We start from the raw sequence: 57,671 nt of genomic DNA, 5'->3' as shown, positions 1-57,671 counted from the left end.
AACGGTGGACGTTGAGCGGAGGGGGCGTTCGTTCACCGCGCACGCGCCCGTAGCCCGCCGCTCCGCGTGCCCGCACGCCGTCGCCCCTGGACGGAGCGCCTTCGCCGGAGGCTTCCTCCCCGCTTCCGACTCCCCCTTCCAGGGCACCGTTCTGCGCACCAGGTACTCCGCCACCCGCTGGCACTCCGGAGGCAGCCGCGGCGATCTGCGGAGCCCTCCGCAGCCCCCACGCCTGGGCCTTGAGGTTGGCCATCGGGGGAAGGACCACAGCACTCTTGCTGAGGGCCTGGCTCTGCGCGGCGTCGTTGACGATGCGCGAGGTGAAGGTGTTGGCGTTGACGGATGTGAAGAGGTACGCGAAGGGCTTGCGGTAGACGAAGAGAGCGACGGTGAACAGGGCAAGCAGGATCATCTGCAAGCCCCACCCGAGGGTGCTCGACATGACCATCCCGTAGCACATCACGAGAAGGGAGATCAGGAGCACGATGAAGATCTGCTTGAGCAGGAAACCGACCATCAGTTCCACCCACCTCAGCAAGACCATACGCCCATAGCCCGGATGGATACCGATGAGCAGGAAGATGGGAGCGAGGAGAAACAGGAGCAGGAAGGCGATCTTCAGAACAATCAGTGCCACAGATCCAGCAAGAATCAGTCCACCTGCGAAGATCGCCGCAAAAAGGGCGAGTGTGGAAACTCCGAGTCGGCTACCCTGATCCTCTCCCGAGAATAGCGGGTACACGCTGGGGTACGTTGATTCAATGTCTGCGGCAATGGTTTCGTAGTTCTCTTGTTTCTCGGCAACAAGTTCCGCAGGGTCAATTTCCCCATCGGCGATCTGCTGCTGCTCAATTCGACTGATTGCCTGTGCAGCGATCAAGTTGGAAGCGTGATCGATGGAGGCATCCTCGGCCAAACTGTCATTGCCGAACTGCCCCGCCACCCACGGCTGACAGACCAGACTCGACCACAGCATGTCAGCGTTCCGTCGGACCTGGAAATCCGCCTCGGACTCCCATTCCGCCCGCTCCGGCGCCTCGGCTCCGGCCGGACATGTGCCCGAGCCCCCTCCGTACGGCACCTGGCCCACCGTGCTGGTCACCAGCTGACTTCCGGAATTCACCAGGCCGCTGGCCATACCCATGATCTGCGCCGGGTTCACCAGGATCCACATGCCGAGCCCGATGGCCGCGACCATCCAGACCGTGGACTCGATGGTGAGCGTGACACGCTTCCGGATCAGCCCGTACCACCCGAGCCAGATGGCACCGAGGATGACGATCGTCGGGATGAGCGGGCGCCAGATGCCCTCCCGCAGGGTGACGACGACGTTCTCCACCAGCTCGTTGAAGCTCGCCAGCAGACCGTCCGAGGTGGCCGCCTGGTAGACGGTGATCGTGGACTGGTTGATGGTCTTGGACAGGTCCCACGCCGTGTTGGCGAGCGTGGCCTGGGCACCGTTGGAGATCCCGTCGACACACGACTCGGTGATCATGTGCCACTGGGTTCCGGCCGTCCCGTACTGCCCGTACATGCTCGCGTCGGGCGGCAGACCGTCGGGCGACCCCTGGATCTCGGACTGCGACGGCGGCGGAACCAACAGACCGTCCGACCCGCTCCCCGCCGCCTCCGGCAGCGGCGCGGGTTCTCCGGGGCACAGCGTGTTCGCCTGTGCCGTCGTCGCCGGAAGCACGACGAAACCGACCATCAGCAGGAACATCATCAGTAGGCGTCGCCATCCGCGCCGTCGGACGTGCTGATGCGTCATCTGCTGGCTCCTGCGTCGTGGTTCGGGCCGAGGGTCGATGGCAGGCACGGTGACTCCGCCCGCGCGCAGGCCGTCGCCAGACCGCGCACGGGCACAGCCCCCGCATGTCCTTACCCCATCCTCTATGGTGCTTCATCGGTGGGTCGGAAGATGAGTGCAACGCGTCGGGATTTCCGGTTCCTACCGACACTCCACCCCACGAGGCCGGTGTGAAGCAACGCAACACCCGCGTTTCCGCAGGTAACAGACATCAAGGGACTTCCGGAACACCCATAAATCACCAGGCCACAATTTAGTACCCCAGCCATGAGTATGAGCGGCGTCACATCCACTTTCACCATCAAAAATGGACATACGCCCATCAATCGGACTTGCGTTCGCTCTTCGATCCGGCTTCCGAAGCACCCGCAGCCCCTATTGCCGCCCGGCCGAAAACCATCGACCGGTGTCGCCCATCCCACCGGGTACGAACCCTCGCCCCCATCTCCGGAGACCCTCGCGTGCCCCCTCCACCCCAGGCGGCTCCACCGCACCACCCCCGTCCCAGCCCGTGGCGACCCACAACCCCCAGCCCCGGCGGCACACGTGCCGTCCTCCTCGTGGTCGGTCCGCTCCACGCCCCGATCGCCTCGGGGTGCTCCAGCCTCACCGGTCTGGATCGGGCGGGACCTCCTTCACCGGGAGGCTCTCCCGGTGTTCGGCGCCGTCCCGGGACGGGAGGGCGAACGGACCGCCCTCCCCCGGCCGACGGTCGACCACCGGCACTCCCGACCCGTGACCCGCGACAGCACACCGAAGGCCCCACCATGTCACCCTCCCCTCCCCCCCAATCCTTCAAAGCCCGGTGCGGGCCCGAGGCCCGCGCCCATGCGACCGAGCCGCTCCGCGACCGTCACGCTGTTCGTCGGCGGCCTGGTGTACGTCCTGTTCCTCCTCCTGACCCTCGGCTATCTCCGGTTCAGCGTCGTCCTCGATCTGGACCGCCACGGCTCGGCGGAGGGTCTGTCCACCGCCCTGTGGGTCGTTCTCCTCCTCGGCGTCTCCTGCTTCGCCCTCCTGGTCTCCGTCCTCCAGCGGGCCCGGGCACCGCGGCCCGTCGTGACCACCGCGCTCCTGACCGGCATCGTGGTCCTGGGCCACCTCCGGTGGTGGGTCACGGTCCCCGCACCCGCCCCCGGGCTCCTCTTCGACGTCCCCACCACGACCGTGGGGGTCCTGGTCACCACGCTGGCGGTCCTGGGCGTCATCGCCGCCGCTCCCGAGCGCACGTTCCTGTGGGTGCTCGTGGCCGTCGTCGCCGTGGCGGCGCTCCGTGCCGGGGTGGACTGGAGGATCCACGTCGGGCGGGAGCGGGAGGGTTTCGACTCGCTGCTGGCCGAACTCTCCGGGTACCCGGACCCGATGGCACTCCTGGCGGCCGACGGATGGACACCGACCTCCGCCTCCGTCCACCACGGCGGCGGCGTGTCGGTCCGGTACGAGGACGCGGACGGCCGCGAGGTCCTGGTCACCAGCCACGCGGCCCCCGGCTCCGAGGGCGCGGAGGACGGCGTCCCCCTGGACTGCGACGGCGCCGCCGACCCCGCCCTCGTCGACTGCGAGGAACTCGGCGGGGGCGGCCCCGGCGCGTTCCTCCTGCTGACCTGGGAGTCGTTCCACGAGGAGTTCCACGGTATCCGTCTGGAGTGGGAACCGGACATCGTCGTCGAGGTCGCCGCGCCTCTGCCGGGCGTGTCCGGCCACGCGGGCGACGACGTCCACAAGCCCTCCGAGGTCACCACCGACGAGCTCCGCGCGCTCTCCGGACGGCTGCGCGCCGCGGAGGACGGCGACGCCCTCGCGCTCACCGAGCAGATCACCGGAGGTCCACGCCCGTGACCGCACCTCCGACCGGCGGGCACGGACCGCGTGGCCGCGGGAGGCGCCCCGAAACGCCCGGTCGCGGCGGTGACCGCAATCGGTCAGCTCCCGTGCCCCCGACGACGGCCGTGACGGTCCGACTTACAGTGAGATGGGCTCCGATGTCGGTAACACACGGCACGATCCAGGACGGTAGGGCCCTTCTCGGATAGATTGGCCTGCGCATCGTCCCCCACCCCCAGAAGGGATGCGCCCCCATGTCGCCTGACGGTCGTTCCTCCGTGGGTCGCTACGAACTACGGGAGCGGCTCGGCGCGGGCGGAATGGGAACGGTGTGGCGCGCCTGGGACCCCGCCCTCCAGCGCGACGTGGCCGTCAAGGAGGTTCTGCTCCCCGAGGGGATGGACCCGGACGCCCGCGCGGAGGCGCACGCGCGCAGCATGCGCGAGGCCCAGGCGACCGCCCGGATCAACAGCACGGCGGTGGTCGCCGTCCACGACGTGCTCGACGACGGCGAGAGCCCCTGGATCGTCATGGAGCTGCTGTCCGGGTCCTCGCTCCAGCAGCACCTGGACGCGCACGGCCCCATGACGGTGACCAGGGTCGAGGAGATCGCCCGGTCGGTCCTGGACGGACTGCGCGCGGCCCACGCGGTCGGGGTCACGCACCGGGACATCAAGCCCGCGAACATCATGCTCACCGCCGACGGCCGGACCGTGCTGACGGACTTCGGCATCGCGAACGTCGACGGCAGCACGGCGCTCACCCAGACCGGCGTGTACATCGGATCCCCGGAGTACATGGCCCCCGAACGGTTCGAGGGGGAGCGCGCGTTGCCCGCGTCCGACCTGTGGAGTCTGGGCGTCACCCTGTACTCGCTGCTGGAGGGGCGCACACCGTTCAAGCGGGACACCATCACCGGCATCATCAGCGCGGTCCTGACCGCTCCCCTGCCGCCTCGGCTGCCCACGCCCGACCCCGGTGACCGTTCGGCCAGCACGCCGCTGCACGCGTTGGTCGCCGCGCTGCTGAACCGCGACGCGTCGGCGCGGCCCACCCCGGCCGAGGCGCTCGCCCTGCTGGACCGCGAGAAGGCGGCCTGGAAGGCGCGGACCGCCGAACCCGAGGGCGCGCCCGCTCCCGGGCCGCACACCCCCGCCAGCGGCCCGCAGACCCCCGTGAACGGACCTTCGGCGCCCGGGCACGGACCGGCGGGCGGGCAGCCCGTACGGGCCCCCTCGGGGCCGCACCGCCCACCCGGCTCCCCCCTCCCGGGCAACCCGCCGGCGCCGGGCCACCGGCCCCCCGGTCCGCCCACGTCCGGCCCCTCGACCGGTCACTTCCCCCTCCACCCGCCCAGCGGCCCCCAGTGGTCGCACCGGGGCCCCGACGTCCCCCGCTCCGGCACGCCCGGGTCGGGGGGCGCCGGAGCGGGCGCCACGGCGCGGTTCGCTCCTCCCGCCCCACCCAAACCCGCGTCGGTGATCACCGCGGCGGTCATGCTGGGGCTGAACGCGCTCTACCTCATGGTGCTCACGGCCCTGTTCGCCGCCGAGGCGGTCGGCGGGTCGCAGGAGTACACGTGGGGCACGGTGCTGCTGGTCGGTGCGTGGGGACTGTTCTCGGCGTTCGCGGGCGTGGGTCTGATGACGCGGTCGCGCCTGCTGTACGGCGCCGTGGTCATCGTGCAGGTCGTGGTGTCGGTGCTGCTGGTCCTCACCATGTTCTCGGTGCTGATCTACACCCCCGACCTGCTCGTCTGGTACACGCTGATCCTCGTGTTCAACCTCGTGATCGGCGGGCTGCTGCTGATCCCGCCCAAGGCGCGCGCGTTCTTCGGGTTCGGTCCCGACCCGGCCTGAGACCTGCGCCCGCCGGGGGACTACCAGTTGACGACCGCCAGCTCGCCGAGTTCGTCGAGGGCGATCCGCCCCTCATCGGCGAGGATCCGCACCATCTCGTCCGCCTCGGAGACACTAACGTACCGACCCCGGGACAGGGAGGCCCCGGGGTCGGGCGTCTCCAGCCACAGGCGTGGACCGGCGTGCCACATCATCTGCACGCACGAGCCGTCGCGGGCGACGAAGACCGCGAAGCTGTCCGGGGCGGGGGTGAGCTGGTGGACGAGGTCACGGGCGGCGGCCGTCTCCATGGGTTCGGCGACGGAGGCCGAGCCGATACCGTCATGGGAGGTGTCCTGGTAGCTGACGTCGACCATGCCGTCCCCGGTCGACACGGCGTCCTCCTCCGGCCAGACACCGCCGACCGCCCAGCGGCTGAGCGGCTCCTCCACCCGGGCCCGGGACAGGAGGCGCCCGGTCTCGCGCACGCGGAGCACGTCGAAGGCGCGCTCGATCACGACCGTCTCGCCCCGGTCGCTGGTCACCGTCGCCGTGAAGTCCCGGGGTAGCCAGGGCAGCACCATGCGGGCGAGTTCGCGGACGGTCACCCGCCCCTCGTAGTGGCTGACCCACGCGGGCGTCGCGTAGGGGCTGGGGTTGGTGTAGGCGACCTCGACCGACGGTTCCCCCCGGATGGCGGATCCCGGGTGGGCGGCGCGGCGCCCCCAGCGGCGCCAGCGACCGTCCAGCTCGACCGTGAGCAGGGCGTCGGGGTCGCCGTTCCAGGTGACGGTGAGGCCGTGCGCGCGGAGGGTCTCGGCGATCTCCTCGCCGACGGCGGCGCGGCGGATCTCGTGGACGGCGGTGAAACCGAGGCGCAGTCCGCCCTCCTCGACCGCCCGCACGGCCTCCTGGGCGTGGTAGTAGACGTAGCCGCGGATCGCGGAGCCCGCCTCCGTGTCGTGCGCGGCGGCCTCGGCGCGCAGGGCGTCGCGGGCGCAGTTGCCGCAACAGGTGAAGTCCTCGCGGGCCAGGATGCCGGATTCGTCGAGGGCGCGGAAGGCCCGGGTGAGCCGTTCGCCGTCGGTGCGCGCGGGCCAGCGGCGCTGTTTCTGGGCGTGCTCGGCCATCGCGTCGTCGATGGCCGCCGCGAGCTCGGTGAGGGCCGCCGACACCTCCGTCTCCTCCGGTGGCCGCACGCCCCTGCGTTCGGCGTCCGACCTGAGGAAGTCGACGAGGTCCTCACCCGCCGTTCGGTAGATGTCGACGAATCCGCCCTTCCCGTACACCACGTTGGCGATCGCGGCGTTGCGGGCGGTGTCGAGGGGCTCCCGGGCTTCGGTCATGCCCCCAATCTGTCAGATTCGGCGGGCACTCGTGCCGCGGCCCCCGAAGCGCCGTCGTCCGATCCCGGCCAGACCGGGGCGCCGCCGGTCGTGAGGACGTGGTCGGCCAGGAGCCGGACGCGTTCGTCACGGACGCGCCGGGCGGCCTCGGCGGTGGCGGTCAGTCCGTCGAGGTCGGCGGGAGGGGTGGCCAGGAAGGCCGCCGAGGCGAGGTGCTCGGTGTACTCGGCTGTGGAGTCGAGCGCCTCCTGGCACTGCTCCCACTCGCGGTGCGCGGCGACGGCCCGCTCGACCAGCCGACCGTACTCGGTGATCTCGTCGACCCGGGCGCGGACCGCGGCGTCCACGGCGTTCAGGTGCTCGCGCTGGGGTTTGAGGGCCTCCCGGACGCGGGGCGAGGCCGCGCGCTGCCAGCGGCGCAGGTGGGCACGGCGCAGTTCGCGCTGGCGGACGAGGAGGGCGGCGATCCGCCACTCCTGGTCGCGCAGGACCGTGAGCGCGCGGTCGGTGTCCAGGGAGTCTCCGCCGAGTTCGTCCCGGGCGGCGGCGACCCGGTCGATGGTGCGCTGGACGGCCGTCAGGTGGGCGTGGTCGTGGTCGCTGACGTCGTCGGGGAGGATGACCAGGCCCTCGTGGTCGTCGGGGGTCCGGCTGACCCGTGCGGTGGCGGCGTCGGCTCCGACGAGGGCGACGAAGACGCCGAACACGAGCCAGCCCGCGGCGGCGGCCCCGTCCGGTGCCGCCATGACCATGGCGGGGGTCGCGACGACGGTTCCCGCGCCGGCCGTCGCGCCCAGCACCCGCGTCACGGGGTGGGTGTCCTCGACGCAGATGAGCACGAGGACCTGGGCCAGGAGGATCACGACGGTGATGGCCAGGCCCAGGGGCCAGCCCGCGGCGGCCGAGGCGAGGGCGGCCGTGAACCCGGCGGCGAGCACCTGGACGGTACCCTCGCGCACGCGGACGGGGCGGGTGACGACCTCCCCGTTGGCGCGGCGCGGGGGCGGCTGCGGGGTCCGGCTCTCCCGCGCGATCCGCTCACGCAGGGCGTCGGGGAGGGTGGGGTCGACAACGGGGCGCGGCACGTCCTCACTCATGGGCGGTCCCTCGTGAGTGGTGGGTCTCGGTCGGGGGTGCGGAGTCGGTGCGCCGGGACGGGGAAACCCGACAGAGTAGGTCATCCCCACCCTGAGCGGGCCCCGAACCTGGCGCCGCCATTCCCCTTTGCGGTGACTTGTCCGTTAAGACAGGGTCTGACCGCGCCCGACCGTGGACGTGCGCTGACGCCCGTCAGCGCCTGTCCGCCGCCTCCTGGCCGGAGGCAGCCACGAGGTCGTCGTCCTCGGTGGGCCGCTGCCGGGTGGGGTTGGTGTCGAGCCAGCGCAGGAGGTTGTCGGAGACCAGGTCGACGCCGATCCGGCCCGCCCGACCGTCGAGGTCGCGGAACAGGCACTCGCCGTTGCCGAGGTTGCGCAGCACCGCCAGGTGCTCCTCGGTGGGCTCGACGCCCAGCAGGGACATGACGCTCTCCACCTCGTACCGTTCGCTGGAACGGAACGCGAACACCGAGGACAGGCAGTTGGTGACCTGTTCGTTGAGCAGGTCACCGGCGTTCTGGGAGACGAGGATGAGGGCGGTGTTGCGGGAGCGGCCCATGCGGGAGACCTCGGGGACGAGCTTGGCGCCCTCCGGGGTGGAGGTGACCGCCCACGCCTCGTCGAGGAAGATCGCCTTGGGCAGGTGGCGGTCGAGGCCGTTCATCAGGCGGCGGGCGAACTGGGAGACCAGGTAGAGCAGCGCGACGGACAGGCGCTGTTCGTAGGAGTAGTCGTCCCGGCCCACTCCGGAGTCGGGGAGGGTGAGGCCGCCCAGGGTGAAGACGGTCGTCCAGCCCTCCGTGTCGATCCTGGCGTCACCCTGGGGATCGAAGCACAGGCTGGCCAGGCGCATCTCCGACATGGACTGCAGGACCGCGCCCAGGTTGCGGGAGGCGGCGTCCGGTGAGGAGACCAGGTGGTCGACGACCTTGGCCAGGGACGGGCGCGGCTGGTTGGCGACCGCCGCCACGGCCTGGATCATCGCCGACTCGCGCTCCTCGCTCATGCGCGGGAGGAGGAGGCGGAGGGTCTCGGTGGCCATGGTCTTGCGGGAGGGCAGGTCGTCGCCGAACGCGAAGGGGTCGAGCAGGCCCGGCTGGGCGGACCCCAGGGACATGACGCGGGCCTTGCGCCCCCGCCGCTGGAGGAGTTCGACGAGGGACTCGGCGTCGCCCTTGGGGTCGATGGCGGCGACGGTCACCCCGCGCAGGGCGAGCTGGTAGATGAGCAGGAGGGCGAGGGTGGTCTTGCCTCCGCCCGGCTCTCCGGTGATGGCGATGGCGGTGGGGCGGTTGCGGGCCGCGGCGACCATGGGGTCGAAGTGGACGATGGAACGGGCGCGACCGATGGTCTCGCCGATGTAGGGGCCCACCCAGCCGCCGCCGGAGTGGTCGACCCGGTCGCCGACGTCGACGGTGGCGGTGGGCATGCCGCCCGCGATGGTGCGCAGGGGCTGGCGCTGGACGTAGGCGCCCAGGCGGATGCGGTCGCCGGGAAGCGCCTCGTTGAACAGGGAGAACTGGTCTCCGGTGGAGTTGATGACGTCGATGCCGATGTCGCGGTAGTGCTCGATGACCGCCTCGACGTGCTGGCCGAGGAGGCGCTCGGTCGGCGCGGAGACCATGAGCCGGTGCCAGCCGTAGACGAACGGCAGGCGTTCCTTGGTGATGCCGTGCTCCAGCATGCGGGCGGCGTCGATCTGCTCGGCCAGGGCGAGGGGCGCCTCGACCCCGGCCTCCCGGATGTGGGCGTCCATGTCGCGGGCGTGCGCGAGCTTGCGTCCGACGTCCTTGCTGGCCTTGGCGGGCGGGATGAGCTTCATCCGCAGGGACATCTCGACGGGGAAGGGCAGGGCGTCGGCGTGGTGCATCCAGGGTTCGCCGTCCGGGAAGGGCATGAGGTCCGGGAAACGGGCGAAGGAGAGGAAGGCGACGTGGGTGGACCCGGCGGGCTGTTCGAGGCGCAGGGAGGAGCGGCCGTTGTGCACGACGCCGTCGACGAGGGCCTCGATCTCGCCGCGCCCCCAGGTGCGGCGTCCGGCGGCCGAGGGGCGGACCTCCTCGGCGGTGCCGCTGACCGCGTGGCGGATGAGCCAGGCGATCTCGTCGGAGGTGGCGTGCCGGGCGTGCAGTGAGCTGGCGGCCAGGGCACGGCCGAGGCGCTCGGACTGCTCGGTCCAGCGGGCGATCTCGCGGTCGTCGACGGCGTCGTCGGTGATGCCGAGGACCTGTTCGGTGCGCTGGTAGGCGCCGAGGAGCTGGGAGAGCAGGCCGAGGCCGCCCCCGGCGTTGCGCGGACCGAGGCGGACGCCCAGATAGACCTCCTTGGTCCAGAAGTCCTTGGCCCAGACGTGGCGGTACATCTCGTCGAGGTAGTCGTACCAGCCGGGACCGGAGTCGGCGGTGGCGTCCAGGCGGGTGGCCCAGGCCGCGGCCGGGTAGGTGCGGTGGGCGACGCGGAGGTGGACCTCGGCGTCGTTCATCCGGATGGCGGCGAGCGCGATGGTGATGTTGGTGGCGAGGGCCTGGCGTTCCTCAGGGGTGGTGAACTCGTAGGACACCGTCGGGAGGCGGAAATAGGCCCAGGCCTCGGTGTCGCTGAACAGCACGCGGTCGTCGAAGTAGCGGACCGCGAGGCGGGTCGCGCCCCGGGTTCCCCTGGTGCCGGTCATCTGGTCGCCCTTCTGGTCGAGTCGCGGCGGGGCGTGCCCGATCCGGGGCCGTCCCCGAGCCTCCCGCCTGTGCCACCCCCCATAGTGGAGCATCGTCTGTGGGCAGAGAAGTGGACGGTATTCCGGCGTGGCCGAATCCCGCCGCCGGACTCTTCGGGTCCGGGTCTGCCGTCCGGAACCCGTGGACACGGGTGAGGGCCCGCACCGGAGCCCGTCGGCTCGGACGCGGGCCCGCACCCCACGGTCCGGGACCCCTCGGGTCCTCCGCGGCGGGAAGCCCTAACAGCGGGTGTCGATGGTGGACTGGATGGCGGAGCGTTCGGCGCGGGTGACGGTGAGGTCGTAGCGGTACTTCACGTTCACCCACGCCTTGACGTAGTCGCAGTGGACGGCCGTGTTCGGCGGCATCCACTCGGACGGGTCGTCGTCGCCCTTGCTGCTGTTGCTGGACGGGGTGGCCGGCCACAGCTGCGGGGCGTTCACGTCGTTGGCGAAGTCGCGGCGCCGGGAGGTGCTCCAGTGGCGGGCGCCGGTCTTCCACGCCTCGCTGAGCGGGACCATGTGGTCGACACTGATCCGGGACGGGTCGTCGTACACCCACGTGGCGTCGAAGGAGCTCCACCAGCGGCCGGAGGTGGGCTGACAGCGGGAGTCGGTGACGACGTCGTGGCCGTCGCGCAGAAGGACGACCTGACGGGCCGAGCAGGTGCCCTGGACGTCGACCCAGTGCGGGAAGAGGCTGCGGTCGTAGCCGCTCTGGGGCCCCTTGGGGGCGACGGTGAGGGAGTGGAGCTGGCTCTGGGCGGTCGAGGTGCTGGGGATGCCCGGCGGCAGGACGTGGTCGGCGGTGGCGGGGGCCGCCCAGCCGAGGACGACGAGCAGGACGGCGGCGGTGAGGGACGCCAGGACTCTGCCCGGCGTGCGAGGGGTGGGGGGCACGTTCTCTCCTCCGGAGCGGGTGGCGGGAGGGGACCCCACCACAGTGCGCCGACAACGATTTCCGCACCAGTCCCGCCGGAGGAATTCGGGCGTAATCCGAAGTGACACCTACAGGTCCTGCCGGGGACCCAACCTCACCGCTGTACCAGATCCTTGTGATCTAGTGCACAGGAAAATTTCGAGGGCTCGGCGCTTATCGCCGTGATCGTGGCCGCAACTGGACGACCTGGGAAGATGCCGCCTTGAGGCGTACTCTGGAGACCTGTGGCGCGACTGCGCAGGTGAGACGCGGCAGCAACGCGAAAAGGGATTGGAAAAGAACAGAAAAAGGAGGTCCGATTTTCGGTTTCCCCCCATATAGTATAACAGTAATACCCAATCATCAGATCGCTAAACACACTGTCTGTGGGCATCCTCGTAAAGGTCTCCGGATATTTGTTAAGTTCACGTGTCGTAAGGACAACCGTCGACCTCAGAGAGGATGAACCCCACCGAGGGGATCGGCCATGACTCTGCAGATGGATGCTCCGACCGCGGACGAGTACCCGACCCGAAAGGCCAGTGAGCCCGCCCTTCTGTACCGCAAGGACCCCGCCGTCTGGGGCCCCGCGGAGGACGGACCCTTCACAGCTGAGGAGATCAGCGCCTACGACCAGCGCGGCTACGCGCAGGTCCCGTCCCTCATCTCGGCCGAGGAGGTGAGCGCCTACCGGGCCGAGCTGGAGCGGCTCAGCTCCGACCGCCTGCTGCGCGAGGACGAGCGGGTGATCGTCGAACCGACGTCGGACGAGGTCCGCTCGATCTTCGAGGTGCACAAGATCAGCAAGGTCTTCCACGACCTGGTGAACGACCCCCGTCTGGTCGAGCGCGCCCGGCAGATCCTCGGCTCGGACGTGTACGTCCACCAGAGCCGGATCAACTACAAGCCCGGGTTCGGCGGGGGCTCCTTCTACTGGCACTCGGACTTCGAGACGTGGCACGCCGAGGACGGCATGCCGCGGATGCGGGCGACCAGCATCTCCATCTCGCTGACCGAGAACTACACGTACAACGGCGCCCTGATGATCATGCCCGGCTCGCACAAGACGTTCGTGTCGTGCGTCGGCGAGACCCCGGAGAACCACTACCAGGCGTCGCTGAAGAGCCAGCACGTGGGGACACCGGACCAGAACTCGCTGACCATGCTGGCCGAGCGGCACGGCATCGACGTGCTCACCGGTTCGGCGGGCGACGCGACCGTGTTCGACTCCAACTGCATGCACGGGTCGGGCGGCAACATCACGCCCTACCCGCGGTCGAACATCTTCATCGTGTTCAACAGCGTCGAGAACGCGTGCGTGCAGCCGTTCGCCGCGAACAACCCGCGCCCGGAGTTCCTGTCCGCGCGCGACTTCACCCCCGTCGGCCGCTGAGCCGCCACCGCTGACGGGTGTCCGGCACACCCGACACCACCCTGCATCTCCGTGCGGGCGGGCGCGCCCGCCCGCACGGCGCTTTCAGGGGCGGGTGAGGGCGTTGACCAGGACCCCGCCGAGGGCGCCGTGGGCCCGCTTGGTGGCCGGACGCAGGGCGCCGACGTCGATCCTGGTGTAGGACGAGCCGAGGTGGTCGTCCCACGGGACGCGGACGATCGCCCGGCAACGGCCGCGCGCGACCCGCTCGGCCGCGTCCACGTCCGCCAGACTGCGCTTGCTCACCCCGTTGACCACGAGCACCGAACTCGCCCGCAGGGCGCCGTAACCGTTGCCGTCCAACCACTCGAACGTCATGGACACGGCCCGCTCGGCGTCGGCGTTGGCCGGGGCGACCAGGACCAGACCGTCCGCCACCGGCAGGGCCCGGGCCACGCCCGTGGCCGCCGGGTCCAGGAGCGTCACGGCGTAGAAGCGGCCGAGCAGCTCGGTGAGCTGACCGTAGTCGCGGTCGTCCAGGGTCTGGACGTAGGGGTCGTCGAGGGTCTGGACGACCTCCAGCCCGGTGCTGGCCCGGCTGGTGTAGCCGCGCATCCGCTCGTGGTCGTCGACCTCGTCCGCGTTGGCGAGCAGCGCGGTGAGGGTCTCGGGGGCCTGCGCGCCGACCCGGCGGGAGAGTCCATTGGGGCCGGGGTTGACGTCGACCGCGACCACCGGATCGTCGCGGTGCGCGGCCAGGGTGTGCCCGATCATGAGTGAGGTGACGGTCTGACCGGCGCCACCGGTGCACCCGAGCACGACGAGGCTGCGCGGCGCGGGCAGGGGGGTGCGCAGCCGGGCGATGTCGCTCGCGGACAGGTCGGAGCGGACCGGGGCGGCGCCGCCGGTGACCACCTTGGCCAGACGGCGCCAACCGCGCGTACCGCCGGACTCGCCGGCGTCGCCTTCGCGGTGTTCGGGTTCCGTGGGTGCCGGGTGGGGGGCCGGGACGCCGGCCGGGGTGTCGCCGAGCCGCTCCTGCTCTCCGGTGCCGTGATCGAGTTCCAGCCGGGGCTTGGGCTCATCGCGACGCGGCGGCTCGGGTTCCTCTCCGGGGACGGGCTGGCCGAAGAGGTGGCCGAGCCTGCGGGCGTTCTGCGCCACCCGATGGAAGACACCGTCGTGGGGGTCGACGCCCGGAGGGGCGTCGACCGCGATTGCGGGGCCGCCGTCTGCGTCGGCCCCGTCGGCGCCGGGCGTGTCCCGGTCGCTCTCGGGAGCGGCGTGGTCGGCGTGGGCGGCGTGGGCGGTAGGGTCGGCGCCGTCCGGGGCGGTCGGGGACGGGGCGCCCTCCTCGGTGAGCACGCCCACGAGACTGCGGTTGGCACGGGGGTCGAGGACGGGGGCCGGGCGCTCGTGGGGGGCGGGGTCGGGGTCTTGGGTGTGGGGGCGCTGGGCGGCCGCACGCCGTCGGGCCAGCGCGGCGGCCTCGGCCTCGGCCAGGTCCGCGGCCGTGCGGCGCGGGACGGACGCTCCGTCGGACGTGGTTCCCGACTCCGTCCCCTTCGGGGAGGCGGTGGGCGTCGAAGCGCCGGACGCGGCCGGGGTGGTCGGTGCGCGCCCGGGATCCGAGGTGTCCTCGGAACCGGACGCGGCCTCGGCGGTGGGGGACGCCGGGGCGTCGGCCGTGGTCCGCGAACCGGTGGCGGCTCGCGAGGCGGTGCGGTCGGTGGCGCCGCTGTCGGGCTCGCCCCGGACCTCGGCGAAGCTCGCCAGTTCACCCGTTCCGTGGTCGAGCTGGGTGGGCGGTTTGGTCCCGTCCGCCTCACCGGACTCGCCCGGCGCGCCGGAGGACGCCGCCTGGGGGGTCGCGTCCTCCTCAGCGGAGACGGACTCGCCGGGCCGTTCGGCGTGGACCTCGGTCCCGGACGTCACGGTGCGCGCGTGTGCGTCGGCCCGGTCGGTGTCGGCGGACCGGACGGCGGCGGTATCGGGCTCCTCGCCCCCGACCGCGCTCTCCTCACGCAGCTCGCTCACCGGGATCACCGGGTTCCCCCGGTCACCGACCTTGGGCTGGTCGGGGTGGCGCTTCCTGCCGTCGTCGAACCACTGAGCCGGGTCCGCGGCCCTCGGGTCGCGTTCGCCGTCGCCCAGGGCGTCGGCGAACGTGGGGCGCGGGGGCGCGGGGGTGTCCGCCTTGCTGAGGTGCTGGTCGAGCACCGACATGTGCTCGTTCCACTCCGGCCCGCGGTCCTCGTCGTCCCGGCTCGGCCGGACCGGCATCGCCTCCTGCTCGCCGGTGCCGTGGTCCAGCTCCGGCGGCGACCCGTCCTCCGGGGTCGAGGAGGCGGGCGGCAGCCAGGGCGCGGCGGGGACCTCCGGTGCCACGGAACGGCCGGTGGCCGCCGCGTAGCGCTCGGCGTAGTCGGACAGGTCCCCGACCCCGGCCCGGTCCGTGGCCTCGTCGTCGCTCCTCGCTCCGGCGTCGCCGTCACGGTGGGACTCGTCCAGATCCCAGGGGGCGGCGTGCGGGCGACCCCTGCGGCGGGGCGGGTGGGGCGGCTCGTCGGCGGGCCGGGCGGACGGCGTCTCCCGGGGAACGCTCCCACGGACCTGTCCGGAGCGGCGCTCGTCCAGTTCCCTGGCGACCCTGATGCCCTGGACACGCCCGCGCAGACGGCGCGCGGGGTCCGACTCCTCGGGCTCGGGTTCGGGGTCGGGGGCGGCCATGACCTCCTCGGCGCGGCGGCGCTCACGTGCCCGCTCCGGTGTCTCGGTCACCTCGGATGTCCCGACGGCCTCGACAGTCTCGGTCGCCCCGGCCGCCTCGTCGACCTCGGCACGGCTCAGGGGCCCGGTGTCACCGACGCCGTAGGCGGTCTTGGCGCTGAGCCCGACGGGGGTCTGCCCGGAGTGTGCGCGCAGGCGGGAGACCCACTCCTCACCGCTCCGCTCCTCGCGTGCTTCCTCCGGTTCGGGGCGCTGGTCGGTCCCGGCGACCCCGTCCCCGCGGTCCTGCGGCGGCGCGGGGACGCCTGTTTCGAGGGCGAGACCGAAGTAGTTCAGGACGCGGCGGGTCACACCGCGTGTGTCGGGGGCGGTCCCGGGAGTCTCCGTGTCGGCCGGGCCGTCCTCCGCGACGACGGGTTCGGGCTCCTCCTCGGGGACCGTTGCGGGTTCGGGGGCGGATGCGTGTTCGGGGACCGGGGCGGGAGCGGCCACGCCCACGAGGGGCGGCGCCGCCTCCGGGGAGGGAACCGTCCGGACCTCCTCGACGGCGGCCTCGTCGACCTCCCGGACCGCGTCGGCGCGTTCGCCCCGGCGCCGTCCGACCACGGGCAGCGGTCCCGCGTCCGGGTGGCGGTGCCACACGCGCACCACCACCCGGGCCTCGGCCGGCTCGTACTCGGGCGCGAGACGCGTGTAGACGCGGGCCTCGGTGAGGAACCTGGCCTGGGAGAGGAGCAGTTCGGTGAGGCGTTTGCCCTCGATCACCGGCCGGGTGGCCAGCACGGTGATCACCCCGGGCGGCACCACCCACAGGACCAGGTGCCAGCCGTTGCCGAAGGTGAACGGGGCGTTGAGGATGCTGAGCAGCACCACCCAGATCGCGAAGACCCCCAGCGCGACCCCGAAGGTCCCCACCGGGAGCGGCATGGGCAGCCGGAAATCGTAGAGCTTGTACAGCCGCTTCTCGATACGCCAGATGTTGGTGTATGTGGGCAGATCCACGTTCCCGGCCTCCCTCGCCTATTCCGCCGACACGCCCATCGCTCGGGCGAGCGCCACCGCGATGACCTCGATGATGCCGGGGACGTAGAAGACGATCCCGATGAAGATCGCCAGGATGATGAACTGCGCGAACCTCGTGATCTCACGCGTGAACAGGAAGAACACCGCCACGATCGACACGATGACGAGGAAGAGCGGCCCGAAGAAGCCGCGGAGGAAGTCGGCGAGGCCGCCCGTGTCGGGGGCCTCCGTCGCCGGTGAGGGCGGGGTCGCCGCCGCGAGGTGGAGGAGGTCGGCGCCGCCCGCCTGGGCAAGGGCGTCCGTCGTGGAAGACAGCAGGGGGAGCATGTCAGGCGCCGCCCTCCGGTGTCGTCGCTGGTGTGCGCATGGTTCTTCTCGTCTCCTTGCCTACGGGCCCCGTCAGCCGCCGAACGAACGCGGGGCGCCCTGGATGTCACGCACGTGCCACTCGTCGCCCGAATTGACCACGGTGACCAGGTAGTCCTGCACCAACTGGCCCGCTTCCCCACCGTCGGAGGCCGAGACGTTCCAGCGGACGGTGGCCGCCACCTGTCGTACGTCATCATCCCCGGTCGACGTCTGGGACGGCACCGTGAGGTCGGACAGTTCGACGAATTCCAGGGTGTTCGCCGGAAGCGGGGTGACGGCGGCACCCCGCTCGAGGAACCTCTCCAGGAACTCCGGTTCTCCGGCGTAGGCCTCGAAGAAGCCGGGCAGCACCTCGCCGAGCTGTTCGGCGGCGTCCGGGTCGGTCTCGAAGGAGGCCCCGGGGGGCAGCGTGGCCTGGCTGGGCGCGGCCAGCAGCGCCGGACGCCCGGAGACCACGAGGGCGTCCTGGTCGGCGTAGACGGGCACGTCCAGGCGCATCGGCTCACCGTTGACGTCGGCGCGGACGACCACGACGGCGTTGTTGTCGTCGAGGACGTCCACGGCGACGACCGTGAGGTTCTCGCCGGTGAGGCTGTCGGCCGCGGCGTCCAGCGCGGTGGCCTCGCCCTCCGGGACGAACGCGGCGAGTTCGGCGCGGCGCGCCTCGGGATCCTCGGTGTTGAGGTAGACCTCGGCGAAGCGGAGCGCGAACGCGGCCGAGGCGGTCTCGGGGTAGGTGACGGTGTCGGTGCTCTCGGGCTCCTCGGCGGCGCTGGGCAGGGCGAACCCGCCGCGCAGGGGGAACCAGACACCGTTGACGAGGACGACGACGATGAACGCCCACAGCACCGCGCGTCCCACACCGACCCACCAGCGCCCGCCCGCCCCCGCGCGGGGTGGCCGGGGCCGTGGGACGCCGGATCCCGCCTCGGTGCCGTCGGACAGGTCACGCCCGGCCTGACCGAGCCGTGACGCCTTCGCCATCCCCGCCTCCTGCGCTCAGTTCGCGCCGCCCGGTCCGGACGGCCCTTCCGCCATGCCCTTGTCTACCCCATCCCTATAGTGAGGCATTGTGCGGGTTGGGAGCGGCCACGGCGACCGCGCGTTTCGGTGTCGGAGGGGGACCCAACACACCGACCAAAGTTCGCAAAAGCCACCAAATATGGCGAATTGCCAGGTAATCCGGATGGTGATCGCGCGGGTCAACCCAATTTCGGTTGTCCAAGACAGCGATTAGTCACCGAACAGAAAGCGGGGCGTCGTCTCCGGGTTCGGAGAACCGTTGGCTGGATGTAACCGGGGGCTCCTTCCCCGGGCCGGTCCGGCCCCAGCGACCCCGCGCCCGGTGCCGCCGCTCGACCGGCCCGACGTCACATCGGTGGCGGCGCCGTGACCGGAATGCCGGGAAGCCGACCCGTGTTGACGCCCCTCGGAAGCAGCCACCCCGTTCCTGGGAGCGCGCCCCGAACCGGGCCGCCCCGAGAGAGAAGCCGTCACATGCGCGTCGAGATCTGGACCGACATCAACTGCCCCTGGTGCTACGTGGGCAAGGCACGCTTCGAAGAAGCGCTCGCCGGTTTCGAGCACCGGGACGAGGTCGAGGTCGTCCACCGCCCCTTCGAACTGGACCCCGACCACCCCCGGGGCACCACCGAGCCGGTCGTGTCGATGCTCGCGAGGAAGTACGGCATCACCGAGGCCCAGGCCGAGCAGGCCGAACAGCGGATCGCCGCCAACGCCGCCGCCGAGGGCCTGGAGTACCGCACGGCGGGCCGGGACGTCGGCAACAGCTTCGACATGCACCGGCTGCTGCGCTTCGCCCTGGAGCAGGGGCGCCAGAACGCGCTGATCGACGTGCTCTACCGCGCCAACTTCGTCGAGGAGCGCTCCGCCTTCGAGGGCGTCGAACGCCTGGTGGAGCTGGCCGTCGAGGCGGGGCTCGACGCGGACGGCGCACGCGCCGTGCTGGCCGACCCCGAGCGGTACGCCGACGAGGTGCGCGCCGACGAGCGCGAGGCCGCCCGGCTCGGAGCCACCGGGGTGCCGTTCTTCGTGCTCGACCGCGCCTACGGGATCTCCGGGGCCCAGCCCGTCGAAGCGTTCCGCCAGGCCCTCGACCAGGCGTGGGCCGACCGTACGCCGCTCACCGCACCCGGCTCCGCGGAGGACGCCCCGGCCTGCGGCCCCGACGGGTGCCCCGTTCCGGAGCGGGGCTGAGCCCACCGGGCGCCCCGCGAGACGCGAACGCCCGCACCCGCCACGGGTGCGGGCGTTCGCGGACGTCCGTGGGACGGTCAGACGTTGAAGCGGAACTCCACCACGTCGCCGTCGGCCATCACGTAGTCCTTGCCCTCCATGCGGACCTTGCCCGCGGCACGGGCGGCCTGCATGTCGCCCGCCTCGACCAGGTCGTCGAAGGAGACCACCTCGGCCTTGATGAAGCCGCGCTGGAAGTCGGTGTGGATGACCCCGGCGGCCTCGGGCGCCGTGGCGCCCTTGCGCACGGTCCACGCACGGGCCTCCTTGGGCCCGGCGGTCAGGTAGGTCTGGAGACCGAGGGTGTCGAAACCGACCCGGGCCAGCTGCGCCAGCCCCGACTCCGTCTGCCCCATCGACTCCAGGAGTTCCTGCGCCTCCTCCTCGTCCAGTTCGGCCAGCTCCGCCTCGATCTTGGCGTCGAGGAAGATCGCCTCGGCCGGGGCCACGAGCTCCTGGAGCTTGGCGCGCAGGGCCTCGTTGGCCAGGTCACCGCTGTCGAGGTTGAACACGTAGATGAACGGCTTGACGGTGAGCAGGCTCAGCTCGCGCAGCCGGTGCGTGTCCAGTCCCTCGGCCGCGTAGAGCGACGTGCCGCCGTCGAGGACCTCGCGGGCGGCCAGCGCCGTCTGGAGCAGCTCCTGGGCGGCCTTGTCCTTGGCGTTGCGCTTGGCGTCCTTCTCCAGGCGGGGAATCGCCTTCTCCAGGGTCTGGAGGTCGGCGAGGATCAGCTCGGTGTTGATGGTCTCGATGTCGCGTGAGGGCTCGACGTCGCCGTCCACGTGCGTGACGTCCGGGTCGTCGAAGGCCCGGATCACCTGGCAGATGGCGTCGCTCTCGCGGATGTTGGCGAGGAACTTGTTGCCCAGTCCCTCACCGGTCGAGGCGCCGCGGACGATACCCGCGATGTCGACGAAGTCCACCGTCGCGGGGAGGACCTTCGCCGAGCCGAAGATCTCGGCCAGGGTGGCCAGCCGGGAATCGGGCACACCCACGACCCCGACGTTGGGCTCGATGGTCGCGAAGGGGTAGTTCGCGGCCAGAGCGTCGTTCTTGGTCAGCGCGTTGAAGAGGGTGGACTTGCCGACGTTGGGCAGGCCGACGATCCCGATAGACAGACTCACAAGGTCAGAGTCTATGCGGACCGACGAGTACGCCGATCCGTCGCCGCCGGCCGGCCGGACCAATCACCGAAACACAGTGCGCAGACGCCGCCACGCACAGTAGGTTCGACACAGTCGCCGAAGTCCTGCGAGCGGAGGAGGCACACGGGGCGCAGCGCGTCGGCGTCGCCCGCGTGTCTCGTGGGACACCGGGCGGTCCGCTCCCCGAACCCGCGCCACGGCCCCGTTCCCGGGGGGAGTCAACTGTGGTCACCGACCAGCTACGAGCGCTCGTACGCCGCTATCCCGTGGTGCGCTTCGCCACGCGCCAGATCCGCGTGCGCCTCCCCAGACGGCTGGGTGGGCTCGACCCCGCCCGCGTCCCGCCGTGGAGCCGCGACCTGACCGTCGTCCTGCCCCGGCTCGACTCGGACACCTGCCCGACCGGTCCCGACAGCATCACACTGCGGCTGCCCGGCGACCTCACCGTCCCCCGGCGCCTGGCCGCGTCCGGTCTCTCCCGGCACGAGCCCGACAGCCTCGCCTGCTTCCTGGCGATGCTGGACCACGCCCCGCCCGGCGCCGTACTCGACGTGGGCGCCGGGGTGGGCGTGTACGCGATCCTGGCCGCCGCGCGGACGGACCGCTCGGTGTTCGCCTTCGAGCCGACGCCGGAGATCGCCTCGGCGGCCCGTGCGGTGGCCGGGAGCGGCGGGCTGGGGTTCGCGGTCGTGGAACTGGCGCTGAGCAACCACAACGGCACCGCGCACCTGCGCCGGGCGCGGCACGACGACATGTGCAACACGGTCGTGCACGCCACGCGCGCCGACCTCGCACACGTCCCGGTGGCGGTGACGACGCTGGCGCACTGGAGCGAGGGGGCGTCGGTCCTGCCGTCGGTGGTCAAGGTGGACACCGCGGGCACCGAACCGGACGTGGTCGCGGGCGGTCTGGAGGTGCTGCGGCGGCACCGGTCGTGGATGCTGGTGAAGGTCCGACCGGACCGGGGGGTGGAGGAGCGGCTCATGGCCCTGCTCGACCCCCTCGACTACACGTGGTACCCGGTGAGCGGGCCGCCTCCCTACGAGGCACGCGAGGAGATCGCCGGGCGCGCCTCGCCAGCGTGGGAACGGATGTGGATGTTCACCCCCGGCCCGGTCCCGGAGGGGTTCTGGCGCTCGGTCGGCGCGTGGCGGCGCGCTCTGGACGCGTGCGCCCCCGAGGCGCGGCGGGGCGGCCGGGGCGCCTGACCGCCGCGCGGGGCGGCCGGCGCAGGCACCCCGGAGGCGGGGCCGCCGCCGTCAGGAGGAACCGAGGGACTCCACCAGTGCGGCGAGACGTTCGACCTCGGCCGGGTCCTCCCCGGAGGCGTAGGTGCGGTCGGAGGTGAGGGCGCTGACCGAGACCGCGCCCTCCACCAGCAGCGCCGTGCTGTCGGCGTCCTCCTTGGTCTCCGGGAGGCACCCCGGCGTGTCCGGTCCGCAGACGGCCACGCCGAGCTCGTAGGCGTCCGCGCCGGTGAACACGGGGAGCAGGACGGTTCCGGTGCCCGCCTCGGTCCACCGGACGTCGGGGGCGGGTTCGCCGTCCGCGGAGTGCGGGTGGTTGACGTTGACCAGGTACTCGCTGGTGAGCAGGTCGGCCCCGCGCAGGCGCGCGATCAGGTCGGTGGCGAACGCGGCCGTGGCGGAGTAGGTCTCGGGGGTGACCACGAGGTCCTCGTCGACGGAGGCGCTCACGGCGAGGGACGGCACACCGGCGAGCTGCCCCGCGAGGGCGACCCCGACCGTGCCGGAGTTGGGGATCTGCGTGGCCACGTTGGGACCGGAGTTGACTCCGGAGACCACGACGTCGGGTGCCTCGTCCCATCCGACCAGCTCACGCAGGCCGTGGTGGAGCGCGAAGGTCACGGAGTCGACGGGTGTGGCGCTGTGTGAGTCCTCCTCACAGGGCCCGTCGGCGACGCAGACGCCGTAGACGGCTCCCCCGCCGGAGGCGTCGGCGCAGTCGTCCGCGTACTCGGCGGGCAGGCCGGAGGGGGTCCCCAGTCCGAACGAGCCGCTGTGCGAGATGGCGCTGCTCATACTGGACTGGTAGTCCCACGGGGCGAAGACGACCACGTCCGCCCCGGCCGCGCACAGTGCCGACCGCAGTTCGTACAGGCCCAGGCCGTCCGACCCGTCCTCCTCGGCGGCCTGCATGGAGTCGTCGTTGCCCAGGAGCACCCGCAGGCCGTCGAGGGAGGCGGGCGCGAAGTCCTCGTCCGGGCTCCGACCGGACGTCGCGTCGGTGGCGGTGTCGGGAGCGGAGCAGGCGGCGAGCAGCGGCAGCGCCAGGACCGCGACGGCGGCACGGCGGACCACGGAGGTCACAGCCAGCCCTCCAGTGACGCGAGGAAGGCCGGGTAGTCGTCGCGGTGGATGCAGTGTCCGGCGCCCGCGACCGTGCGGACGGTGAATCCGCGCTGGGCCAGCAGGCGGGCGCCGTCCTCGTCCACGGTGAAGCTCGGGTCGGCCAGCTGGACCAGGGAGGGGACCACGGCGGTCGTCGGCATGCGGTCCTGGGCGGAGGCTTCGGTGACGACGTCGAAGAAGTCCGGGTCGAAGGCGGCGAAACCGGCGAGTTCGGCCTCGACGTCGGCGTCGCTCCAGCGCGGGTTCATCGCGCGCACGCTCTCCACGGTGGCCTGGGTGACCATGTGGCGCATGGCGTCGAGGGCGGCCGCCGAGGCTCCGGTGAACTGGAAGGCGGGGTCGGAGTAGACCGCGCGGGCCGGGCGCAGGCGTTCCACGGCCAGGGAGAGGGCCAGACCGCCCATGGAGTGGCCGACGGCCAGGTCCGCGCCGGTCGGCAGGGTGTCGACGAGGTCCTGGCCGAGCGCCGCGACGGAGTAGTCTCCGCGCGGGCTCCTCCCGTGTCCGCGCAGGTCGACGCCGATCACCTGGTAGCCGCGGTCGACCAGGTCGGCTTCGAGGGCGTGCCAGGTGCCGTGGTCGGACATGGCGCCGTGGACGAGCAGGGCGGTGCGGTCACCGTCGCCGGTCACGTGGGTGGCGAGTCTCAAGGGTTCCTCCTCGGGGTAGTCGGGGTGGGATCGGCCGGGGTCGGTCGGGGTCGGCCGGGGTCAGCGGACGCCGCGGACGAAGACGATGGCGAGCGCGCCGAGGAGGCCGACCGCGGAGCCGACCAGGAACAGCGATCCGTAGCCGCCGAGGTGGAGGATGATCGTCGAGGCGATGAACGGGGCGACGATCTGCGGTCCGGCGGCGGCGATGTTGAGGACGCCCATGTCGCGGGCGGCGTCGGCGTCACTGGGCAGGACGAGGGTGGCCAGGGCGGTGTCCACGGCCATGAAGCAGCCGAAGGCGCTGCCGTTGACCACGGCGAACGCGAGCATCCCGGTCCAGGTCGGCATGAGGAACGGGATGAGCATCGCCAGTGCGGAGACGACGCCGGAGACCAGGGCGAAGAGCTTGCGACGGTCGAGGCGGTCGGAGAGCGGCCCGCCGACGGCCGTGGTGAGCACGGTGCCCACGGCGGTCACCAGGGTGAGCACGGTGACGGCGGCGGCGGGCTCCAGACCCTCGGGCAGGGCGATGAAGTAGTCGAGGATGTAGAGCTGGAAGCCGAAGATGAGGAAGTAGCCGAGGAAGAGCAGGGCGCGGCCGGTGAAGACCAGGGCGAAGTCGCGGTGGGCCAGGGCGGACAGGAAGCGGCCCAGCGCGGCCAGGGGGTTGGCCCTCCGGGCGGGGCCGCGTTCGGGCAGTTCGTCGCCGCGGGGGTCGTGGGTGGTCGTGGTGAGCAGGACGGCCGCCGCGACCACGATGCCGCCGAGCACGATGTAGCCGAGCGGGAGGCGGGCGGTGAAGAGGGCGGCGAGTCCGGTTCCCAGGACCCCGGCCACGGAGATCGCGATGCCCATGGCGGCGGCCGCGGTGCCGCGCCGTCCGTGGGGGACGCGGTCGGGGATGATCGCGGTGAGCGCCGCGTGGTGGAGGTTCATGGCGCCCTGGGCCAGGCACCAGCCGATCACCATCATCAGCAGGGAGTCGGCGTAGCCCAGGACGAACACGAGGACGAAGGCGGCGAGCGCGCCGCCGAGGAGCCAGGGGTTGCGGCGGCCCCAGCGCGTGCGGGTGCGGTCGGAGAGGGCTCCGCCGATCGGGTTGAACACGGTGCCGAAGACGGCGGCGACCCCGGCGACCACGCCGAGGTTGGCGACGGCGGCCGCCTCGTCCCCGGGGGTGAGCCCCTGGACCTGGAGGGGGAGCAGGACCGCGCCGATGCCCAGGTAGAAGGCGTAGACGGCGAGGTTGCCCGCCCCGAGGAGCGGGATGAGGCGGCCCAGTCCGCGGTGGCCGGTCGGGGGCGGGGACGGCTGGAGGGGGGCGGTTTCCGGAGCGTCCGGCCTGGGGGAAGGGTGCTCGGACATGTGGGTCTCCCTGGCGTGAACCTGTGTGATGGAGAAACGCCTGTTCAGGCGCCGGTTATGCGTTTAAGCTAGGTTACGCGTTTAAGCTTGTCAATGGATACGTCATCAGGAGTTCACACACGCCGGTTGCACCGCCCGGGACCTCCGCTGGGCACCGGCCTCGAGAGGCAGGCAGGATAGGGTCATGACTTCGATCCGCCCCCGACCCGCGACCATCACCGACATCGCCAGGCGCGCGGGTGTGTCGACCGCGACCGTGTCGTACGTCCTCAACGACGCCCCGGGGGCCCGCATCCCGCAGGCGACGCGCGAACGGGTGCGGTCCGTCGCCGACGAGCTGGGCTACGTCCCGCACGCCAGCGCGCGGTCGCTGCGCACCGGCACCAGCGACCTCGTCCTGCACGTGCAGATGGACGTGGTCCAGGGGCCGCTGGCGTCGCGGTTCCTGCACGACCTCTCACACGGCCTGCGCGAGCTGGGCTACACGCTCCTGCAGTACGGGGCGGAGCGCAGCCGGGGGGTGAAGGCGGCGCGCGCCTGGGCGGCCATGCGGCCCTCCGCCGTCGTGGCCGGGGACGACCGGCTCACCCCCGCCGGGGTGGAGCTGCTGCGCAAGGCCGACATCCACGTGTTCGCGGTGGGCACTCCCCCGGAACGGGCCAAGGAGATGGGCGTGTCCACGCTGACGATGGACCACCGCGGGCTGGGCGCGCTGGCCGGGGAACACCTGGTCGGGCGGGGCCACCGCGACATCGCCGTCGTCGTGCCGCGCGGGGACGCCCTGCGCCGGATGGGCGAACAGCGGTGGGAGGGGGTGCGCTCGGCGGTGGAGCAGGCGGGGACCGGGGCGTCCGTGCGGCGGCACGAGATGGACTGGACGCCGGAGAGCGCGGCGGAGCTGGTCGGGACGTGGGGCGAGGAGGGGCTGCCCGACGGCGTGTTCGGCTACAACGACGAGTTCAGCGGGTTGGTGCTGGGCGCGCTGCTGGACGCGGGCGTGCGGGTCCCCGAACAGGTCGGGCTGGTGGGAGCGGACGACGTCATGCTGTGCCGGATGCTCCGGCCGCGACTCACCAGCGTGCGCATGGGGTCCGAGGACCCCGCGGACACGGCGCGGCGGATCGTCGAGGCGGTCCGGGACCGCGCGGAGGTCCACCTGTCCCCGTGGACGCCGGTCCTGGTGGAGCGGGACACCTAGGACGGGAGAGCACGGAGCGCGACCGCCCGGGCCCGCGAGGGGTGGGGCGGCCGGGCGGGTCCGCGCCCCGGTTCCGCCCGCGCGGCGACCCCGGGGAACGGAAGACCGCCGTGTCGCCGGATACCGGTCGGCACCCGGCGACAACGGGACCGGTTACCGCAGCTCGACGGGGACGGACAGACGCGTGTCCCGGTAGGAGCGGCCGACGAGCAGCTCGTAGGCGCCGGCGACGTACTCCCACTCGTCGGCGTCGGCCGCCCACGTGCGGATCGCGTCGCGCGGCACGGTGACCACCGCCTCGACGGTCGCCCCGGCCGCCGCGCGCACGGTCGCGAATCCGGCCAGCACCCGAGCGGGCCGATCCCCCGGCTCACGCGGGGCCAGGTAGACCTGGACGACCTCGTAGCCGTCGCGCTCCCCGGCGTTGGTCACGCGCACCCGCACCGTGGCGAGGGTGTCCCCGTCCGCGCCGGGGTCGGCCAGGTCGACGTCGACGCCGTCGTAGCGCCACTCCGTGTAGGACAGCCCGTGCCCGAAGCAGAACGCCGGGTCCGTCCCGGCGCGCTCCCAGGCCCGGTAGCCGACGAACACGCCCTCCCCGTACTCCAGGACGCCGTCCGTGGGCGCCACGTCCAGCACCGGGACGTCCGCCATCGCGACCGGCCAGGTCGTGGGCAGGCGCCCGGAGGGGTCGCGGCGCCCGAGCAGGACGTCGGCGAGGGCCCCGCCGAGCTCCTGCCCCCCGAACCAGGTGAGCAGGATCGCGGAGACGTCCTCGCGCCACGGCATCTCCACGGGGGAACCGGCGTTGACCACGACCACGGTCCGGTCGTTGACCTGCGCGACCCGGGCGACGAGCTCGTCCTGGCGCCCCGGCAGTCGCAGGTCGGAGCGGTCGAAGCCCTCCGACTCGACCTCGGCGGTCGTGGCCACCAGCACGACGGCCACGTCGGCGCCGCGCGCCGCCTCGACGGCCTCCTCGATGAGGACGTCGTCGTCGGCCATCGGCCCGCGGTGGGTGAGGGTGAACCCGATGAAGGCGAAGTCGCCCATGCCCAGGTCCTGGTGGGCCTTGACCACGGACAGGCGGACGTCCCGCCCCTCGGTGAGCGCGACCGGAACGGTGGTCGTGGGCGGATCGAACATGGCCGCGGCCGGGTCGTCGCCCTCGAAGTCGAGCTCACCGTCGAAGAGGACCTCCCCGTCGACGGTGAGGACGTAGCGCCCGGCGCCCGAGATGCCGAGCAGGTGCTCCCCGGTCGCCTTGGGGGTGAGGGTCCCGCCCACCTCGACGCGGTCCAGCTCGGCGTTGGTCACGCCGTCGGGCAGTTCGCCGATCCATCGGGCGGTGCCGTCGGGCAGTGACTCGGTGGCCAGCACCCGGCCGTCGGCGGCGAGGAAGGTGGCGGTCATGGCCGCGTCGACGGCGGGCAGGGTGGCGCGCGGGTCGGCGCCCACCGCGTAGGTGAGTTCGACGCCGTCGGGCAGGGCGGCGCGCAGCCCCTCCAGGGGGGTGACCGTGCGTTCGGCGAACACGCTGGCGCTGCCGCCCCCGCTGGTCCGGGCTTCGGAGGCGGCCAGCCCGACGAGCGCGATCCGGCCGGTCCGGTCCGGGTCCACGGGCAGGGCGGAGCGTTCGTTGCGCAGCAGCACGAAGGACCGGGTGGCGATCTCGCGGGCGATGGCGCGGCCGTCCAGGCCGGACGGCCGGTCGTCGGGGGCCACCGCGGGGTCGGCGCCCTCCAGCAGGCCCACGCGCGCGGCGAGCAGCAGGACCCGCCGGGCGAGGGCGTCCACGGCCCTCTCCGGGACCCGGCCGTCGCGGACGGCGTCGACGAGGTGCTGCCCGTAGACCGTGTTGGGGCCGGGCATGGCGACGTCGAGCCCGGCCAGGCAGTCGCGGACGGTGTCGCGGGCGGCCGTCCAGTCCGAGACGACGAACCCGTCGAAGCCCCACTCGTCGCGCAGCACCGTGTTGAGGTCGAGGTGCTCGGTCATGGTGGTGCCGTTGACCTTGTTGTAGGCGGCCATGACCCCCCAGGGGCGGGCCCGGGTGACGATGCGCTCGAAGGGGGCCAGGTAGATCTCGCGCAGGGCGCGCTCCTCGACGCGGACGTCCACGGTGAAGCGGTCGGTCTCGGAGTCGTTGGCGACGAAGTGCTTGACGGTCGTGCCGACCCCGCCCTCCTGGACGCCCCGGACGTAGGCGGCCCCGATCTCCCCGGTGAGGTAGGGGTCCTCGGAGTAGGTCTCGAAGTGGCGCCCGCCCAGCGGGGAGCGGTGCATGTTGACGGCGGGGGCGAGCAGGACGTGCACGCCCTTGCGGCGGGCCTCCTGGGCCAGCAGGTGCCCGGCGGTGCGGACGAGGTCGCGGTCCCAGGTGGCGGCGATGGCGGTGGGGCTGGGCAGCTGGATGGAGGGGTCGTCGGGGGTCCAGCGCTCGCCGCGCACCCCGACGGGCCCGTCGGACATGACGAGGCGGCCTAGGCCGATGTCGGGGTTGGCGGCGATGGCCCACATGGAGTCGCCGGACAGCAGTCGGACCTTGGCTTCGAGGTCGAGGCGGGCCAGGGCGGCGTCCACCCGCCGTTCACGTGCCAGGTCGGCGTCGGTCGGTGCGGTCATGTCGCTCCCAGGGGTGTGTCGGGAGACGCGGAAGGAATTTACCTACCGGTCATTCGGCAAAACACTGACCTCAGGTTAAACGCATAAGCATCCGGTGTGAAGCACCTCCGCGTAACCTTGCTGCGATGAGCGAGCAGGAACCCACCCCACCGCCGGAGGCGCTCGGACGCAGGGGGCGCGGACGACCGCGGGCCACGAGGCGCCGGGACCAGATCCTCGACGCCGCGCTCGCGGAGTTCGCCGAGTCCGGCTTCCAGGGGGCGTCCCTGGCCGCCGTGGCACGCCGGGTCGGGTTGAGCCAGCAGGGCCTGCTCCACCACTTCCCCGGCAAGGAGGCCCTGCTGATCGCCGTGCTCGCCCGGCGCGACGAGGTCGACGTCCGCGAACTGGACGGACTCGGCGAGACCGCCGCGCTCACCGGACTCGCCGAGCGCAACACGCGGCGCCCCGAGGTGGTCCGGCTGCACACCCTGCTCACCGCCGAGGGCCTGACCGGCGACCACCCGGCCTCCGCCTACGTCCGCGACCGCTACGCCCGCGTCCGGGATCGGCTCGCGCACACCCTGCGCGCCGAGCACGGCGACCGACTGCCGAGCGGCGCGACCCCCGACCAGGCCGCCGCCCTGCTGACCGCCGCCATGGACGGCCTCCAACTCCAGTGGCTGTACGATCCGGATTCCGTGGACATGCCGGATCTGGTGGGACTCCTCACCGATGTCCTGCGTGGCGCGCCACCGGACCCCGCCCCGCACTGACACCATGGAGGGTCATGGACGCCCTCGTTCTCGTACTCGTGCTCCTGGTCGGTCTGGCCGTCGGCGTCGCGGTGGGCTGGACCCTGGCCCGGGGCCGTGCCGCCGAGGAACGCGCGAACGCCCGCGCGGCCCGGGAACGCGCCGCCTACGTGGAGGAGCAGCTGGCCGACCGCTTCCGCGCGCTGTCGGCCCAGGCCCTGGACCAGTCCAACCAGCGCTTCCTCGAACTCGCCGAGGGCCGCCTGCGGGCGGTCAGCGCCGAGGCCGGGGGCGATCTGGACGAGCGGCGCCGGGCGGTCGAGCGCATGGTGGAGCCCCTGACCGCCACGCTGAACCGGGTGGAGGCCCAACTGCGGGAGGCGGACGCGGGTCGGGCCGCCGCCCACGCGGAACTGGCCAAACAGGTGGAGCTGGTACGCGAGGGCTCCGAACGCCTGAGGGACCAGACGCGGGCCCTGGTGACCGCGCTGCGGCGCCCGGAAGCGCGCGGCCGGTGGGGCGAGCTGCAGCTGCGCAGGGTCGCCGAGCTGGCCGGGATGGCCGCGCACTGCGACTTCGACGAGCAGGCGAGCACCCGGGACGGAGCGCTGCGTCCGGACATGGTGGTGCGCCTCGCCGGCGGCAAGAACATCGTCGTGGACGCCAAGGTGCCGTTGGCGGCCTACCTGGACGCGGTCGAGACCGAGGACGAGGAGGCGTCGGCGGAGCGGATGCGCGCCCACGCCAGGCAGTTGCGCACCCACGTCGACCAACTGGCGGCGAAGTCGTACTGGGCGGCCTTCGCGCCCGCGCCGGAGTTCGTGGTGCTGTTCGTTCCCGGGGAGGCGTTCCTCGCCCCCGCGCTGGAGCGCGACCCGGGCCTGTTGGAGCACGCGATGGCGCGACGGGTGCACATCGCCACCCCCACGACGCTCATCTCCCTGCTGCGGACCGCGCAGTACGCGTGGCAGCAGGAGGCCCTGAGCGAGAACGCCCGGGAGGTCTTCGAGCTCGGCAAGCTGCTGCACGGTCGGCTGTCCACCCTGGGCGGGCACGTGGAGGGTCTGGGCAGGGCGCTGAACCGCACCGTGAGCGCCTACAACCAGACGGTGGGCTCCCTGGAGAGCCGGGTCCTGGTGACCGCCCGCCGCTTCCGCGACCTCGGGCTGGTGGACACGGACCTGGACCGGCCCTCGGGGGTGGAGGAGCGCCCCCGCACCGTGGCCGCGCCCGAGATGACCGCCCAGGGACTAGCCGAACCCGACATGTCCTCCGAAACGTTGCGCGAGACCACCGCGGTGGATGGAATTCGGCACGCAGGTAAAGCTAAGCACGGTCAGACCCAAATGAATCCCGGAGGTACCGCGCGCTGAGCCGGACCCCGGAACGGGGCGGAACCATCACGCCCCAACCCGGTGTCCAACGGGTGGGAAGACGTGTTCGTCGCGGAAGGGGCAAGCAGCCGAAATGACGACACGATCCAAGGAAAAGTCACCGAAGTCTCACGTGAAGTGACACACTGAACACCGTGAGTAACACACTTGGGAGGCGCACGGTCATGCCCCCGCGGAAGGCGGACGGTCCGAGGCCCGGACACGCACCGCACTCCGTACGGCCTCGCGGCCGCGGACGGGACGTCCCTCGCGCCACGAAGTCCACCCGTACGGACCCACCACCGAAGGCGCCCGCCCGGCGCCCACCCCGCCTAACCGGCCGGGGTGGCGTACTGCTGATCTGCGTGCTCAGCTTCGCCGGGACCATGGTCGCGCACTGGACGTCCACCCCGGCGGCCCCGGGCCTGGCCTTCACCACCGCGTGCCTGGTCACGGCGTCCCTGGTCCGACCAGGCGACCTGCTGTCGCTGTCGGTGAGCCCGCCCATCGCCTACTTCGCCGCCGTGACCGTCGCCGAGTGCCTGATCGCGCTGGGCTCCGAGGGTTTCGCCCGCGTCGTCCTGCTGGGCCTGGCCTCGCGGCTGGCCGAGGTCGCCCCCTGGCTGTTCCTGGGCACGGCCCTGGTCCTGGTGATCGGGGTCTTCCGAGGTCTGCCCGGCAACCTCCGCGAGCTGAGCGACGACCTCAACGGCCGACGCTAGGCGGTGTCCCTCGGGGAGCGGGCGGGCACGGACCCCTAGAAGGGGGTGTCGTCGTCCTCGGAGGAGGCGTCGTCCTGACGCTCGTCCATGGCGGCGGCCAGCCTGGCGCGCGCGCCCTCCAACCACTGCTCGCACACACGGGCCAGCTCCTCGCCGCGCTCCCACAGGGCGAGGGAGTCCTTGAGGCTGAGTCCGCCGGACTCCAACCGGCGGACGACGTTGTTCAGCTCCTCCCGGCTCTCCTCGTAGCTGAGCTCGGGCCCGGTGTCCGCCGCGCCCGTGTCGTTGCCCTGCTCCGCCATGGCTACTCCCCCTCTGTGGTGTGGTCGGTGTGATCGGTGTGGACCGCGTCCACGGTCGCCGTCAGGCTGTCCTCGGCGAAGCGCACGCGCAGGGACTCCCCCACGTCCGGTTCGGCCGCCGAGCGCACCACCGACCCGTCCTCGCGCTGCACGATGGCGTAGCCGCGGGCCAGGGTGGTGGCCGGGGACAGGGCGTGCAGGCGGGCACGCGTGTGCGCCAGGCCCTCCCCCGCCCGGTCGAGGGACACGGTCAGGCTCCTGCGGGCGCGGTCGCGCAACTCCAGGACCTGCTCGGTGAGGCGGTCGATCTCCCGCACGGGGCTGGCCAGCGCGGGACGCGAGCGGATGCCCTCCAACCAGGCGAGCTCGCGCTCCACCCCGCCCCGGATCACCCTGCGGCCGCGGTCGCGCAGCTGCCGGATGATCTCCAACTGCTCACCCACGTCGGGGACGGTCCGCTTGGCGGCGTCGGTGGGCGTGGAGGCGCGCAGGTCGGCCACGTAGTCGAGCAGGGGGGCGTCCTGTTCGTGGCCGATCGCGCTCACCACGGGCGTGCCCGCGGCGGCCACCGCCCGGACCAGCGCCTCGTCGGAGAAGGGCAGCAGGTCCTCCAGGGATCCGCCGCCGCGCGCGATGACGATGACGTCGACGTCCGGGTGCGAGTCGAGGTCCTTCAGCGCCTCCACGACCTCGCGGACGGCGCGGTCGCCCTGGACCGCGACCGGCCGGACCTCGAAGCGCACGGCGGGCCAGCGGCGGCGCCCGTTCTCCAACACGTCCCGCTCCGCCGCGGAGTCACGGCCGCAGATGAGGCCGACGGTGTTGGGCAGGAACGGCAGCGGGCGCTTGCGGTCGGCGGAGAACAACCCCTCGGCGGCCAGCGTGCGGCGCAGCTGTTCGAGCCGGGCGAGGAGTTCGCCCAGGCCGACGTGGCGGATCTCCAGCGCACGCAGCGAGAAGGTGCCGCGCACCTCGTAGAAGTCGGGCTTGGCGTGGATGACGACGCGCGCACCGGCCTCGGGGGGCGGACTCTGCGCGTCCAGGACCGAGGTCTGGCACACCACGCGCACCGACACGTTGGCGACGGGGTCGCGCAGGGTCATGTACGCCATGCGGCCGCGCCGGTTGAGTTCGGCGATCTGACCCTCGACCCAGATCCGGCCCAGGCGGTTGATCCAGCCGCCGACGGCGCTCAGCACGACGCGTACCGGCTGCGGCGCCTCGGCGGAACTCTCCATCCCCATACCGACCGACCCTACGGGAGGCCACCGACAACCCGGCACGACACGGCCCACGGCACGACGGAACCCGAGTTGACGACATGGAAAGTGAAACACTAGGTTTCCATCATGGAAACTGAACCGGTCGCCACCCGCCCCACCCCCGAAGAGGCCGCGGCCGCGCTCCGCGAGGCGGAGTCGGCGCAGGAGTCGACCCGGGCCGTGAAGGTGCCCGCGTGGTACTACCCGGTGCTCGGGCTGCTCTTCGCCCCCTACGGACTGTTGTTCGTCATCCCGCGCGAAGGGCTGTGGAACCTCGTCCTCCTGGCCTCGTTGGCCGCGTTCATCGGCGCGTTCGTCCTGCTGGCGCGGATCGGTGTGAACCAGATGGGGGTCCTCCGGTGGCTGACCCTCCGGGAGCTGCGACCCGTCGCGATCTGGTCCCTGGTCCCGATCCTCGGCGGGATCGGGCTGTACCTGGCCTACGACACCCCGTGGGCGTGGGTCGCCATGACAGCGGGCCTGGGCGTCGCGATCGCCCTGTTCGGCCCCTACCACCGCCGCACCAGCCCCTACCACCGACGGAACGGGGACCGTTGAGCAGCACGACCGACGACGGCTTCAACCCGACGATCCACGCACCCCAGCGGCTGCGGATCTGCGCCGTGCTCGACGCCGCCGACCGGGTCGAGTTCGCCACTGTCCAGGAGCAGCTGAAGGTGAGCGCGTCGGTCCTCAGCAAGCACGTGAGCGTCCTGATGGACAAGGGGTACCTGGGGCAGAGCCGGGCCACGCGGGACCGGCGGCAACGCGTGTGGCTCTCCCTGACCCAGGAGGGGAAGGCGGCCTACCGCGCCCACGTGACCGCGTTGAAGGAGATCACGGGCGCCTGACCGCGCCCCCGGCGGGGCCGCCGAACCGACGGGCGGGGCGGCCCCGGGAGAGGGGGTCGCTCACTCGGCGGACTCCAGCTTGGCGATGCGGTTGTCGTACATCCTGATGAACTCCGGCCGCCCCGCGTGCGCGACCTCGTAGGCGCGCAGGTCGCGCACCTGGGCCACGGTGAGCTTGCGCAGGCGGGCGCGGACCGACGGCAGGGTGAGGTCGTCGTAGGTGGGGACGGCCAGTTCGTCCACCGAGGGCGCGGCCTCCTTGCGGACCTTCTCCAGGACCTCGTCGCTGGCGACCTCGGTGTGGGCCTCGGCGGCGGCGATCTCCTCGGCGATCGCCGCGCCCTCCTCCCGGAGGTCGGCCGTGGCGGGGGCGGCGGGCTCCGACCGGGGCTCCTCAGCGGGGGCGGGGTCCTCCTCCGCTCCGGCGGCCTCGGCCGTGGTGCCGGACCCGGCCGTGTCCTCGGTCTTCGCGGAGGACTCCCCGGCCGTCTCCTTCCCCTCCCCCTCGATGCTCGGGGGCGCCTCCGCCGTCTCCGGCGCCTCACTCCTCTCCGCCTTCTCGGCGGCGGGGGCCTCGGCGGTCCCGGTGGCCTCCGCGGTCTCGGGGGCCTGGACGGCCTCGGCCTTCGTGGAGGACTCCTCGGCCTTCTCGGGGGCTGTGCTCAGCGGCTTCGCGGACTCCTCCCCCTGGGCGGAACCGGCGGCGGGCACGGGCTCCTTGCGCCCGAAGATCCCCTTGACCAGGGACAACAGCTTCGTGGCGACAGTCGGGTTCGACATAGGACGGGGGCTCCTGATGCTCTCGGCGGGTGGGCCAGCGGCGCGCGTCCAGCAAACCAGGCAAGGCCGAGTTGGGGCGAACCGCCTATCTACAGATGCGATGGTGAACCAGGATAGAGGAGGGTCGATCAGCATGAGCAGGCGACAAGTGAACGATTTCGCCACGTCGCGGCCGAACCCGACACGCTCCGCCACGCACCCGCCCCGCCCCGTACCGGCCCGGACCGCCCCCGCGAACCCCTGCCCCAGTGCCTTCGCCCACACCCGCCACGGGAGCCACACGGGGCGCCTAGGATGAGACGTATGACTGCGACGACGACTGCGACGACCCACCGCCGTGTCCTGCTCGCCAACCCCCGGGGATACTGCGCCGGTGTCGACCGCGCGGTCATCACCGTCGAGAAGGCCCTGGAGCAGTACGGCGCACCGATCTACGTGCGCAAGCAGATCGTGCACAACACCCACGTGGTGCGCACGCTGGAGGAGCGCGGAGCGATCTTCGTCGAGGAGACGGAGGAGGTGCCCGAGGGCGCCATCGTCGTCTTCTCCGCCCACGGTGTCTCCCCGGCCGTCCACGAGCAGGCCGAGCGGCGCAAGCTCAAGACGATCGACGCCACCTGCCCGCTCGTGACCAAGGTCCACAAGGAGGCCAAGCGCTTCGCCTCCGAGGACCGGGACATCATCCTCATCGGCCACATCGGCCACGAGGAGGTCGAGGGGACCAGCGGCGAGGCCCCCGAGCACATCCAGATCGTGGAGAGCCCGGACGAGGTGGACAAGGTCCAGGTCCGCGACCCGAACAACGTCTCCTGGCTGTCGCAGACCACCCTGTCCGTCGACGAGACCACCCAGACCGTCGACGCGCTGCGCGAGCGCTTCCCGAACCTGCTCGACCCGCCCAGCGACGACATCTGCTACGCCACCTCCAACCGCCAGGACGCCGTCAAGGCCATGGCCCCCGAGTGCGAGCTGGTCATCGTGGTCGGCTCCGACAACTCGTCGAACTCGGTCCGCCTGGTCGAGGTCGCCCTCGACGCGGGCGCCGACGCCGCCTACCTCATCGACAACGCTTCGCTCATGGACGACGCCTGGCTGGAGGGCGTGACGACGGTCGGCGTGACCAGCGGCGCCTCCGTGCCGGACATCCTGGTGCGCGAGCTGCTCGACAAGCTGGCGGGCCACGGCTACGGCACGGTGACCCCGGTGACCACCGCCGACGAGACCCTGACCTTCTCACTCCCCAAGGAGCTGCGCCGCGACCTGCGCGCCGAGTGAGGGACCGATCGAACGGTGCCCCCGCCGGATCCGGCGGGGGCACCGTCATGTCCGTGCGGCACGCGCCGGGGACGCGGTCCTAGGCGTCCTCGGCGGCGACCGCGTCCGTCTCCAGGCCCTCGGCCAGGTGGGCGAGTTCGTCCAGGTCGGCGCTGCCCGCCACGACCAGGGTCACGTCCTCCTCGTACAGGACGAGCGCTCCCCAGTCCTCCGACTCGTAGTGGTCCCACTCGCGCCCGCCCACGGCGACCGTGCCGACCTCCTCGGCGTCGCGGACGTGCTCGTCCACGACCGCCTCCGGGTCGGCGTCGCTCTGGATGAGCCGGGCGTGGCTGTCGGCGGCGGTGGCGAAGCCGACACTCCACTCGACGGGGCCCGTCACGTCGAGGGACGAACTGGTCGGCGTCCACCCCTGGTCGGGAAGCTCCTCCGACGGAAGGGTCACCGGGTAGTCGGCCGCCTCGCGCAGGACGTCGACGTCCGGCCGGTAGTTCACCGACGGGATGTGCTCCCCGGAACGGGTGGAGACCACGAACGCCATCACCAGCAGGATGCCGACGACGATCCCCAGCGAGATGGCGTAGTTGACGAAGGTCGCGTTGGACCGGCTGTACTCACTCATGACCCCACCAAGCTTGCCCCAGGCCGGGGAGCTCTCTGACCCGGGGTGGGGTCTGACCGCCGGGTCTCACCCACGGTGTTCCGGCTCCAACTGGGTGAGCACCCGGGTGATGTCGTCGGCGAGCCGGCGCGCGTCCGCGTCGTCGCGGCGCACCACCTCGGCCACGGCGAGCAGCATCGCGCCGCTCACCACGATCAGCAGCGCCTCGTCCACCGGTTCGTCGGCCTTGCGGAACAGCGCCACGTTGCGGTCGGTCCACTGCGTGAGCCGGGCGCGCAGCTGGTAGTCGAAGCCGGGCGGGCCGTCGCCGCTGAAGAACAGCCGCGCCGTGTCCCTCTCCTCGATGCAGCCCAGGAGGTAGGCGCGCGCGGCGAGGTTCATCAGCCGTGTGGGATCGCTCTCACCCCGTGCGCGGGCGTCGACGACCGCCTGGTGGGTGCGCTCCTGCTGCCGCTGCTGGAACTCCTCGTACAGGGCGAGGTAGAGGTCCGCCTTGCCCGTGAAGTGGTGGTACAGGCTGCCGACGCTGGCGCCCGCGACGGCCACGACCTCGCTCACACCCGCCTTCGCGAAGCCGACGGTACGGAAGACCTGGGCCGCCGCCCTGAGCAGGGCACTGCGGGTGGCGGCTCCACGGGGCGACACCCGCGTGGGCTTGTCCGTCTTGTCCACTGTCATGCCCTCACTCCCGTCCGGATCCCGCCAGGGTAGACGGTACCGGCCGCGTCGGGGGAGCGCCGATCACGCGCGGCGCACCCACAGCAGTCGGGGATCACGTCGGGTGACTACCCTAAGGGGCGAAGCCCCACCCCGATCCCCGACGGAAGGTGTCATCCCATGTCGCAGGCCAGCAGCTCGCCCGCGCCCTCCACCACTCCGGACCGCAACCTGGCGCTCGAGCTCGTCCGCGTCACCGAGACCGCCGCCCTGGCCGCCGCCCGCTGGGTCGGCAAGGGCGACAAGATCGGTGCCGACGGCGCGGCCGTGCGCGGGATGCGACACATGATCAGCACCGTGTCGATGAACGGGACCGTGGTCATCGGTGAGGGCGAGAAGGACGACGCCCCCATGCTCTTCAACGGCGAGCGCGTCGGCGACGGCGGCGGCCACGAGTGGGACGTGGCGGTCGACCCGATCGACGGCACCACCCTTACCGCCATGGGCATGCCCAACGCGATCGCCGTGATCGCGGTCAGCCCGCGCAACACCATGTTCGACCCGTCCGCGGTGTTCTACATGGAGAAGCTCGCCGCCGGCCCCGAGGCCGCCGACGTCGTGGACATCGCCGCCCCGGTCGGGGACAACATCCGCGCCGTCGCCCGGGCCAAGGGCAAGGCTCCGCAGGACGTCACGGTGGTCATCCTGGACCGCCCCCGGCACAAGCAGATCGTCCAGGACGTGCGGGACGCGGGCGCGCGCATCAAGTTCATCCGCGACGGTGACGTGGCGGGCGCGATCATGGCGGCCCGTGCCGGAACCGGTGTGGACCTGCTGCTCGGTATCGGCGGTACCCCTGAGGGCATCATCACCGCCTGTGCGATGAAGTGCCTGGGCGGCGTCATCCAGGGCCGCCTGTGGCCGAAGGACGAGCAGGAGCGGCGCAAGGCCCTCGACGCCGGCCACGACCTCGACCGCGTGCTGCTCACCGACGACCTCGTCTCCTCCGACGACGTGTTCTTCGCCGCCACCGGCATCACCGACGGCGAACTCGTCGGCGGGGTGCGCTACGAGTCCTCCCGGGTCATCACCGACTCGCTCGTCATGCGCGGCCGGAGTGGTACGGTCCGCCAGGTGCTCAGCGAGCACCGGCTGAGCAAGCTGTCGGCCTACAGCGGCGTGGACCTCACGTCCGCCCCCTGACCGTCCGCGCACCGGGCCCGCCCACCCCAGGCGGGCCCCGCGGCCGTGTGTCGCACCCGTCACACCCCACACACGCAGACGAGGGGAACCGCGAGGGGGTGCGCGCGCATCAAACCCCGTGCGGTCGCACACCGAGTTTCCCCTCATCGGAGGTCCGATGTCCTACCCCGAGCCCCCGCAGCAGCCCCAGTGGCAGCCGCCCCAGCCCGGGCAGCCCGCGCAGGGCTTCCCGCCGCACCAGGGCGGCGTGCCCGGCCAGCCCCCGTACCCGGCCGGAGGTACGCCCGGTGGGCCGCCGCCCGGCGGTCCACCACCCGGTGGGCCGTACCCGGGCGGGAACTTCCCGGGCGGGCAGCTCCCTCCGTCGGGTGGCGGGCGCAACCGCTGGCTGATCCCGTCGGCCATCGCCGTCGCGGGCGTGGTCATGGCCAGTACGGTCTGGGCCACGGTCGCGCTGGTCGACTTCGGCGGTCCGCAGCCGGAGTCCGTCCTGCCCGCGAGCGCGGCGGCCTTCGCCAAGGTCGACCTGTCCATCGACGGCTCCCAGGCGATCGAGCTGCTCCGGTTCGTCGACCAGCTCCCGGACGAGATCACCGAGGAGATCGGTGAACCCGACGGCGACATGACCGAGACCTTCGCGGAGGGCTTCACCGAGGTCTTCCCCGACGCCCGGCAGAGCGAGGTCGAGGAGTGGATCGGCCAGCGGGTGGGCGTCGCCGTCTGGCCGACGGACGCCACCGACGAGGGCGTGGCCGGCGCGTTCGCGCTGGCGGTGACCGACGAGCGGCTGGCCGAGGAGACCCTCTCCGGCCTGGGGGAGGACGACGTGGCCTACGAGGTCGTGGACGGTTTCGTCCTCCTGTCCGACTCGGACAGTCTGGACGACCTCCAGGACCAGATGGAGGAGTTCGGCCCGCTGGAGCGCGACGGCACGTTCTCCTCCGACATGTCCGGCATCCCCTCCGGGAGCCTGGCCGCGGCGTGGGGGGACGGCGACGCGCTGATGGAGCTCGACTCGTTCGCCGAGGGGTACGCCGAGGGGTACGCCCTGGGCTCCGGCGGCGGTGACGTCGAGGACCTGAGCGGCCGGATGACCGCCTCCCTCCGGGTGGACGGCGACTACCTGGAGGCGCGGACGGACTTCTTCGACTTCACGTTCGACGACACCGACCTGGCCTGGCTGTCGGAGACCCCGGGGGCCGCCGTGGACGCCATGGGGACCCTGCCCGAGGACACGGTGATCGCGGTGGGCGCCGACGGTCTGGACCAGGCGCTGACCGAGGCCTACGAGAACGAACAGCTGCCGCTGAGCAGGGGCGAGCGCACCGAGATCGAACGCGAGTTCAACTCCTTCGGCGTGCCGCTGCCGGAGAGCCTGAGCGGCCTGCTCGGCTCCTCGACCGCCTTCGGGATCACCAGCCTCGACCCGGACACCTTCTTCGGCCCCTCCAGCTCCTACTACTCCTACGGGGAGAGCGGCGCGAACGAGGAGATCGCGTTCGAGTACCGCGCCGTGGGCGGCGACGAGCAGGTGCTCAGCGACCTCATCGACGAGGCGTTCTCCGGAGCCTACTCCACGCCTCCCGGCGTGAGCACCGACGGCGACACCGTGCTGGTCTCACGCGGCACCAGCTCCACGGGGGTGCTGGCCGACGACCCGGTGTTCCAGCAGACCATGCAGGACATGGACGAGGCGGTCCTCGCCGGGTTCTTCGACCTGCGCCAGGTGGTGCCCGCGGAGGACGTCGCCGACCCCGACCAGTGGGGCGCGGTGGGTCTCGCCCTGAGCGTCACCGAGGAGGGGCGCCGCGGCAGCCTCGAACTGCGGTGGTCGCCCAGCGCCGGGGAGTAGCCCCGGCCTCCTGGCGAGGACACCGGTCGGACGGCGCGGGAGGGCCCCTCCCGCGCCGTCGGCGTGCGCGGCCCCGCCCGCCGTGCCTCAGCTGACGACGCGGCGCCGGAGCTGGTGGACGGCCAGGAACCAGATGAGCACGATGAACACCAGCATCACGGCAACGTGCACGAGCACGGCGCCCGGGGCGATGTCCCCGAACACCGCGCCCCGGATGAGTTCGACCGCGTGGTAGAGCGGGTTGGCCATAGCCCCCACCTGCACCCACTCCGGCAGTCCGGTGAGCGGGAAGAAGGTCCCCGCCATGAGGAACAGCGGCGTGAACAGCCCGCTGAACACGTAGTCCATCGACCGCACCGACCTGATCAGCGCCGAAATCCAGATTCCGAACAGGGCGAAGGCGAAACCCGCGACGAAGGCGACGAACGGCACCAACACCGCCCAGGGTCCCGGTCTGAGGCCGAAGCAGACCGCCACGAGCAACGGCACGCAGCCGTAGGTCCCGGAGCGCAACGCCAGCCACAGGGCCTCGCCGGTGACCACCTCGCGCACGTCCACGGGGGCGGCGAGGATCCCCTCGTAGGTGTGCTGGAACTTCCGTTTGATGAAGGTGTTGATCACCCCGGGCATCATCGACTGGAACATGACCGACACCGCCACGATGCCGGTGCCGAGGAAGTCGATGTAGCTGTATCCGGCGAGCGTCCCGACGAGGGCGCCCATACCGAAACCGAAGGCGAGCAGGTACAGGGTGGGTTCGACCACGGCGGCGAAGGTGGTCGAGCTCCAGGACTCGCGGAAGAGGATCCACTCGCGCGCGACGACGCCCATGACCGCGTCCACCTCGAACCGTCCGGGCCGCGCGTGTGTCTCCGGACGCGCGTCCGCACGGGCCTGTTCCAGGGTCATTCGAAGGTCTCTCCCGTCAGGGTCACGAACACGTCCTCCAGGTTGCTGGCCCGGCGTTGGGGCTGGCCGAGCCGGTCGCGCAGCGAGTCGGGCAGCTCCTCCGCGCGCAGCACGGACAGGGTGGTGCCGGTGCGGCGGGTGGTGAAGCCCTGGTCGTGGATGAGGCGTTCGAGCGCGTCGACGCCCTCCACGCCGGGCGTGTACTCCTCCACGGTCGCCCCCGCGTACTTGGCCACCAGGTCCGCGGGGGTGCCGCGTTCGACCACCCTGCCGCTGGCCATCAGGGCGACCTCGTCGGAGAGGCGTTCGGCCTCCTCGATGTAGTGCGTGGACATCAGGACGGTGACGCCCTGGTCCCGCAGGGCGGAGATGACGCTCCACAGGTCCTGGCGCACCTGGGGGTCGAGGCCGACGGTGGGTTCGTCCATGAGGACGAGTTCGGGCCGGTGCAGCAGGGCGCGGACGATGAGCAGGCGGCGGCGCATCCCTCCGGAGAGGCCGTCGACGCGGGTGTCGCCCCGGCCGACGAGCTGGGCCAGGCGCAGGGCGCGGGCGATGGACTCCGCCCGGTCCCGGCGCGGGACCCGGTACAGGTAGGTGAACATCCGCAGGTTCTGCTCGACGGTGAGTTCCTCGTCGAGGTTGTCGTGCTGGGGGACGACGCCCATCCGGGCGCGGGCCCACTTGGACTCGGCCGGTATCCGGTGGCCGAGGATGCGGATCTCGCCCTCGTCGGCCGTGCTCTGGGCGGTGAGCATCCTCATGGTGGTGGACTTGCCCGCCCCGTTGGGGCCGAGGAGGCCGAGGACCACGCCCTGGGGGACCTCCAGGTCCAGGCCGTCCACTGCGGTGAGGGAGCCGAAGCGCTTGACGACCCCGCTCAGGAGCAGGGCGGGCACGGCCGGGGCGTCCCGGCCGCTCATGGCGGCGCTTCCGGGCACCCGGCGACCGGGGAGTGATGTACTCATGGGCACAACCGTAGGCATCGGCCGGCACCGATATCCAGCGGTTTTCACCGCCTGTGGACAACCCCGGACGGGCCCCTCCGGAGCAGCCGCCCGCCGGGGTGGCTCCGCACGCCGTCGGAGAAAATCCGTTGCCCCCGGCCGACCGGGGGGCCTACGATCGGCGACCGGTGATGACGACGACCCCGCGGGACGCGACCCGGCGGGACGAGGAACGGTGAGTATGGCCCGGACAGCGCCGAGCGCGCCTCACACCCGTGCGGGCTGCCCGCGTCCCCGCTCCCGTTCGGACGTCTGACCGGGCCCGGCCCCGCCGTCGAGAACCGCTCGGCGCTCCTCCTGCTGATCTCCAGAACCGTCCAGCAAGGAGTTCCCGGGTGTCCACCACCGAACCCGAACCCGCCCCCGACGTCTCCGCGTTCACCTGTGTGCGCTGCGGCCTCACCGTGTCCGCCCTCGATCCCGACGGCGGTCCGCGCGACCACTGCCCGAGCTGCCTGAGCTCCAGGCACGTCGTCGACCGGACGGACGAGGGCGCCTCCCGCTGCGGCGGGCGCATGGCTCCGATCTCCGTCGCGGTCCCGCGCGGCGGCGCCTGGCTGCTCATCCACCGCTGCACGCTGTGCGACGAGATGTCCGGGAGCGCCGTCGCCACGGACGACAACCACCTCGTGCTCATGCGGATCGCCGTGCGTCCGCTCGCCGACCCGCCCTTCCCGCTCGACCTGTTCGGGGAGGTGTGACCGTGGGGCGACGCAACACCACGCGTGGACGCCGTCCACAGCGGCGCAAGTCCGTGACGCACGTCCACCGCGAGTCCGGACGGTCCGGAGCGTTCCGCTGCGCGGGGTGCGGACTCCAGGTCCCGGTCGACGCTCCGGGCACCGCGCACCGCAATCACTGTCCGCACTGCCTGACCAGTCTGCACGTGGACGGGCGGGTCCCCGGCGACCGCCGTGCCGGCTGCCGGGGGCGGATGGCCGCGCTGAGCCTGGCCACGCGGCCGGACGGGGAGTGGCTGCTCGTCCACCGCTGCGTCCGCTGCGGAGAGCTCAGCGCCAACCGCGTGGCGGGGGACGACAACGCCCGCGCCCTGGTCCGCCTCGCGGTCCGTCCCCTGGCGGACGGATCCGTTCCGCGACGGGCGCTGCTTCGCCTGTAGGGCGCCCGGCCCCGTCCGCCGCGCCGCCCGCCGGGGCGGCTCCGCGGGCGGGGTCCCGCCCGGCGGGCGGCTCATCTAGGCTGAGGCGGTGTGAGTGAGGAAGTGTCACCCGCCCGGCTCCGCGCCTCCCAGAGCGACCGGGAACGGGTCCTGAGGGTGCTGCGCGACGCCGCCGCCGACGGCCGCCTCGACCTGGCGGAGTTCGAGGAGCGCAGCGGACGCGCGCAGGAGGCGCGCACCCTCGGTGAGCTCCCCGGGCTGACCGCCGACCTCCTGCCCGCCGACCAGCAGCCGATCCGACTGGATCCCCGGCCCGCCCTCGCCCTGTTCGGCACGCTCAGCCGACGCGGCCGCTGGGTGGCGGTCCCCGGGGAGCACGTGGCCGCCCTCGCCGGACGCGTGGACGTGGACATGCGCGAGGCGCTGCTGCTGCGCAACCACCACCGGATGACGGTGACCGCCGTCCTGGGCCGTGTCGAGATCGACGTCCCCGAGGGTGTCGAGGTGCGCCTGCGCGGCTGGTCCTTCCTCGGTCTGCGCACGACGACGGCCCGCCCGTCGTCCCTGCCGCACCCGCCCGTCGTGGAGATCGACGGCTTCAGCCTGCTGGGCTCCGTCCGGGTGCGGGCCCCCAAGCGGCGCCGGTTCCTGGGCTGGCGGCGACGCCCGCGGCGGCGCGGAATCGGCTCCTGAGCCCGGCGCCGGGGACGGCATGACGCGCGCAACACCGTCAACTCAGGGTGAGTGGCCGGGGCCGGTCGTGCGTCTGGCAGGCTGTGATTCACAGGTTTTCCCAGGAGGGATGGGTTGCAATGAGTGAGTTCCGCATCGAGCACGACTCGATGGGTGAGGTCCGGGTTCCCGCCGAGGCCAAGTGGCGGGCCCAGACGCAGCGCGCGGTCGAGAACTTCCCGATCTCGGGCCAGGGCCTGGAGGGCGCCCACATCGCCGCGCTCGGTCAGATCAAGGCCGCCGCCGCCAAGGTCAACGCGGAGCTCGGCGTCATCAGTGAGGAATTCGGCAAGGCCATCCGCGAGGCGGCCCTGGAGGTCGCCGAGGGCAGGTGGAACGGCGAGTTCCCGATCGACGTGTTCCAGACGGGGTCCGGCACCTCCAGCAACATGAACACCAACGAGGTCGTGGCCACGCTCGCCAAGGAGCGCACCGGCCTGGACGTGCATCCCAACGACCACGTCAACGCGTCGCAGTCCTCCAACGACGTCTTCCCCTCCTCCATCCACATCGCCGCCACCTCGGCCGTCCAGAACGACCTGATCCCGGCGCTGCGGCACCTGGAGGGCGAGCTGACCCGGAAGTCGGTCGAGTTCGCCTCCGTCGTCAAGAGCGGCCGCACCCACCTGATGGACGCCACCCCGGTCACCCTCGGCCAGGAGTTCGCCGGGTTCGCCGCCCAGGTGCGCTACGGCGTCGAGCGCCTGGAGGCGGTCCTGCCCCGCGTGGCCGAGCTGCCCCTGGGCGGCACCGCGGTCGGCACCGGCATCAACACCCCGGAGGGTTTCGCCGCCCGCGTCATCGCCGAGATCGCCGCGAACACCGGTCTCCCGCTGACCGAGGCCCGCGACCACTTCGAGGCCCAGGGCGCCCGTGACGGCCTGGTCGAGCTGTCCGGTCAGCTGCGGACGATCGCCGTGGCCTACTGCAAGATCGCCAACGACATCCGCTGGATGGGCTCGGGCCCGACCACCGGTCTGTCGGAGATCCGCCTCCCCGACCTCCAGCCGGGGTCGTCGATCATGCCGGGCAAGGTCAACCCGGTCCTGTGCGAGGCCATGCTCCAGGTCTCCTCCCAGGTCGTCGGCAACGACGCCGCGGTGGCGTTCGGCGGCGCGAGCGGCAACTTCGAGCTCAACGTCCAGCTGCCGATGATCGCCCGCAACGTGTTGGAGTCGATCCGCCTGCTGGCCAACGTCTCGCGCGTGTTCGCGGACCGCTGCGTCGCGGGGATCGAGGCCGACGAGGAGCGGTGCCGCACCTACGCGGAGTCCTCCCCCTCGATCGTCACCCCGCTCAACCGCTACATCGGCTACGAGGAGGCCGCGAAGGTCGCCAAGCAGTCGCTGGCCGAGCGCAAGACCATCCGCCAGGTGGTCATCGAGCGCGGCTACGTCGAGGACGGCAAGCTCACCGAGGAGCAGCTCGACGCCGCCCTCGACGTCCTGAAGATGACCAACGCGCGCCAGTAGGCACGGGTCTCGACGGCGGGGCGCCCCACTCCTGGCGGGGTGCCCCGCCGCCTGGGGTCAGGACCGCCGTTCCGGGCGTGGTTCCCCTCCCCTTTTCCAGGAACCTTTTCGTCCCGGGTGACGTCCGACATTCGTACCGGACCACCCGACCTGAGCCCGCCGAGAGGGCGATACATGCCGAGCAACAGCGACCCTGAGCGCATCGTCGCGGACCGTTACGTCCTCCGCCGTGAACTCGGACGCGGGGGGATGGGCGTCGTCTGGGAGGCCTTCGACCCCACTCTGGACCGCGTCGTCGCCCTCAAACAGGTGCTCCTGCCCGACCACTTCACCGAGGCCGAGCGCCGGGACGCGCACGCGCGGGTGCGCCGTGAGGCCCGCTCGGCCGCGCGTGTCAACCACCCCACGGTGATCACCATCCACGACGTGTTCGTCTTCGAGGACGACCCGTGGGTGGTCATGGAGCTGATCGAGGGCGGGTCGCTCCGGGATCTGCTGACCGAACGCGGCGCCCTGGACACGGAGACCGTGGCGACGATCGCCGAGTCCCTCCTGCGGGCGGTGCGGGCGGCCGACGAGGTCGGGGTCCTGCACCGCGACATCAAGCCCGGCAACATCATGATGTCCACGGACGGCCGGGTCGTGCTCACCGACTTCGGGATCGCCACGATGGAGGGCGGACCGAGCATCACCCGGACCGGGGCCCTCATCGGCTCGCCCGAGTACATGCCTCCGGAGCGTCTGGCGGGCGGCCCCGCCGAGCACCGGGGCGACCTGTGGAGCATCGGTGTGACGCTGTTCGCCGCCGTGGAGGGCGCCTCGCCGTTCCACCGCGACAGCATCACGGCCGCGATCGCCGCGGTGATGTCCGCGCCGCTGCCGCCGATGAGGCGCGCCGGGTGGCTGGCGCCGGTCATCTCCGGGCTCCTGGAGCGGGACCCGGACCGGCGGCTGAGCGCCGACGAGGCGCTGGCCCTGCTGCGCGACCGCGGTTTCGGGGGGACCGGGGAGCGGCCCTCGGCCAGGGGCGGCGCGCAGCCCTCCGGAGGGGTCGTTCCCGGACCGGCGGGGCACCCCGGCGGCGCCGGTTCGGGCTTCGGCCCGGGAGCCCCCCGCCAGGCCCCCAGCGGCGGGTACCCGGCGCCCGGCACGGCGCCGGCGCCCCCGGCGCCCGCCCCCTCCGCGACGTCCGGGTGGCACGGGTCCACGACGCCCCCGCCGGGTCACGGACCGGCTCCCCAGGGGCCCGGGTACCCGTCACCGCCCCCTCCGCAGGGCGGGACCGGTGCCGTCGTCCCCCCTGGCGGCCACGGCGGAGGGCGGGGTTCCGGGAAGGGTTCCGGGAGGGGCTCGACCGGCAGGCTCCTCATCGGCCTGGGCGCCGCCGGCCTGGCCGTGGCGCTCATCGTGGTGGGCGCGGCCGCCTTCCTCGCCCGCTCGGGCGGCGATCCCACCGCGCCGGGGGCGGACGGTTCGACCGCGGGGCTGACCGACAGCCCCGTCGCCGAGCAGTCCGCCCCCGGCACGGACACGGAGTACGAGGACCGGGACGGCGGGGGCGACCCGCCCTCCTACGACGACCTGGTGACCTTCCGGTCCCGCTGGTTCGAGGTGGACTACCCCGACGGCTGGACGGTCGACGACACCGCGATCGACGAGGCCCGCGCGTACTTCGTCGCCCCCGGCTACGACCAGCACATCCTGGTCACCGGTTGGACGGAGCAGGTGTACGACCGCACCAGCGCCGAGTTCCTGGAGGACACCAACGGCGGCACCAGCGTCGTGGCGGGGGACGTCACGACGGACTACCGGCAGCTGGAGCTGGAACAGCTCGACAGCGGCGACTTCCCCGACGCCTGGAACGAGGAGTGGGACGTCGCCCGGGTGACGGCGGACTTCGACAACGAGGAGTGGGCGACCCAGGAGCGCCGCTTCTGGCGGTACGTGATCAGCTTCGAGGGCGAGGGCCAGCGGATCTTCTACCTCGTGAGCGTCAACGTCCCGCGGGCCGACGCGGACTTCTACGACGACCTTCCCGAGGAGGTCGTGGAGAGCTTCGCCCCGGCCCCGCGGTGACCGTCGCTCCGCGCCGGACGCGGGCCGCGCGGCCCGCGTCCGGCGCGGAGCGGAGCGGCGGGTCAGTACCAGCCGTTGGCCTGGGAGTGGGACCAGGCCCCGCACGGGGTGCCGTAGCGGCCCTTGATGTAGTCGAGGCCCCACGCGATCTGGGTGGCGGGGTTGGTGCGCCAGTCGTCGCCGTGGCTGGCCATCTTGTCGCCGGGGAGCGCCTGGGGGATGCCGTAGGCGCCCGAACTCGGGTTCTGCGCCGTGTGGTTCCAGTTGCTCTCCTTCTCCCACAGGGGTTCGAGGCAGCCGCTGAACTCGCTCTCCGCCCAGCCCTGGGCCAGGACCATCTCGAGCGCGACGGACCTGGCGTCGCCCGTGAACACGGGTGGCTCGGCCGCCTCCTCCTCGTCCTCCTCCGGCTCCTCGATGATGTCGCTGCCCTGGGCCTGGGAGGTGCGCACACCCGCGCTGAGGGCGGTGTCGCGCTCCTGTTCGGCCTGGGCGCGCCGGCTCCGGAGTTCCTCGTCGGTCAGTTCCTCGGAGGCGAAGAACTCGTCCTCCGCGTCGGTGTCGGCGGCGGGGGCCTCGGTGCCCGGCTCGTCGACGCCGGCGGCGTTGACGGCCGCGTCCTGTTCGACGTCGTCGTCGGCGAGGGCGACGACGGTGAAGGCCGCGCCGGCGACGAGGGTCGCCGCACCGACGGCCGCGCCGATCCGCAGCGACATTCGGTTCAGTACCACGGTTGCCTTTCCCAGGAGGGGGTGTCCGGCAGGGAGATCCCTGGTGGGACGGGTGGTCGCGCCTGCACAGGTGGCGTGGTCGCGCACGTTCGCCAGGGCACGCACGGCCTCGGGTGCGCGTGCCGTGCGCGGTGGGGACGGAGGAAGGACTCCGTTCGGACCCACCGCGGCGAGGGGTCCCACGCGGGGCGGGGACACTCTGTGCAGCGGATTCAGCCTGCACCACCGTCACGGCAAAGTAGCTCCACTTTTACTGTGCCTTGGGTCACATTACGGAATGTGCCTTATTTATACGGTTCTGACCTGCGAATGGACACGAAGAGTCAAAATAGGGTCAATCCGAAAAGGCGGTGGGAAGTCTCTCCAGGGCCGCCCCGGGAGAGCGGCACCGCCCCCGAAGCGGCCCTCTGAGTACCCGTACGGATGTCAGCCGGGCGCGACCGGGCCAGGATGGCGGCATGGACCAGCAAGGACCTCCACCACACCACGCGGCCCCGGAGGCGCGGTGCCCGGACTGCCGCGCCCCGTTGGCCCACCGCCCCCGCGCCTGCGGGCGGTGCGGGATCCTGCTCGTGGGCGCCACCGCCGAACACCTGTGGCGGATCGACACCGAACTGTCCGCCCTCGCCGACCGCGAACACGCGCTGCGCACCGAACGCGCCGCCGTCCTGCACGCGCTGCGCCGGGAGTCGCGCCGCACCGCGCGACCGACCGCCCAGGCGCCGCCGCCCCAGGCCGCCGCGCCCGAGGCGGCCGTCGTGTCCGTACCGCCCGACGTGTCCGGCCCCGCCTCCGCGCCCCAGGGTCCGCCGTCCTCCCGACCGCCGGCGGACCGCGTGGGGGAGGTCACCCGCCGCTCGGCGCAGAACGTCATCCTCGGCCTGGGCGGGCTGCTCGTGGGCGTCGCGGCCCTGGTGTTCGCCGTCTGGACGTGGAGCGACATGGGCACCGGCACGCGTGCGACCGTGCTCGTCACGACCACGCTGCTGTTCGCCGGGGTCGCCCACCCCCTGTACCGGCGCGGACTGCGCGCGAGCGCCGAGACGTTCGGCGCCCTGGCGGCGGGGCTGCTCGGCGTCGACGCCCTCGCCCTGTTCCTGTTGTCGGACGGCCTGACCAACGCCGCGGCGTACGCCGCGGTCTGCCTCGCCGTGATCGGCGCCCTGATGGCGCTGTACCCCCTGGCCGTCCCGTTGGCCGGGCCGCGCGTCATCGCGGCCCTGCTCGTCCAGCCGGTGGCCTTCCTGGCGGTCCTGGCCGCGCCCGGCGACGTCCGCTGGTCGTGGCTGCTGCCCGCCGTCGCGGCCACCGCCCTCGCCGACCTGCTCGTCGCCCACCGGCTCGGAGAACCGCGTCCCGGGCGTCCCGTGCGGACGCTGCGCGTGTGTGCCCTGACCCTGTGGGTCGGCGCCGCCGGCGTGTCCGGCCTCGTCCTCTTCGGCGGGGACCCCGGCGCCGGACCGGAGCGCTGGTGGGCCGTGGCCGTGAGCCTGCTGTTGGCCGGGGTGACCGGCCTCCTGCTCGCCCGGTGGCGTCCCCTGCCCGGGCTCGGCATCTCCTCACGCGTGTTCTCCGGTGCCGCCCTCCTGGCCCTGGGCGCGGTGCCGCTGGCCGCCGGTCCCGCCTCCCTGCCCGCCCTGCCCCGTCTCCCTGAGGAGCCCTGGTCGTCCGGATCCACCACGGCACCGGTCACCGCGCTGCTGGGGATCGCCGTCCCCGAACCGCTGTCCCCGCTCGGCCTGGCCCACCTGGGCGCCGTCCTCGTGGGGGCGGGCCTGGCCGTGGGGGCGACCGCCCTGCTGCTGCCCCGGCTCACCCCATCGGCGGCCGCCGTGGCGGCCCCCGCGGCCCTGCTGGCGGTTCCGCCGCTCCTGGGTCTGCCCGCCGTCGCGGCGGCCGTCTGGGCGGTCCTGGGCGGTGCGGCGCTCGTCCTCGGCGCGTCCCTGTCACGCTCGGGCCACCTGGGCTGGATCCCCGCGGCCACGGGCACCCTCACCCTGCTCACCGGCGTGTGCTGGTCGCTGCCGACGGTCCACGGCACCGTGGCGGCGGCCCTGCTGGCGGCGGCGAGCGCGTTCGTCGTCGTCCTGCTCCGGGCCCGGCTGGGGAACGGACGGTCGGACGGCCCCGCCGGCCCCCTGTACGCGTCCGGCGCGGTGCTGTGGGCGCTCGCCCTGCTCGTGGGCGGCGCCCTGCTGGCCTGGACACGCGCGAACGGGGTGACGACCGAGCCGCTGGGCTGGCTGCTCGCCGCGCTCGTGCTCACCTCCGCCGCGACCGCCCTGCTGTTCGGACGGCTGCCGAGCCCCTTCGCCAAGCCCGGAGGGGGCGACCCCGTCCTGCCCCCGATGGTCACCGCCGTCGGTCTGCTCCTGCTACCGGTCGCCCCGCTGCTGACCGGTCCCGGGACCTCCCCCCTGTTCCCGGGGGTGTCCCACCCCCATTCGCCGTGGTCGGCGCCGGTGTCGGCGCTGCTCGAACCGGCGCACGCGGTCCTGGGGCTCCCGGCCCAGACGAGCACCGCCGCGGCCGCTGGAACCGCCCTCGGCGTCGTGGTGGCGGGGGCGGTGGCCGTCTGTGTCGCCCGCCTCGCCGACCGGCGGTGGACCGCCGCGGCCCTCGCGCTCGCCGCGCCCACCGCGCTCGTGCCGCTGCCGGTGATCCTCGGCCTGCCCTTCGCCGTGGCCGTCGCGTGGACGGCACTGCTCGGAGCCGTGCTCATCCTGGGCGCGCCCCGGATCGCGGACGGCTCCGGCTGGATCCCCGGGCTCACCGGGACCCTCGCCCTCCTGCTCGGGCTGTCGTGGGCGCTCCCGGAGCGGCACGCGACCCTGTTCGTGGTCGTGGTGACGGCCGCAGCCGCCCTGGCCAACGCCCTGCTGCCCCGGACCGGCGCCCCGGACCGGCGCGACCTCGCCCCCAGGGCCCTGGGGGCGACGCTGGCGCTGGGCGCGCTGGCCGCCGTGGTCGGCGCGGTCTGCCTGATCGCGGTGGTCGCCGTCGCGGCCGGACCGGTCCCCCGGTGGCTGCTCGCCACGACCGCGCTCCTGATCGGGGCGGCGGCGCTGGCGGTCGCCCGCGCCCACCGGTGGGAACCGTTCGGCGGAGGGGTGAGACACCCGCGACGGACACCCGGCGGCCCGGCCCCGAGGGTGTCGGCGTTCGGCCCGGTCGGACTGGCCGTGCTCACGCTGGTGCCCCTGATCGCGGGGCCGCGCGGCGCACCCGTGCTGGCCGGGTTCGCCCGGATCCCCTTCCTCACCGCCGTCCCGCCCACGACCCTGCTCCGGCCCGCGGACGCCGTCCTGGGGCTCCCGGGTCAGCCGGACACGGGCACGGCCCTGGCCGTGGCGTTCGGACTCGTCCTCTCCGGCGCGCTCACCGTGGGGGCGGTCCGCCTCGTCGACCGACGGTGGACGACACACACCGCAGCGCTCGTGGCGCCGCCCGCCCTCGTCCCCGTCCCGGTGGTGCTCGGCGCGCCGTTCGCCGTGGCGCTCGTGTGGACCCTCGCGGTCGGCGCCGCCCTGACCGCGGGTTCGGCGCTGCTGAGGAACCACCGGGTCGCCTGGGTCCCCGGCGCCGCCGGACTGTTCACCCTGCTCCTGGGGCTGGGGTGGGCGCTGCCCGAGCGTTACTCCCTCACCGCGGCCCTCATGTCCGTCGCGGTGGTGTGGGCGTGCGCCGCCGCACTGGCCCGGACCACGGTCATGGCGGTGGCCGCCACCTCGGCGGCCACCGCCGCGACCGGGGCGTTCGCGCTGGCGCTGCCGCTGGCTATGGGCGCGCCCGTGGAGTACGCCGCGCTCGCGCCCATCGCCCTGGTGGCGGCGGTGGCCGCGGTCGCCCCCCGGCTGCGGAGTCCGCTGTTGGCGGCGGCGGAGATCCCCGCCGCCCTGTGGGCCGTGCTCGCGGTGGTCGTGACGACCGCCGCCGGGGTGCGCGGGGAAGTGGTCGGCCTCGCCCTGGCGGTCGTGGGCGTCATCGCTCTGGCCAGTGCCGCCCGCCCGCGCCGCCGATGGCTGGCCGGGGTCGGCGGAGCGCTCATGCTCGCCGCGCTGTGGACCGTGCTGGGGACCTGGCGGGTGACCGCCCCCGAGGCGTACACGGTCGTCCCCGCGACCGCCGCGCTGGTCGTGGGGTGGGAGTGGAGCCGCAGGGCCGTCGCGCCGCCGTCCAGCTGGGCGGCCTACGGAGGCGGACTCGCCCTGCTGCTCCTGCCGTCCGTGGTGATGCTGCTCGCCGACTCCGGCATGCTCTGGCGGGTGCCCGCCGTACTGGCGGTGGGCGTGGCCGTCGCGGTGTGGGGGCTCCGGGCACGGCTCCGGGCGGCGCTGGCCCTGGGCTCGGCCGCCCTGCTGATGTCGTCGCTGCGGGCCTTCGGCCCGCCGCTGTGGGACCTGACGGTCCTGCTGCCCAACTGGGTGCCGTTCGCCGCCGTCGGCGCGCTCCTGCTCGTGGTGGGCGCGCGCTACGAGGCCAACCTGGCCCGGCTGCGCCGACTGGGAGCGCTGGTGTCCGCGATGCGCTGAGCGGCGGCCACCGCGGTGGCCGCGCGCGACCCGCCGTCGCGGGTCGCGCGCGGCCGGTGTCAGTTCTCCAGCATCTCCGTGACCAGGGCGGCGATCGGGGACCTCTCGGACCGGGTCAGGGTGACGTGCGCGAACAGGGGGTGCCCCTTGAGCTTCTCGATCACCGCGACCACCCCGTCGTGGCGGCCCACCCGCAGGTTGTCGCGCTGGGCGATGTCGTGGGTGAGCACCACCCGCGAGTTCTCCCCCAGCCGGGAGAGCACGGTGAGCAGGACGCCGCGCTCCAGGGACTGGGCCTCGTCCACGATCACGAACGCGTCGTGCAGCGACCGGCCCCGGATGTGCGTGAGCGGGAGCACCTCCAGCATCCCCCGGTCCACGACCTCCTCGATGACGTCCTCGCTGGTCACCGCGGACAGGGTGTCGTGCACCGCCTGCCCCCACGGGTTCATCTTGTCGTTCTCGGTCCCGGGCAGGTAGCCCAGTTCCTGGCCGCCGACCGCGTAGAGCGGGCGGAACACCATCACCTTGCGGTGCTGACGGCGCTCCAGGACCGACTCCAGCCCCGCGCACAGCGCCAGGGCCGACTTGCCCGTGCCCGCGCGTCCGCCCAGCGAGACGATGCCGATCTCCGGGTCCGTGAGCAGGTCCAGGGCGATCCGCTGCTCCGCGCTGCGGCCGTGCAGGCCGAACACGTCGCGGTCGCCGCGCACCAGCCGCACCGACTTGTCGGGCCGCACCCGGCCCAGTGCCTTGCCCCGCTCGGACACGAGCACCAGCCCCGTGTGGCACGGGAGGTCGCGGGCCTCCTCGATCTCGCTGTTGCCGGCCTCGAACAGCTCCCCGATCCGGTGGGCGGGCACGTCCAGCTCGGCCATCCCCGTCCACCCGTGCTCGATGGCGAGCTCGGCCCGGTACTCGTCGGCCGCCAAGCCGATCGAGGAGGCCTTGATCCGCATCGGCAGATCCTTGCTCACCAGCACGACGTCGCCCTCGGCGCCCTCGGAACCCTCGCCCGTCGCACCGTCCTCGTGGGCGTACGGCGAGAGCTGGAGGTTGCGCGCCACCGTCAGGATCCGGGTGTCGTTGTCGCCGAGCCGGAAGCCCGCCGGAAGGACCTCCGGGTCACTGTGGTTGAGCTCGACACGGAGCGTCCCGCCCTGGTCGTTCACCGGCACGGGGACGTCCAGTCGACCGTTGGCGACCCGCAGGTCGTCCAGGAGGCGCAGCGCCTGACGTGCGAAGTACCCGAGCTCCGGGTGGTGTCGCTTGCTCTCCAGCTCGGTGATCACCACCACGGGGATGACGACCTCGTGCTCGGCGAACCGGGTGACCGCCATCGGGTCGGCGAGCAGGACGCTGGTGTCGAGCACGTACACGCGCGTGCCCTCCGTCACCTCCGGGTGGGGGGTGCTGGGGGACTGGATGTCACGGCGATCGGTCGAGGAACTAGCCACTCGTTCTCCCCTTGGGCACCGCGAGGGCGCCCTACTGTCACGGGATCATGGAGGACCGGGACCTGGCCCCTGAGGGCCGGGTCCGGCCCTCCTCGTTGACGTTCCGCTGTGACGGAGGAGATCAATGAGCCGGGGCCTCCCGAACGGGTGGACGAACACCACCCGTCTGATCCGACGCTACGTGCCCACCGGCCCGTTTTCCAGAGCCCCGGCCCGACACGCGGTGAACACCGCGTGAAGGGGGCCCGCCGCGACGGGCGGAGGGGGTGGGGGTCAGGAGCCGAAGCGGCGGTTGCGCGCGCCGTACGAGCGCAGTGCACGAAGGAAGTCGACCCTGCGGAAAGCAGGCCAGTGGACCTCGCAGAAGTAGAACTCCGAGTGCACGCTCTGCCACAGCATGAAACCGGACAGACGTTGCTCCCCCGACGTGCGGATGAGCAGGTCGGGGTCGGGCTGGCCGCGCGTGTAGAGATGCCGTGCGATGTCCTCGATGTCCAGGCGCTCGGCCAGCTCCTGGATACCGGTGCCCCTGGCCGCCTCCTCCTGGAGGAGGGACCGAACCGCGTCGGCGATCTCACGTCTACCCCCATACCCGACGGCGACGTTGACAACCAGGCCCGGGTTGCCGGATGTGGCCGATTCCGCCTCTTTCAGGGCACGGGCGGTGGTGTCGGGCAGGACGTCCAGGGCTCCGACGGGCCGGGTGTTCCACCCCTCGGCGCGCAGTCGGCCGACGGTGTCCTCGATGATGCGCAGGAGCGGCTGGAGCTCGGAGTCGGCGCGGCTGAGGTTGTCGGTGGACAGCATCCAGATGGTGACCACCTGCACACCCAGCTCGTCGCACCAGCGCAGCAGTTCGAAGATCTTGTCCGCCCCGGCCCGGTGCCCGTCCTCCAGGGCCTGCTTGCCGCTGCTCCGGGCCCAGCGCCGGTTCCCGTCCAGCACCACACCGACGTGGCGCGGCATCTCCTGACTGGTCAGGTGACGTTCGATACGTCGCTCGTACAACCAGTACAGGGGGTCACGAAGCCCCATGGGCGGTACCTCTCAGAGCTGGAGCGGGAACGGCGCACACCGGAGCGGCGGCCGGGAAGGGATGTCCCCAGAGTAGTTCGCCGACGGAAGCTACGTCACAGCCAGGGACTTGCGCACGTGTTTGCGCCCCTGGTGGATACGCGACTTGACCGTTCCCAACGCCAGGTTGAGCTCGGAGGCGATCTCGTTGTAGTCCATCTGGCACAGGTCGCGCAGCACCAGGGGGGCCACCAGGTTGGGGCGGTCCTTCTCCAGCTGGTCGAGGGCCTCCAGCAGGTCGATGCGGGAACCGGCGATGACGCTGGTGGTGCGCGGGTCGCTCTGGTGGGGCATGCGCTCGGCCTCGGTGGGGAACTCGGCCGACCGGCGCTTCATGGAGCGGTAGGTCTGGCGGGCGGAGTTGGACACCACCGTGTACAGCCAGGTGGTGAAGAGGGAGTCGCCCTTGAAGCTGCCGATCTTGCGGGCCACGCGCAGCAGAGCGTCCTGACACGCCTCCTCGGCGTCCTGCCGGTAGGGCAGGAACCGGGAGCAGCGGCGCAGCACCTCGGGCTGGATGCGGCGGAGGAGTTCGTCCAGGGCCACGGCGTCGCCGTCCCTGGCCCGTCGCGCGAGTTCCTCCAGCTCCTCGTCGACGTTGCTCGCCACCCGGCGCCGGGGCGCGGGCTTCTCTTCGTGGTCTGGGCGGTCACTACTGGCCATGCTCGGTCTCTCCCTGAATCGCACCCCTCGGTGCACACGTCCCCCGCCGGAGTCCCATGGTTTCCCATGCTCCGTGGCGCTCGGGGGTGTCCGGAGTGGGGATCATATCCGCGGAAGGCGGTATGGGGGTCTGGATGGTGTATTAGTGGGCAACGACCGCGTATCCACCCCCGAAACACCGAGGCGGACATGAGCCAACCGGAGGCCTTCGGACGTTACCGCGTCATCCGGCGCCTGGGCTCCGGCTCCTTCGCGACCGTCTGGTTGGCGCACGACGATCTACTCAACTATCCGGTGGCCATCAAGGTACTCGCCGAGAACTGGGCGCACCAGATGGATATCCAGCACCGGTTCCTGGAGGAGGCGCGCATCCTGCGCCAGACCGACTCCACCTGGCTGGTCGCGGTGCACGACGTCGACGTCCTGCCCGACGGGCGTCCGTACATGGTGATGACCTACGCCGACCAGGGCAGCGTCGCCGACCTCGTTCGCCGAGGTCAGCTGCCCCTCGACGAGGCTCTACGGCTGCTGACCGAGATCGGCCAGGGCATCACCGTGCTGCACAACCACGGCACGATCCACCGCGACATCAAGCCGTCCAACGTGCTGCTCCAGTCGTCACCGGTGGGGCAGAGGGTGCTGGTGGCGGACCTGGGGTTCGCCAAGTCGATCGACGAGGCGTCGGGGTTCACCGCGGCGGCGGGCACCCCCGGGTACATGTCGCCCGAGCAGAGCATCCCCGGCGGTGACCTGGACGTTCGCTCGGACGTGTACTCGCTGGGCGCGGTCGCCTACGAACTCATCACCGGTCGGCCGCCGTCGCGACCGCCGGTGCGGATCGCACCTGGCCGGATCCGGCCAGGACTGCCCCCGGCGCTCGATGAACTCATTCTGTCGGCACTTTCGGTGGACCGGGAAAGCCGCCCAGCGGACGCCAAAACCTTCACCGACCGGGTCAGGGCGATCCGTATGGCCCCCGATCTGCCCACCGCCGACCCGTGGTGGCGCCGCTACCGGATGCCTTGGTACAAGGTGGGCGGCCTCGCGGCCGCCCTCACCGTGATGACCGTCGGCGTCACCACCTCCGTCGGCTACCCCGGGATGGACCTGAGACCGGTCAGGTCCGACGACCACGCGCTGGAGATGGGTGTCCCCCTGGCCTGGATAGGCGCGTTCGACACCGATCTGGAGGCCAGGCCCGTGACGGCGGACGCGGGCGCGGAGCCCGGCCTGCTCTTCGCGACCGACACCGAGAACTGGCACTCCACCGCCCACCCGTCCTACGGGCTCTACGCGACGGTCATACCGGGGGTCCAGCCCCTGACCTCGATCGCCGACCGGGGGGTGTGCGAGGGCGCCCGCACCGAACGCCTCGTCCATGACGACACCTGGGAGGGCACCGTGTGGGACTGGCCGGACTGCGACGGCAACGGTTCCCTCACCATCGCGGCCGTCCACGAGTCCGGCGTGGCCAGGACCGTCTACCTGGAGGTCCGCCAGCCCGACTACCGGCCCGACCTCGTGGACGAGATCATCAGCGCGGTCACCCTCCGCTAGCTTGGCGTTTAAGCTGCTTGCTTGTCTCTGGAGCGGCTCGTAGCACCCGCTTTGTTCTT

General features: G+C 72.5%; 45 protein-coding genes (1 of these 45 running past the window's edge). 21 read left to right on the top strand and 24 right to left on the bottom strand.

Going from position 1 to position 57,671, the window contains the following annotated elements:
* On the bottom strand, positions 1–1,768 hold the 5' portion of the coding sequence (locus DVR05_RS00225) for a type IV secretion system protein (protein ID WP_116243739.1). The gene continues 581 nt to the left of window position 1, outside the view; the window shows 1,768 of its 2,349 coding nt (coding positions 1–1,768); its start codon is at positions 1,766–1,768; the stop codon falls past the left edge of the window.
* A gap of 867 nt (positions 1,769–2,635) precedes the next feature.
* Between DVR05_RS00225 and DVR05_RS00220 the strand changes: the two genes are divergently transcribed.
* The gene (locus tag DVR05_RS00220) at positions 2,636–3,646 is read left to right on the top strand and encodes a hypothetical protein (protein ID WP_116243738.1); all 1,011 of its coding nucleotides are present in this window, start codon (positions 2,636–2,638) and stop codon (positions 3,644–3,646) included.
* 239 nt (positions 3,647–3,885) lie between these two features.
* A complete protein-coding gene (locus DVR05_RS00215; protein ID WP_116243737.1) occupies positions 3,886–5,490 on the top strand; it encodes a serine/threonine-protein kinase in 1,605 nt (534 codons plus the stop codon).
* 20 nt (positions 5,491–5,510) lie between these two features.
* On the opposite strand, the gene DVR05_RS00210 is transcribed toward DVR05_RS00215, so the two are convergent.
* The 4 genes from DVR05_RS00210 to DVR05_RS00195 form a co-directional block, all read right to left on the bottom strand.
* The gene (locus DVR05_RS00210; protein ID WP_116243736.1) at positions 5,511–6,815 is read right to left on the bottom strand and encodes a DUF6891 domain-containing protein; all 1,305 of its coding nucleotides are present in this window, start codon (positions 6,813–6,815) and stop codon (positions 5,511–5,513) included.
* Positions 6,812–7,912, bottom strand: a complete 1,101-nt coding sequence (locus tag DVR05_RS00205) for a hypothetical protein (protein WP_116243735.1) — start codon at positions 7,910–7,912, stop codon at positions 6,812–6,814. The genes DVR05_RS00210 and DVR05_RS00205 overlap by 4 nt, the downstream gene beginning before the upstream one ends.
* 193 nt (positions 7,913–8,105) lie before the next feature.
* A complete protein-coding gene (locus DVR05_RS00200; protein ID WP_116243734.1) occupies positions 8,106–10,583 on the bottom strand; it encodes an ATP-binding protein in 2,478 nt (825 codons plus the stop codon).
* Between the two features lie 279 nt (positions 10,584–10,862).
* A complete protein-coding gene (locus tag DVR05_RS00195; protein WP_116243733.1) occupies positions 10,863–11,522 on the bottom strand; it encodes an HNH endonuclease family protein in 660 nt (219 codons plus the stop codon).
* A 506-nt stretch (positions 11,523–12,028) separates the two neighbouring features.
* On the opposite strand from DVR05_RS00195, the gene thpD reads away from it, so the two are divergent.
* Positions 12,029–12,934 carry an ectoine hydroxylase gene (thpD, locus tag DVR05_RS00190; protein ID WP_198658972.1) on the top strand — a complete coding sequence of 302 codons (906 nt, stop codon included), beginning with the start codon at positions 12,029–12,031 and terminating at the stop codon, positions 12,932–12,934.
* 84 nt (positions 12,935–13,018) lie between these two features.
* Here the strand turns inward: thpD and DVR05_RS00185 are convergent, their stop codons facing one another.
* The 3 genes from DVR05_RS00185 to DVR05_RS00175 form a co-directional block, all read right to left on the bottom strand.
* Entirely contained in the window at positions 13,019–16,645 is a 3,627-nt protein-coding gene (locus tag DVR05_RS00185) for a TcpE family conjugal transfer membrane protein (RefSeq protein WP_116243732.1), read from the bottom strand.
* 18 nt (positions 16,646–16,663) lie between these two features.
* Positions 16,664–16,993 carry a hypothetical protein gene (locus DVR05_RS00180; RefSeq protein WP_116243731.1) on the bottom strand — a complete coding sequence of 110 codons (330 nt, stop codon included), beginning with the start codon at positions 16,991–16,993 and terminating at the stop codon, positions 16,664–16,666.
* 72 nt (positions 16,994–17,065) lie between these two features.
* Entirely contained in the window at positions 17,066–18,019 is a 954-nt protein-coding gene (locus DVR05_RS00175; protein ID WP_116243730.1) for a conjugal transfer protein, read from the bottom strand.
* Positions 18,020–18,532: 513 nt separating this feature from the next.
* On the opposite strand from DVR05_RS00175, the gene DVR05_RS00170 reads away from it, so the two are divergent.
* Positions 18,533–19,252, top strand: a complete 720-nt coding sequence (locus DVR05_RS00170) for a DsbA family oxidoreductase (RefSeq protein ID WP_116243729.1) — start codon at positions 18,533–18,535, stop codon at positions 19,250–19,252.
* Positions 19,253–19,329: 77 nt separating this feature from the next.
* Here DVR05_RS00170 and ychF read toward each other — a convergent pair whose 3' ends face one another.
* The gene (gene ychF / locus DVR05_RS00165) at positions 19,330–20,415 is read right to left on the bottom strand and encodes a redox-regulated ATPase YchF (RefSeq protein WP_116243728.1); all 1,086 of its coding nucleotides are present in this window, start codon (positions 20,413–20,415) and stop codon (positions 19,330–19,332) included.
* A 245-nt stretch (positions 20,416–20,660) separates the two neighbouring features.
* On the opposite strand from ychF, the gene DVR05_RS00160 reads away from it, so the two are divergent.
* Positions 20,661–21,644, top strand: a complete 984-nt coding sequence (locus DVR05_RS00160) for an FkbM family methyltransferase (RefSeq protein ID WP_116243727.1) — start codon at positions 20,661–20,663, stop codon at positions 21,642–21,644.
* A 51-nt stretch (positions 21,645–21,695) separates the two neighbouring features.
* Here the strand turns inward: DVR05_RS00160 and DVR05_RS00155 are convergent, their stop codons facing one another.
* Genes DVR05_RS00155 through DVR05_RS00145 form a run of 3 tightly spaced genes read right to left on the bottom strand, consistent with a single transcriptional unit; the run spans position 21,696 to position 24,826 of the window.
* A complete protein-coding gene (locus tag DVR05_RS00155) occupies positions 21,696–22,766 on the bottom strand; it encodes a 5'/3'-nucleotidase SurE (protein WP_116243726.1) in 1,071 nt (356 codons plus the stop codon).
* Positions 22,763–23,458 (bottom strand): alpha/beta fold hydrolase, encoded by a 696-nt coding sequence (locus DVR05_RS00150; RefSeq protein ID WP_116243725.1) that lies wholly within the window; start codon positions 23,456–23,458, stop codon positions 22,763–22,765. The genes DVR05_RS00155 and DVR05_RS00150 overlap by 4 nt, the downstream gene beginning before the upstream one ends.
* A 60-nt stretch (positions 23,459–23,518) precedes the next feature.
* Complete coding sequence (locus DVR05_RS00145) at positions 23,519–24,826, bottom strand: MFS transporter (protein ID WP_116243724.1); 1,308 nt, start codon at positions 24,824–24,826, stop codon at positions 23,519–23,521.
* Positions 24,827–25,010: 184 nt separating this feature from the next.
* Here DVR05_RS00145 and DVR05_RS00140 point away from each other — a divergent pair, with 184 nt between their 5' ends.
* Positions 25,011–26,024 (top strand): LacI family DNA-binding transcriptional regulator, encoded by a 1,014-nt coding sequence (locus DVR05_RS00140; RefSeq protein ID WP_116243723.1) that lies wholly within the window; start codon positions 25,011–25,013, stop codon positions 26,022–26,024.
* A 153-nt stretch (positions 26,025–26,177) separates the two neighbouring features.
* Here the strand turns inward: DVR05_RS00140 and DVR05_RS00135 are convergent, their stop codons facing one another.
* Positions 26,178–28,649 (bottom strand): glycoside hydrolase family 3 protein, encoded by a 2,472-nt coding sequence (locus DVR05_RS00135; RefSeq protein ID WP_116243722.1) that lies wholly within the window; start codon positions 28,647–28,649, stop codon positions 26,178–26,180.
* Between the two features lie 125 nt (positions 28,650–28,774).
* Here DVR05_RS00135 and DVR05_RS00130 point away from each other — a divergent pair, with 125 nt between their 5' ends.
* From DVR05_RS00130 to DVR05_RS00120, 3 genes are all read left to right on the top strand, one after another.
* Positions 28,775–29,404, top strand: a complete 630-nt coding sequence (locus tag DVR05_RS00130; RefSeq protein WP_198658971.1) for a TetR/AcrR family transcriptional regulator — start codon at positions 28,775–28,777, stop codon at positions 29,402–29,404.
* A gap of 14 nt (positions 29,405–29,418) precedes the next feature.
* Positions 29,419–30,756, top strand: a complete 1,338-nt coding sequence (locus tag DVR05_RS00125) for a DNA recombination protein RmuC (protein ID WP_116243721.1) — start codon at positions 29,419–29,421, stop codon at positions 30,754–30,756.
* A 185-nt stretch (positions 30,757–30,941) separates the two neighbouring features.
* Positions 30,942–31,478: a DUF6542 domain-containing protein gene (locus tag DVR05_RS00120; RefSeq protein WP_116243720.1), complete on the top strand. Its 537-nt coding sequence runs from the start codon at positions 30,942–30,944 to the stop codon at positions 31,476–31,478.
* Between the two features lie 35 nt (positions 31,479–31,513).
* Here DVR05_RS00120 and DVR05_RS00115 read toward each other — a convergent pair whose 3' ends face one another.
* Entirely contained in the window at positions 31,514–31,780 is a 267-nt protein-coding gene (locus tag DVR05_RS00115; protein ID WP_116243719.1) for an exodeoxyribonuclease VII small subunit, read from the bottom strand.
* Between the two features lie 2 nt (positions 31,781–31,782).
* Positions 31,783–33,024 carry an exodeoxyribonuclease VII large subunit gene (gene xseA, locus DVR05_RS00110; protein WP_198658970.1) on the bottom strand — a complete coding sequence of 414 codons (1,242 nt, stop codon included), beginning with the start codon at positions 33,022–33,024 and terminating at the stop codon, positions 31,783–31,785.
* A gap of 105 nt (positions 33,025–33,129) precedes the next feature.
* Here xseA and DVR05_RS00105 point away from each other — a divergent pair, with 105 nt between their 5' ends.
* The gene (locus DVR05_RS00105; protein ID WP_116243718.1) at positions 33,130–33,600 is read left to right on the top strand and encodes a hypothetical protein; all 471 of its coding nucleotides are present in this window, start codon (positions 33,130–33,132) and stop codon (positions 33,598–33,600) included.
* Complete coding sequence (locus tag DVR05_RS00100; RefSeq protein ID WP_116243717.1) at positions 33,597–33,893, top strand: transcriptional regulator; 297 nt, start codon at positions 33,597–33,599, stop codon at positions 33,891–33,893. Before DVR05_RS00105 ends, DVR05_RS00100 begins: the two co-directional genes overlap by 4 nt.
* Positions 33,894–33,953: 60 nt before the next feature.
* Here the strand turns inward: DVR05_RS00100 and DVR05_RS00095 are convergent, their stop codons facing one another.
* Positions 33,954–34,673: a hypothetical protein gene (locus DVR05_RS00095; protein WP_116243716.1), complete on the bottom strand. Its 720-nt coding sequence runs from the start codon at positions 34,671–34,673 to the stop codon at positions 33,954–33,956.
* A 303-nt stretch (positions 34,674–34,976) separates the two neighbouring features.
* Here DVR05_RS00095 and DVR05_RS00090 point away from each other — a divergent pair, with 303 nt between their 5' ends.
* Positions 34,977–35,948, top strand: coding sequence for a 4-hydroxy-3-methylbut-2-enyl diphosphate reductase (locus tag DVR05_RS00090; protein ID WP_116243715.1), 972 nt, complete (start codon positions 34,977–34,979; stop codon positions 35,946–35,948).
* Positions 35,949–36,027: 79 nt separating this feature from the next.
* On the opposite strand, the gene DVR05_RS00085 is transcribed toward DVR05_RS00090, so the two are convergent.
* Both DVR05_RS00085 and DVR05_RS00080 read right to left on the bottom strand, forming a co-directional pair.
* Positions 36,028–36,570, bottom strand: coding sequence for a DUF4245 domain-containing protein (locus tag DVR05_RS00085; protein ID WP_116243714.1), 543 nt, complete (start codon positions 36,568–36,570; stop codon positions 36,028–36,030).
* A gap of 66 nt (positions 36,571–36,636) precedes the next feature.
* Positions 36,637–37,242, bottom strand: a complete 606-nt coding sequence (locus tag DVR05_RS00080) for a TetR/AcrR family transcriptional regulator (protein ID WP_116243942.1) — start codon at positions 37,240–37,242, stop codon at positions 36,637–36,639.
* Positions 37,243–37,407: 165 nt separating this feature from the next.
* Between DVR05_RS00080 and glpX the strand changes: the two genes are divergently transcribed.
* Entirely contained in the window at positions 37,408–38,430 is a 1,023-nt protein-coding gene (gene glpX, locus DVR05_RS00075; RefSeq protein ID WP_116243713.1) for a class II fructose-bisphosphatase, read from the top strand.
* Positions 38,431–38,587: 157 nt separating this feature from the next.
* Positions 38,588–40,282 (top strand): hypothetical protein, encoded by a 1,695-nt coding sequence (locus tag DVR05_RS00070; protein ID WP_116243941.1) that lies wholly within the window; start codon positions 38,588–38,590, stop codon positions 40,280–40,282.
* 87 nt (positions 40,283–40,369) lie between these two features.
* On the opposite strand, the gene DVR05_RS00065 is transcribed toward DVR05_RS00070, so the two are convergent.
* Positions 40,370–41,191, bottom strand: coding sequence for an ABC transporter permease (locus DVR05_RS00065; protein ID WP_116243712.1), 822 nt, complete (start codon positions 41,189–41,191; stop codon positions 40,370–40,372).
* Entirely contained in the window at positions 41,188–42,114 is a 927-nt protein-coding gene (locus DVR05_RS00060; protein ID WP_116243711.1) for an ABC transporter ATP-binding protein, read from the bottom strand. The genes DVR05_RS00065 and DVR05_RS00060 overlap by 4 nt, the downstream gene beginning before the upstream one ends.
* Before the next feature lie 419 nt (positions 42,115–42,533).
* Between DVR05_RS00060 and DVR05_RS00055 the strand changes: the two genes are divergently transcribed.
* From DVR05_RS00055 to DVR05_RS00035, 5 genes are all read left to right on the top strand, one after another.
* Positions 42,534–42,899, top strand: a complete 366-nt coding sequence (locus DVR05_RS00055; RefSeq protein ID WP_116243710.1) for an RNHCP domain-containing protein — start codon at positions 42,534–42,536, stop codon at positions 42,897–42,899.
* On the top strand, positions 42,896–43,318 hold the full coding sequence (locus DVR05_RS00050) for an RNHCP domain-containing protein (RefSeq protein WP_116243709.1): 423 nt from the start codon (positions 42,896–42,898) through the stop codon (positions 43,316–43,318). The genes DVR05_RS00055 and DVR05_RS00050 overlap by 4 nt, the downstream gene beginning before the upstream one ends.
* 102 nt (positions 43,319–43,420) lie before the next feature.
* Positions 43,421–44,011, top strand: a complete 591-nt coding sequence (locus DVR05_RS00045; RefSeq protein ID WP_116243708.1) for a DUF1707 domain-containing protein — start codon at positions 43,421–43,423, stop codon at positions 44,009–44,011.
* Between the two features lie 119 nt (positions 44,012–44,130).
* Entirely contained in the window at positions 44,131–45,522 is a 1,392-nt protein-coding gene (locus DVR05_RS00040; RefSeq protein ID WP_116243707.1) for an aspartate ammonia-lyase, read from the top strand.
* A 174-nt stretch (positions 45,523–45,696) separates the two neighbouring features.
* Positions 45,697–47,598, top strand: coding sequence for a serine/threonine-protein kinase (locus DVR05_RS00035; RefSeq protein ID WP_116243706.1), 1,902 nt, complete (start codon positions 45,697–45,699; stop codon positions 47,596–47,598).
* Positions 47,599–47,660: 62 nt separating this feature from the next.
* On the opposite strand, the gene DVR05_RS00030 is transcribed toward DVR05_RS00035, so the two are convergent.
* A complete protein-coding gene (locus DVR05_RS00030; protein WP_198658989.1) occupies positions 47,661–48,314 on the bottom strand; it encodes a lytic transglycosylase domain-containing protein in 654 nt (217 codons plus the stop codon).
* A 473-nt stretch (positions 48,315–48,787) separates the two neighbouring features.
* Here DVR05_RS00030 and DVR05_RS27815 point away from each other — a divergent pair, with 473 nt between their 5' ends.
* On the top strand, positions 48,788–52,861 hold the full coding sequence (locus tag DVR05_RS27815; RefSeq protein ID WP_116243704.1) for an SCO7613 C-terminal domain-containing membrane protein: 4,074 nt from the start codon (positions 48,788–48,790) through the stop codon (positions 52,859–52,861).
* Between the two features lie 59 nt (positions 52,862–52,920).
* Here DVR05_RS27815 and DVR05_RS00020 read toward each other — a convergent pair whose 3' ends face one another.
* The 3 genes from DVR05_RS00020 to DVR05_RS00010 all read right to left on the bottom strand — a co-directional run bounded on the left by DVR05_RS00020 (position 52,921) and on the right by DVR05_RS00010 (position 56,055).
* Positions 52,921–54,318: a PhoH family protein gene (locus tag DVR05_RS00020; RefSeq protein ID WP_116243703.1), complete on the bottom strand. Its 1,398-nt coding sequence runs from the start codon at positions 54,316–54,318 to the stop codon at positions 52,921–52,923.
* Positions 54,319–54,591: 273 nt separating this feature from the next.
* Positions 54,592–55,353, bottom strand: coding sequence for an isoprenyl transferase (locus DVR05_RS00015; RefSeq protein WP_116243702.1), 762 nt, complete (start codon positions 55,351–55,353; stop codon positions 54,592–54,594).
* A 90-nt stretch (positions 55,354–55,443) separates the two neighbouring features.
* Positions 55,444–56,055, bottom strand: coding sequence for an RNA polymerase sigma factor (locus DVR05_RS00010; protein WP_116243701.1), 612 nt, complete (start codon positions 56,053–56,055; stop codon positions 55,444–55,446).
* A 189-nt stretch (positions 56,056–56,244) separates the two neighbouring features.
* On the opposite strand from DVR05_RS00010, the gene DVR05_RS00005 reads away from it, so the two are divergent.
* Positions 56,245–57,612 (top strand): serine/threonine-protein kinase, encoded by a 1,368-nt coding sequence (locus DVR05_RS00005; protein ID WP_116243700.1) that lies wholly within the window; start codon positions 56,245–56,247, stop codon positions 57,610–57,612.
* Positions 57,613–57,671 lie beyond the last annotated feature (59 nt).

This window comes from Nocardiopsis sp. FIRDI 009 (assembly GCF_003386285.1).
In the GTDB taxonomy this organism is placed as follows: Bacteria; Actinomycetota; Actinomycetes; order Streptosporangiales; family Streptosporangiaceae; genus Nocardiopsis.
Note: the sequence above shows the minus strand (reverse complement) of the source record. Positions and strands in the feature narration are given on the sequence as shown.

What these genes read in the sequence shown, in the direction of transcription:
- DVR05_RS00220 (WP_116243738.1), top strand. Translation starts at nt 2,636, where the DNA reads ATGCGACCGAGCCGCTCCGCGACCGTCACGCTGTTCGTCGGCGGCCTG.
- DVR05_RS00215 (WP_116243737.1), top strand. Translation starts at nt 3,886, where the DNA reads ATGTCGCCTGACGGTCGTTCCTCCGTGGGTCGCTACGAACTACGGGAG.
- DVR05_RS00210 (WP_116243736.1), bottom strand. Translation starts at nt 6,815, where the DNA reads ATGACCGAAGCCCGGGAGCCCCTCGACACCGCCCGCAACGCCGCGATC.
- DVR05_RS00205 (WP_116243735.1), bottom strand. Translation starts at nt 7,912, where the DNA reads ATGAGTGAGGACGTGCCGCGCCCCGTTGTCGACCCCACCCTCCCCGAC.
- DVR05_RS00200 (WP_116243734.1), bottom strand. Translation starts at nt 10,583, where the DNA reads ATGACCGGCACCAGGGGAACCCGGGGCGCGACCCGCCTCGCGGTCCGC.
- thpD (WP_198658972.1), top strand. Translation starts at nt 12,029, where the DNA reads ATGACTCTGCAGATGGATGCTCCGACCGCGGACGAGTACCCGACCCGA.
- DVR05_RS00180 (WP_116243731.1), bottom strand. Translation starts at nt 16,993, where the DNA reads ATGCTCCCCCTGCTGTCTTCCACGACGGACGCCCTTGCCCAGGCGGGC.
- DVR05_RS00175 (WP_116243730.1), bottom strand. Translation starts at nt 18,019, where the DNA reads ATGGCGAAGGCGTCACGGCTCGGTCAGGCCGGGCGTGACCTGTCCGAC.
- DVR05_RS00170 (WP_116243729.1), top strand. Translation starts at nt 18,533, where the DNA reads ATGCGCGTCGAGATCTGGACCGACATCAACTGCCCCTGGTGCTACGTG.
- DVR05_RS00145 (WP_116243724.1), bottom strand. Translation starts at nt 24,826, where the DNA reads ATGTCCGAGCACCCTTCCCCCAGGCCGGACGCTCCGGAAACCGCCCCC.
- DVR05_RS00140 (WP_116243723.1), top strand. Translation starts at nt 25,011, where the DNA reads ATGACTTCGATCCGCCCCCGACCCGCGACCATCACCGACATCGCCAGG.
- DVR05_RS00135 (WP_116243722.1), bottom strand. Translation starts at nt 28,649, where the DNA reads ATGACCGCACCGACCGACGCCGACCTGGCACGTGAACGGCGGGTGGAC.
- DVR05_RS00130 (WP_198658971.1), top strand. Translation starts at nt 28,775, where the DNA reads ATGAGCGAGCAGGAACCCACCCCACCGCCGGAGGCGCTCGGACGCAGG.
- DVR05_RS00125 (WP_116243721.1), top strand. Translation starts at nt 29,419, where the DNA reads ATGGACGCCCTCGTTCTCGTACTCGTGCTCCTGGTCGGTCTGGCCGTC.
- DVR05_RS00120 (WP_116243720.1), top strand. Translation starts at nt 30,942, where the DNA reads ATGCCCCCGCGGAAGGCGGACGGTCCGAGGCCCGGACACGCACCGCAC.
- DVR05_RS00115 (WP_116243719.1), bottom strand. Translation starts at nt 31,780, where the DNA reads ATGGCGGAGCAGGGCAACGACACGGGCGCGGCGGACACCGGGCCCGAG.
- xseA (WP_198658970.1), bottom strand. Translation starts at nt 33,024, where the DNA reads ATGGGGATGGAGAGTTCCGCCGAGGCGCCGCAGCCGGTACGCGTCGTG.
- DVR05_RS00105 (WP_116243718.1), top strand. Translation starts at nt 33,130, where the DNA reads ATGGAAACTGAACCGGTCGCCACCCGCCCCACCCCCGAAGAGGCCGCG.
- DVR05_RS00095 (WP_116243716.1), bottom strand. Translation starts at nt 34,673, where the DNA reads ATGTCGAACCCGACTGTCGCCACGAAGCTGTTGTCCCTGGTCAAGGGG.
- DVR05_RS00090 (WP_116243715.1), top strand. Translation starts at nt 34,977, where the DNA reads ATGACTGCGACGACGACTGCGACGACCCACCGCCGTGTCCTGCTCGCC.
- DVR05_RS00085 (WP_116243714.1), bottom strand. Translation starts at nt 36,570, where the DNA reads ATGAGTGAGTACAGCCGGTCCAACGCGACCTTCGTCAACTACGCCATC.
- glpX (WP_116243713.1), top strand. Translation starts at nt 37,408, where the DNA reads ATGTCGCAGGCCAGCAGCTCGCCCGCGCCCTCCACCACTCCGGACCGC.
- DVR05_RS00070 (WP_116243941.1), top strand. Translation starts at nt 38,588, where the DNA reads ATGTCCTACCCCGAGCCCCCGCAGCAGCCCCAGTGGCAGCCGCCCCAG.
- DVR05_RS00065 (WP_116243712.1), bottom strand. Translation starts at nt 41,191, where the DNA reads ATGACCCTGGAACAGGCCCGTGCGGACGCGCGTCCGGAGACACACGCG.
- DVR05_RS00060 (WP_116243711.1), bottom strand. Translation starts at nt 42,114, where the DNA reads ATGAGCGGCCGGGACGCCCCGGCCGTGCCCGCCCTGCTCCTGAGCGGG.
- DVR05_RS00040 (WP_116243707.1), top strand. Translation starts at nt 44,131, where the DNA reads ATGAGTGAGTTCCGCATCGAGCACGACTCGATGGGTGAGGTCCGGGTT.
- DVR05_RS00035 (WP_116243706.1), top strand. Translation starts at nt 45,697, where the DNA reads ATGCCGAGCAACAGCGACCCTGAGCGCATCGTCGCGGACCGTTACGTC.
- DVR05_RS00030 (WP_198658989.1), bottom strand. Translation starts at nt 48,314, where the DNA reads ATGTCGCTGCGGATCGGCGCGGCCGTCGGTGCGGCGACCCTCGTCGCC.
- DVR05_RS27815 (WP_116243704.1), top strand. Translation starts at nt 48,788, where the DNA reads ATGGACCAGCAAGGACCTCCACCACACCACGCGGCCCCGGAGGCGCGG.
- DVR05_RS00015 (WP_116243702.1), bottom strand. Translation starts at nt 55,353, where the DNA reads ATGGGGCTTCGTGACCCCCTGTACTGGTTGTACGAGCGACGTATCGAA.
- DVR05_RS00010 (WP_116243701.1), bottom strand. Translation starts at nt 56,055, where the DNA reads ATGGCCAGTAGTGACCGCCCAGACCACGAAGAGAAGCCCGCGCCCCGG.
- DVR05_RS00005 (WP_116243700.1), top strand. Translation starts at nt 56,245, where the DNA reads ATGAGCCAACCGGAGGCCTTCGGACGTTACCGCGTCATCCGGCGCCTG.